The following is a 57,671-nucleotide window of genomic DNA, read 5'->3' as shown; positions in this document are numbered from 1 at the left end:
TTTTACCAAAATATGGGACAAGATACGCAGATTATTTGCAGAACAACCCGAAGCAAAACGGTTAAATTTAACGGCTGGACACTTTTCCTTCAATTCCGAGGGCGCTTGCCGAGAGTGTCATGGTAGTGGACGTAAAGCTATTTTTCCTGAAGGTAGCTTAAAGATGTACGCAACGTGCGAAAAATGTAAAGGTAAAAGATATAACAACGAAGTTTTAACTGTCACGTATAAAGGGAAAAATATTTCAGAAATTCTTGATATGCAGATTTCCGAAGCGATAGCCCTATTTAGTGATAATGATGTCATTGTTCGTCCGTTACAGATAATGGAACGGATTGGTATGGGATATATAAAACTTGGGCAACCCACTTCAACAATGAGCGGGGGGGAAACCCAAAGACTAAAACTCGCGAAGGAATTAGGACGGCAACGAAAAGGAAATATCTTGTATATCATGGATGAACCCACTACTGGTTTAAGCCTTTATGATACAGCTCAGCTGATAAAACTGTTGGATGAATTAATCAAAAGCGGAAACTCTGTGATTGTTATTGAACATAATCATGAAGTTCTTGAATCGTGTGATTGGATCGTAGAGCTTGGCCCTGAAGGAGGATTAAAAGGCGGTGAAATCATTGCCGAAGGAACCCCTAAAGACTTGGTGAAAAATCCAAAATCACTAATCGGAAAATACCTTACGATTTGAAAAGTGGATACTTGATTATGGCTAATATAAAAGAATTAGAAACCATTGATGCAGAATCGGTGGATATGAATCCAGATAAATTGAGAGAGCTGGATGTCGCCTTGAATTTTCAACTCGGCATTATTAAAGGAATCGCGATTTTGCGAAAAGGTGGCATTGTGTTTGAAAAATATTTCAAAGGTTACCATGCTGAAAATGCTCATCATCTCACTTCAGTAACACAAAGCGTTACTTCCGCTTTAGTGGGAATAGCCATTGATAAAGGATATATAAAAAGCGTCGATCAACCAATACTGGATTTCTTTCCAGAAGCGGAATCCAAAGCCAGTGATATGTTAAAGCGACATCTGACAATCAAGCACTTACTTACCATGACTGCACCCTATTCTTGGAAAAAGAGTGAGCCATTAGATAGGTTGAGAAGGCAAAAGAATTGGACGATGTTTATGCTTGAAATGTTGGGACAAAAAGGCCAGCTTGGGGAGTTTCAATTCAATATGTCTAATGCGCACCTTCTTTCAGCGATTATTACGCGGAGTACGGGGCTATCAACCCGAGAATTTGCCAATAAATCATTATTTAGTCATTTAGGGGTGAAAGAGATCGATGACCAACAGATGAAATCCTTTTCTAAAGAAGATGTCTATGGTGAAAATATTACCGGTTGGATAAAAGATCCTCAAAATATCAATACCGGAGGCTGGGGGCTGTCTTTAACTCTGCGGGATATGCTTCGTTTGGGATATTTGTATTTGAATAAAGGCCAATGCAATGATAAGCCGATCATTTCAGAAAACTGGATAACTGAATCGCTAAAACAGCATACGGAAGATTGTGGCTATATGTGGTGGCTTAGAGAAGATAAGGGGATTAACACTTTTCTTGCGGCAGGCATAGGCGGAACTTATCTCTATTGTGTTCCCGAAAAGGATCTGATAGTGGCAATCGTATCGAAAGTCGACAAGATGATAATCGACAGGTGGGAACTCATGGCGGATTATATCATTCCATCGATAACAGACAGTTAATTTTAAGTCGTTAACAAAATTTTGTTTCTGCAATTCATTCCACCAAAAGGCAAGAAGGTTTTACCGCCATGAACTGTCTAACAAAACGTTTTAGGTTGGGATAGGTGCTGTTCGGGCAGGTGCTATAAAGTGAAAAATATAATGGATATTTTGCTCTCGATAACATGTCGATTAGAAGCTTTTTTGCGCTAGAGAAAAATAACATCACTATTTATTAAAAAATAAACTTAAAGAGAAATCTATGTCAAATTTTCAAGAAAAATTGCAAAAAGGCATGTTTGAAGGTCCAATCATGCCAATAATTATAAAAATAGGGATTCCCATTCTTATTGGTCACTTATTAAATTATGCTTACTTAATCATAAATACCTATTTTATTTCATTGATCAATCCGACTTCTTCAGCCCCGTTGTCGGGAACCGGTCTTTTATTTCCATTATTTTTTGTCTTTGAAGCTATCGCCTCAGGTTTAGCCGTTGGACTGAGTACCACAACGGGGCGATTGATCGGTGAAAAACGATTTAATCATTATCAAAATCTGGGTGTTACAGGTGTCGTCATCGCTTTACTGCTAACCGTGCCATTTATGATTATGTGTTATGCTTTTGGGCCACAAATTATTAATTTATTATCAGGTGATAAATTAAGCCTTGAAGCAACAGTCTATAGCCTACAGTTTTTATATTCATTAGCCCCAGGTTTACTGTTCATAATATTATTACAGGTTTATGGCGGTATTCTTATTGGCGAAGGCCTGACATATGTTACTGCAATATCATTTATGATTATGGTAACGCTCAATATCGTACTTGATCCGATATTGATATTTGTACTCGATATGGGAGTGGCTGGTGCAGGTTTAGCCACAACAATATCGTTATTTATGGCTTTTATCTATTTAATCCGCTTTATACACAAGGGAAAATCAAGAATTCCGTTAACATTTAACTTTGCTCACTTTAACGGAAAAATTGCCAGAGAAATCATACGGATTGGATTGCCTCAGTTTTTAATGACAGCCTCAACTTATATCATTATCGTTGCATATAACAAAATGATCACCAATACCTTTGATGAAAATGCAATGAATGCATGGATATTGGTTGGGAGAATTGATCAGATTTTAGTTATTCCGATGATTGCTATTGCTGGTGCAATGACGGTCTTTATTTCGCAAAATTATGGACGTAATCAACTTGATCGGATTAAAGAAGCTTTTAATCTAAGCTTAAGGGCAATAATGATATTATGTAGCATCATTGCAGCACTTTATGTATTACTTTCTCCTTGGTTATTTTCAATATTTACTTCAATAGCAGAAGTGATTGATCTTGCCAGAAAACAAGTGCTAATCGTATCATTTACCTTTTGTTTTATGGCAATAACGTGGATAATCGCATCATTCTTTCAAGCGACAGGAAAACCCCTACCTGCGGTAATTATCCTTTATATTAGAATGATCATTATTTTTTCTATAGGACTATATTTAGTCTATGTTCAAAAAATGGGAATGAATGGCATTTTTATCTCTATGGCAATCGGAAACCTAATTTCATGTTTATTGTCATTTTTGTGGGTGAAGAAAAGGCTGAAATCATTAAAATTCAAATCAATTTTGGAATAAGTTATTTTCGTTTATTGCTACGCTATTATCTCAAACAATATTAAGCAAATAAGCTAAGTACAAAAGTTAATCAAGTAGAAAAAAGACATATTGTAAAAAATAATTGGGTAGATATTGAATATCATTATATTATTGGAAGAAAAGAATAGGGAAAAAGTAATATTTATGAAGCACATCCCCGAATTAAAATCGAAATTCAATCAGTTCAATAAGATTATAAATGGATGACAATATGAAATTATTAAAGATCTTAATAATACTATTACTATTAATTAAAGGTTTTACCCAAATTCTTATTTGCAACGATGATCCTACTGTCTTTTTGGCGCTAAAATTGAATCCTCTTTCTGAAAATTATAATTATATTAATTATTTAAGTCAAAATAGTTATTATGTTTTGTTTTCTGATGAAAATGAAATGATAGGACAAAATATCATTGATATGATTTATAAGATTCCTTTAATTCTTTATATTTCAGTTTTACTGATATTATTTTTTTTAAAACATAAAAATGCCAAAGAGAAAACCCTATGAAGCAATTTTTACTACATATTACTTTTTTGATATTTTTTTGCTTTTTATAAAGCGGTTAATTAACCACAATTATTAAGTAACGAAATAAAGAAACAGTTACTCGAAAGAAGATTAGATAATTATGATATATCGTAACTTATAAACAAAGACATCAAAGAAATTTATTCTGATGATGATTTTAAGTTTAAACTGGATGCTTATTTATCCCATTTCAAAAATAATCACTGGGTATTTGATAAAGCGGAAATAAATTCACTATTATCTAAAATCAGGTATATACTCTTCATAAGATGTGATAAGCGCAACAGCAAGATTTATGAGATATTTATTATATATAACATTACTTATTTTTAGCCTTTCCTGTGTAGGTACAACTATAAAACCAGTCCCTATTGCTAATAAATTAAAAATTACCGATCAAATAGAATTAATCTTCTTAACTTATAATAAAGAATTCAATCTTTATTCAGATCCAAGATTAATTAACAATGAAGTGACATCTAAAATCGAAGGATATTATGATGATGAGCAATATACCGGTATTGACTCAATAGATATTAAAATATCTGATAATAAACATTATGTTAAAATGGATGCGATTATCAAAGGTTATGTTGAAATATCAGACAATGAAAAAATGCTACACGAAAACTATCAATGTGTCATTATCGATATCAAAAACTCAAAAGTTGTCTGGTCTGGGGTAGAGATGTGTGACGGTGAGTGGAAAGATAATCAATGGATAAGTCATGGAAAAGTCGAATTTGATGGCAAATGAAACTTAAGTTCGAAAGAAAGATAAACAACTAAAAAACATGGGAATTTTAAAATGAGAATATTATTACTGATTCTATTGTCTTTGGTTAACATAGCATGTAGTCAAAAAATAGAAAATCAATCAGCAGTGACTCAAACAACCCCACATTTTGATGCTACGGTTTATCAACTTATTGACCTTTTTAATAAAAAGAATTTTAAAGAAATTAACCAATATATTAATAAAGATATAGGTCTTTTCATTGTATATAATGCGAGTACCAGTCCCACAATGAGAAGAATTGAACAATTTAAATTTAATGATAAAGGAGTTGAAAATAAAATACCCTCTTGGGTAGAAGATGAATTGCTAGGGGTTACAATATCTGGCAATCCTAAAATACAATATGAACAATATTCTACATTTGATCCATGTAGTGAAAAAGTCACTAAACTAGGTCTGTATGCCAATTCAAAAGAAAAAAATATTGAGGCTTTAAAAATAGCGCTTAATTATTATCATTGGGAACTAAAACACTATCAATTTGAAAAAAATCCTGTTTGAGAGGAATATCAATCCATTGCCGATAAAATAGCCCCTAAAACAGTTAAAGTTGTTTATATAGAAAACTTTCCAGGGATATATGATGAAAAAAATATTTTCATATTTTATCTAACCCAATTAGATAATAAATGGTATTTAACCATTCTAGATTTTTATACTATGGATTGCCGTGCATAATATGCGTGATAATAAAAAAATATATTGGCAGAAATTGTTAATATTCATAGTAACTTATCAATTAAAAATTCACCTAAAATAAAGCGGAAATAAATTCACTATTATCTGAAATTAGGTATATACTCTCCATAAATTCTGAAAACCGCACTCATATACTGCACCCGTTATTCTATACAAGCGTTTTTTAAAGTACGGGGGAGTAAAAAATGTACAAGGAATATTGGCAATGAGATTGATAATAGCATGTATAACCCTCTTATTTATGAGTAATCAAATAGCGAATAGCCAACCGATTAATAAAAATAAAAAAGACGATCTTATTACCCAAATTATGCAAGCTCCCCTTGCCAGCCCGCCAATTGGTGATAAACATGTTTTATATCCTTTTGCCACACATTGGCAACATGCAGAAACAGAAAATGAACGTTCGGGGAGTGAGAAGGCTTTTGATGAATTGGCCGGAAATTTAGATAAGCAGTCCCAATCAGAACAATCCTATAAGATCACTTTAACTATTGAAAATTTAAAACAGGTTTTTAATATCCCATATGATATCTATTCTGATATTATTGATGATATTACAAAACATGAGATTAAAGTTCATGTAGAGAAATTAGCTAGTTCGCCTCATTTTGATCTGTTTCTACTTACCACTGAATCCCTTGATTTAAAATGTAATCCTTGTGAATACGAATCTAAATTTACCCTACAAACCATTATTTCTATTTCTGCTGATAAAATTATAGATAAGTTGGTAGTAGCTTACAAATCTGGAAGTGATATAGGCAGAAGTTATCGTTTTTTCTATTATAACAAGGAAAAAATAATTATTAGGGAACTTGAACGTGATGAGATAAATAGTTTTGCTTCTGAAATAAAAACATATCAACTCTCCTCCCAAGGCAAATTTATCCGCTATTATGACGAAAATGGTCTATTTCAAAACCAAGAAGAGCAAGGCTTAGTTCAAAACCATACCCGCGAAGGTTTATGGATTGAAATGAAGCCAAACGGTTATACTCATAACAATACTTACTTAGAAGCCGAATATAAAAATGGTTTGCCCGTTAATATTTGGAAATTTTATCAATTAGAACAGCATTATAATGAACTCAATGAACCTATCTTATCCACCCGCAAAAAAGGCAAACTTTTGTACACAGAAACCTATAAAGACGGTGAGCTTGTGAATCGGGTGTTTATAGATGATGAAGTGGCTAAAATTAAAAAGGGGTAATATAGTATGAAAACGATAGTTATACCCTTTATCATCATCTTCTTGATGATAGGTTGTAATCAAATGGCGAATAGCCAACCGATTAATAAAAATAAAAAAGACGATCTTATTACCCAAATTATGCAAGCTCCCCTTGCCAGCCCGCCAATTGGTGATAAACATGTTTTATATCCTTTTGCCACACATTGGCAACATGCAGAAACAGAAAGTGAACGTTCGGGGAATGAAAAGGCTTTTGATGAATTAGCCGGAAATTTAGATAAGCAGTCCCAATCAGAACAATCCTATAAGATTACTTTAACCCAAGAAAATTTAAAGCAGATTGTTCAGGATTCCTATGATATCCCATTTAATATCAACGATATTTTAAACCAGAAGATTACAGTTCATGTGGAAAAAATAGCCGGCTTTCCTCAGTTTGATCTGTTTCTACTCACCACCGAGAACCTTGAGTTAGAATGCAACCATTGCGAGTATGGAAGACACCTTATTTTTCAATCCATTATCTCTATCAGTTCTGATCAAATTGTGGATAAATTAGCAGCCACTTACGAATATGGAAATGATCTGGGTAGAAGCTATCGATTTTTCTATTATGATAATGGGAAAATAATTATTAGGGATTTTGGTAGTGATGAGACAGACAGTGCTGCTAATGAAAAAAGAACATACCAACTGACACCCCAAGGCAAATTCATCCGCTATTATGATACTAATGGTTCTTTTCAAAATACAGATCTTAATGATACAGAGGAAGGTTTAGTTCAAAACCATACTCGCGAGGGGTATGGATAGAGATAACAGGCAGTAAATATGCGCCTCTAGATATCGGTTATATTTATCTCGAATCGGAATATAAAAATGGTTTACTTGATGGTGTCCGGAAATGTTATCAATTAGACTATCAAAAGAAATTAGATGGTTCTAAGGATCTATCTTCTGCTAAAAAAGGCAAACTTTTGTACACAGAAACCTATAAAGACGGTGAGCTTGTCGAACGTAAATTTGTGGATAAAGAAATTGATGAATTGAATTAAAGATTGTGTAGTAAACAAATGATTATTATGCTTATCACCCTCATAAATATGAATGGTGGTAAGTAAACAATATTACCTCACGGCTATTGGCAGGAGGTAACAGAAGAGCAAGCTAAGTCATTATCTTGTTTAGTTAAATTTCTTTTACAACACTATAATTTAACAATAGACGATGTAAAATGTCACGAAGATTTATGTGCAAAAGATCCAAATGAAGGAAAAGATGTATATAAAAAAATGATGAATTATTGGCATTAATTATATAAAAAAATTTAACAGTTTAAGAGTAAAATAATGAATAAATTTTTAATACTGATAACAAGCTTATTAATAATTTTCTCTTGTAAAGCGCAAGATGAGATTACCAATATTTCTAAGTCATGTCATGATTTAAAATTTCGAAATCTAATTTATTATCAAATGTGTTTAGATTGGAATTTAAGTGCAGACAATATTCTCGAAATTACTCAAAATAAGCACGAAGAGTACTTACCTGATGATGTTAATTTTGAACATTTCTATGGTTTTACCCCTGATGGTATCTATATTAAAGCTGAATTAACGAAAAATAATAAACTTTATGATATCCTGTTAGGTTCGCAGTCATGGTTTTTACTTACCGATAAGCACACTGAACAATCACAACTATATTCTTATCGAGATCCTAAAAATTCTCGATACTTTCTAGGGGACTTTGTCACCGAAGCATTAGTCGAACAACATCCTGAGTTAGAAGAACGCTACAAACAACATTATCAAACAGCAATTAACACTATTTCGCAATATCAACCAACTACCTTAAAAGATTTTAATGGTCATTATTTTTCCACTAATTTAACTGTTACTATTAGTGATACTAAGATTAAACTCAATACGCTTGATTATGATTTACCATTATTCATAAAAGACGATGACAATATTTGCGCCTATCAAGGATTAGCAAAAGAACAAACACAAGGCGATTTTATCTTTACCCTGTTTATTAAGGATAAAAAATATTATTTTCAATCACCAGACTTTATGGATAATAAAATGATTGAAGTTTATAAAAGAGATTAAAAATGAAGAAACATATCCTTCTTTTTCTGTTTTTTATGCTAATTATCATCGGTAGTTCAAATGGCAGTACGAAAAATACCGCCATTCAACATACTTTGCCTTTTACATCTGATGGGTTAAAGAAATTTTATTCTTATTACATCTGATGGGTTAAAGAAATTTTATTCTTATGATGAAAATACGGGTACTTATAAAATAAATGCTCAATTTTTGGAAAAAAAGAATTTACCCAATTAGAAAAAAATATTAAGCCTAAAAATTTTCATGATTATTATTCAATATCAAAATATTATTACCCTGTGTTAGACGTTTCAATTGGTTTACAAAGAGTACAGGGATTATATACGAAGGATGGGTTGAGTCAGAATATCCCTGTTTATTTTTTCAAATAAACAGTTATGATCATGCAGGAAATAGGATTGATGCTTTATTAATAGACAATAGATTCACATTTGAAGTCACCTACTGGAATGATTTTGCCATTGATAAAGATGGAAATATATTCATTCAAGAATTTTCTAAAAATGAGGTTTTAATTGATGATAGAGGAAATATTATCAAACACACCACAGTACCTAAAATAGAATCACATTTATTAAAATTTAAAATAAATAAAAATGGCAATTTTGAATCGATCCATTAAATAGTAAATACAATCATTTGGATGAAAAAACCTAAAAAAATTTTAATTATGAGCAATTTTAAAAAGAATTTAAATTTACTATTTGCAATAGTCTTCATTTCATGTTCATGCAATACAAGTTTTGCAGACGAAAATGAACATGATTTTAATAAAACTTTATCAACTGATAGTGCTTCATGTCAAAAACCTATAATAGAGTATTTTCCAAATGGAAAATTAAAATTATCAGGATGTCAAGGAAGTTATAATGGTACAGGAATCCAAGTTGGGTTATGGAAAAAATATAATGAAAAAGGCGAATTGATAGAAACTACATATTACCACCCCGACGAGTTCGGTAAAGACTACAAAATCATTACGCAATATGAAAGAAATAAAATAATATCTAAAAAAATATACAACTTTGATGATTTGTACGAAGTCGAGTTAAAAGAACTTTCGACTATAACTAAATAATAATTCAATGCTTGGATATTAGTCCAATCAATAGATTAATCTTAATATAAAAGCATGATAAAAAATAACAATGTAGATTGGAAATAATGAATAAATTTTTAATACTTTTAATTAGGTTTCGTAACTTCTCCAAAAGAACTAGTGAAAGTTATTTATTCCATTTTCATACATCCCAAGGCTCTGACGCTTTAAAGGTAACAAGATAGATTAGCGGTGAAAAAATGAACATTTTTGCTTGCCCGCATTTGAACCCGAAAAAATATAATATATTGACTTATAATTAAATAGAGATATATCGATATGAGATAAAGTGGAAAGTTGGCTCCTCCAACTGGACTTGAACCAGTGACATACGGATTAACAGTCCGCCGTTCTACCGACTGAACTATGGAGGAACACATGGCGAAAAATATTAACGTTCTCTTAAAAAAGAGTCAACATAATTTATCAAAAAGTAATTTGATTGGTTAGGCATTAATCATTTTAATAAATCGTTATGCTATTTTGGTTTTATGATAGAATAAATCAGATAAATAAATCGTAGTTTATTATTGGTTAATATGAAAAAAAACATTTGTGTTTATTGTGGTGCAAGTTTAGGTAATAACCCAGAATATCAAATTATTGCACGAGAGTTGGGGCAACGATTGGCTAATCAAGGACGTCGCTTGATCTATGGGGGAGGGAATAGAGGTTTAATGGGTGAGATTGCTAATGCTGTATTAGAGAATGGTGGTGAAGTAATAGGTATTATCCCTGAAGCATTAGTAAAAGCCGAGACCGCTCACCATGGGATAACTCAGTTAGAAGTAGTTAATAATATGCATGCACGAAAAGCTCGAATGGCCGAACTTGCCGATGCTTTTATTGCTATGCCGGGAGGTTCTGGAACTTTAGAAGAACTATTTGAAGTTTGGACCGGTGCTCAAATCGGTTATCATGAAAAGCCAGTAGCATTACTCAATGTTATGAATTTTTGGCAACCGATGATCAATTTTTTAGAGCATTCAGTTCAGGCAGGATTCATCCGCGAAAGTTTTTATCATACCTTAATTGTTTCCAGCGATACAGCATGTCTATTGCAAGAAATTGATCAATATATTCCCAAAGATCTTCATCGTTGGATTAAAAAATAATAACCTATTGCAGACTTATTAAAGAGTACTCAATTAATGAATCTTCTTAAATCATTAGCAACAGTTAGTTCTATGACTATGGTATCACGGGTATTAGGCTTTATCCGTGATGCCATTATTGCGCGTTTTTTTGGTGCTGGTATGGCAACTGATGCCTTTTTTGTGGCGTTTAAATTACCGAATTTATTACGCCGTATTTTTGCTGAAGGCGCTTTTTCTCAGGCGTTTGTCCCTATTTTGGCAGAGTATAAAAGCCAGCAAGGAGAAGAAGCGACTAAAACGTTCATTGCCTATATTGCCGGATTACTAACGTTAGTATTAGCGCTTGTTACTGCCATTGGTGTGATATGTGCACCCTATATTATTTATATAACGGCTCCTGGTTTTAGTGAACCGGTAGAAAAATTTGCTTTAGCATCATTATTGCTGCGGATTACTTTCCCTTATATATTTCTTATTTCACTTGCTTCGTTGGCTGGAGCCATTCTTAATACTTGGAACCGTTTTTCTGTTCCTGCTTTTGCGCCAACGTTTTTGAACCTTAGCATGATAGGTTTAACACTTGTAGCGTCGGAATTTTTCAATCCACCTATTCTTGCGTTAGCATTTGGGGTTTTATTAGGAGGTATTTTACAATTACTTTATCAATTACCTTATTTAAAAAAGGTTGGTATGTTAGTTTTACCACGCCTCAATTTACACGATAGAGGTGTATGGCGCGTACTTAAGCAAATGGGACCAGCCATTTTAGGGGTTTCTGTTAGTCAAGTGTCATTAATTATTAATACTATTTTTGCTTCATTTCTTATTTCTGGTTCGGTATCTTGGATGTATTATGCCGATCGGTTGATGGAATTTCCCTCGGGAGTGTTAGCAGTGGCGTTAGGAACAATACTTTTACCATCATTATCAAAAAGTTTTGCTAAAGGTGATACTCAGCTTTATTCTGAACTGTTGGACTGGGGGTTACGTCTTTGTTTTCTTTTGGCGTTACCAGCTGCTGTAGGATTAGGTGTTATTTCCAAACCATTGGTTGCAGCTTTGTTTGAGTATGGTCATTTTACCGAAATTGACACGTTGATGACACAAAAAGCGTTAATAGCCTATTCGGTTGGTTTATTAGGTTTAATGTTAATTAAAGTATTAGCTCCAGGATTTTATTCACGACAAAATATTAAGACACCTGTTAAAATTGCTATTTTAACCTTAGGAATAACACAAATACTCAATTTAGCCTTTATTGGTCCGTTACAGCATGCTGGATTAGCGTTATCAATAAGTATTGCTGCGTGCTTTAATGCGGGATTATTATTCTGGCAATTGAAGAAAAAACAATTATTTCAACCACAACCAGGTTGGTTCAAATTTATAACCAAAATCATGATTGCGGTGATAATAATGGCGATAGTGTTATGGATAGTTAGTGATTTGTTACCAGACTGGTCAGCCGGCAGTATGCCATCAAGACTTGGACGTTTGATGATTTTAGTCGTTATGGGGATCATGAGTTATTTTGGATCTTTAAAGTTGATCGGATTTAAAATTAACCATTTCATTAAGCGTATTGAGTAAACTATTATTCATAGAATAAAATGACAACGATTTATTATCACATTTTTCTATCTTTTCTTAATCGATGGTCTTAAATGCTGATAATGAAACCTTTCCAGAAAAGTGTTACACTATTTCATTAAAAGAGTGAATTCTTTTCAGTAAAAAGAGTAAATTTAAACGTGATATACCATGACAAATAAACTCACATATCGAGAGCGCGAAGCAAATATTCACAGCATAAAAGTACCGCCGCATTCAATTGAAGCGGAGCAAGCTGTTCTAGGTAGTCTAATGATTGATAATCAACGTTGGGATCGGGTTGCTGAAACGATCACTGATCGTGATTTCTATTCTCGACATCATCAACTTATTTTTGCTGAAATGCAAAATTTGGTGAGTAAATCCATTCCGATAGATTTAATTACACTATCTGAAAGTTTAGAAAGTAAAGATATTCTCAATGATGTTGGTGGCTTTGCTTATTTAGCGGAGCTATCTAAAAACACACCGAGTGCGATCAATGTTATCGCTTATACCGAAATTATTCGTCAACAAGCGATATTACGGGAGTTAATAAGTGCAGCAAATGAAATTGCTGATAATGCCTACACAACAGAAGGGCGTGAAAGTGAAGACATTCTTGATTTAGCAGAAACCAAAATCTTTCAAATTGCGGAACAACGTGCTAAACAAGGTGTTGGCCCGAAGAGTGTTACCTCAGTTTTAGAAGATACTGTCGCGAAGATTGAGGAATTATTCCAAAAGCCTCATGATGGGGTCACGGGGGTTTCAACAGGATTTATTGATCTCGATAAAAAAACCGCTGGGTTACAACGTTCTGATTTAATTATTGTTGCAGCCAGACCATCGATGGGAAAAACAACATTTGCCATGAATCTGTGTGAAAATGCAGCAATGATGCAGGAAAAACCAGTATTAATTTTTAGTCTAGAGATGCCAGCAGAACAGATTATGATGCGTATGCTTGCTTCATTATCGCGAGTGGATCAAACTAAAATTCGTACCGGACAATTAGAAGATGACGATTGGGCGCGTATCTCAAGTACGATGGGTATTCTCCTAGAAAAGAAAAATATGTATATTGATGATTCATCTGGTTTAACGCCTATGGAATTACGTTCACGTGCTCGACGAATTTATCGAGAGCATAATGGTTTAAGTATGATAATGGTGGATTATTTGCAGCTAATGCGGGTACCAAATATTTCTGAGAATCGAACCCTTGAAATTGCTGAAATTTCGAGGTCATTAAAGGCATTAGCCAAAGAATTACAGGTACCGGTAGTTGCGTTATCTCAGCTTAATCGAAGCTTAGAACAACGAGCAGATAAACGTCCGGTAAACTCTGACTTACGTGAATCAGGATCCATTGAGCAAGATGCAGATGTTATTATGTTCATTTATCGTGATGAAGTTTATAATGATAATTCTGACCATAAAGGCGTAGCAGAAATTATTTTAGGTAAGCAACGTAATGGTCCGATCGGCAAAGTTCGTCTTAAATTTCAAGGGCAGTGGTCGCGATTTGATAATTATGCTAATTCCGCTGACTACTTTGATGATGAGTAATCTTCAATTAATTAAAAAGAGAATTGAAATTCATGTTAAATCAAATTAAAGCAATTATTCAATATTTTTTACCCAAACAGCTCTTGACCTGCATGTTTGGTTGGTTAGCAGAAAAAGAGTTTGGTGGATTAACTACTTTGATGATCAAAGGGTTTATTAAACTATATAAAATTGATCTTAGTGAGGCAGAATTCGAAAATGCTCAAGACTATAAAACATTTAATCAATTCTTTGCCAGACATTTAAAATCCAATGCTAGATTAATCGATGATTCAGAAAGCAGTATTGTCATGCCAGCTGATGGAGTGATTAGTCAATTTGGCTCAATTCAGGAAAAAACCTTATTACAAGCAAAAGGACACTTTTATTCATTAGATGCTTTAGTTGCATGTCATCCTGATATGATTAAGTATTTTACCAATGGGAGTTATGTTACCACGTATTTAGCTCCAAGTAATTACCACCGTTTTCATGCTCCTTTTAATGGTAAACTTAAAGAGATGATATATGTACCTGGTTCACTTTATTCGGTAAATAAAGCCACGACTGAAAATATTGCCAATATCTTTGCTCGTAATGAACGTGTAATTTGTTTATTTGAGACCGAAATTGGTCCGGTCGCTCAAATTTTAGTTGGCGCCACGATTGTTGGAAGCATCGAAATCAAATGGGAAGGTATAATTACACCGCCAAGAGAAGGGATAATGAAACGTTGGAACTATCCGCTAGGGATTAATGTTGAAAAAGGTGAAGATTTCGGGTGTTTTAAATTAGGATCGACTGTTATTACGTTATTTGCACAAAATAGTATTCAGTTTATGGATACTTTAAAAATCGGTGATACAGCTCGAGTTGGTCAAAAAATGGCAAAAATTAATTAGATATGTTTAAAATGCGTAATATTATTGGTTGTTTTTTTATCGGCTTGATTGCTGTTTTTTCTACTTTTGCTCAAGCGGATAGTGTGCCTATTATTGAGACAAGTGAAAATTTATCCAATACTATTACGCAATTAACCAGTAAAAATAACGAATTAAAAAATCGTCTAAAATGGCAAAAAGAACAAATTGCTCATATTACAACACATCAGAATACAATTTTAGCGCAAATTTCGCATGTTCAAAATACATTAGCTACACTTGATGAACAAGGTGAATGGTTAAGTTTTTCTACTGCTCTAGGAGAAACGTTACGTTTGCAACTGCTTAACTTGCCAGAAAAACCTAAACCTCAAGCGATAGATGCTGAAATTGCTGAAGCGAAAGTAAGTCAACTAAATGATAATAATTCGCTCAAACAACTAGAAAATTATCCCAATTTAACGAAAAATAAATTTGATAATCGACAAATTAATGAATATCGTCAGCTCATACGTGAGCAAAATGAACTACTGAAAACCACGATGTCGGGTTATGATACAATTATATTAGAATTGACTAAATTAAAAATTGCCAATAGCCAGCTCATAAATGCGATTGATAGTGTCAATGATGCAGCACATCGTTATTTTTTCTGGGTAGCAGATGTTAACCCAATTAATACCTATTTTTTGTTAGATTTTGCAAAAGATACTCTATTCGTTTTATTCTCAGTTGATACTGCGTCGCAAATTTATCATGCTTGTATCGATATTATTAAAACCCCTTCATTACTATTTTTGTTGGTTATCACATTAATTGCGGTGTTCATTGATTTCAAAACTAAACCGAAATATAACCAGTATTTAGATAAGTCGGCGTCGCGAGTCGGTAAAGTGACTCAAGATAGTTTCTCGCTTACGATGAAAGTGGTGGTTTATTCCCTATTAATGGCATTACCTATTCCAATTTTATGGGCGATCATAGGTTATGTCTTACAGATGAATTGGCAATATCCGGCGGTTGTGGCTCTAGGTTATGGAGTTAATGCAGCTGCACCTATTCTGTGGGTGTTTATCATAAGTGCTCATTTTGCTTCACCAAAGGGATTATTTATTGCCCATTTTGCTTGGCCAGAATTTCAAGTTCGCTCAGCAATGAAATATTACCAATTGTCCGTATGGGTGGTTATTCCATTAGTGATGATTGTCATGAGTTTTGATCATTATAACAATCGGCAATTTGCAGCGACCATAGGTCGATTTAGTTTTATTTTACTTTGTTTTGCCTTAGTTTTTATGACTAATGCGATACATCGTGCTGGTGTTCCGCTTTATATTGATAAAAAAGGTTCTGGATGTAATTTATTTAGCCGTATTTTATGGGTGATTCTGTTAAGTGCACCATGGGTCGCAATTTTTGCTGCTTGTTTAGGTTACCTATCAACTGCACAAATCTTACTAGGGCGATTAGAAGCCTCAGTGGTAACTTGGTTTGGTTTATTAGTTATTTATTTCATGATTCGACGTTGGATGTGGATCCAAAAGCGACGTATTGAATTTGAACGCGCTAAGCAACGCAGAATAGAACGACTTGCTCAAAGAGCCAAAAGTGAAGAAGATCACACCACAAATTCTAATACGCCAGATGTGATTGATGAACCTGTGATAGATTTAGATGTAATTAGTGCCCAATCATTACAATTAGTGCGATCAATTATTGCAATGATAGCATTAATAAGTATGGTTTTGCTTTGGTCAGAATTACATTCAGCTTTCGCATTTATGGAAAACATTAAACTATGGGGAACAAAAGTCATCATCAATGGTAACGAGGTTGAACACTATATAAGTTTGAGCTCGGTGTTTATCGCTATTTTGGTTTTAACCATAACGGTACAATTAGTTAAAAATTTACCTGCTTTACTTGAATTAGGTATTTTACAGCATTTAGATCTAGCACCAGGAACAGGCTATGCGATTTCGACCGTCAGTAAATATATTATTTTGCTGGTTGGTTGTATGATCGCATTTTCTTTTGTCGGGATAGATTGGGCAAAAATTCAATGGCTAATTGCTGCATTGGGGGTAGGTCTGGGATTTGGCTTACAAGAAATTTTTGCTAATTTTATTTCAGGCTTAATTATGTTGTTTGAAAAACCAGTAAGAATTGGCGATACAGTTACCATTCGTGATTTAACTGGGACTATCACGAAAATTAACACTCGTGCAACAACAATTGTTGATTGGGATCGAAAAGAAATTGTGATGCCTAACAAAGCGTTCATCACCGAACAGTTAGTCAATTGGTCGTTATCTGATGCAATTACGCGTATCGTATTGACTATTCCCGCGACGATCGATGCGGATAGCCAATTAGTGATGGATATTTTATTAAAAGTTGCTAAGGAATGCGAATATGTACTAAATGATCCTGAACCACAGGTATTTTTAGTCGATATTCAAGAAGGTATTCAATTATTTGAAGTTCGATTATTCGCGTCCGAAATGTCACATCGTATGCCATTACGTAGTGAAATACAGCAATTGATCATTAAAGAGTATTGTAAACATGGTCTGACATTACCATTTCCGCCCTTACAAACCAATTTAGAATCTTTAGGGCGCAAAACTGGTCGACGCACTTATACAATTGGTACTATATGAATCCATTTAAAATATACTAGTCATTATTGATAGTTAACCAAAAAACGTTTCTAACCACTGCATACCAAAAGCTCCCGGTGCAAGAATTACAAATGCCCAAATTGGTGCCGAAGTAATATTTGCAATATTGAATTTTAAGTTAGGCATATGCATCGCGCCTGCCACAAGAGGAACTAAAGCCCTCAATGGCCCAAAAAATCTACCTATAAATACGCCCATTATGCCAAAACGTTGAAAGAATTGTTCTGCACGATAAACTAATTTTGGATGTTTATTTAGTGGCCAAGATTGAATCACTTTTTGATGATAGTGTTTTCCCAACCAATATGATATCCAATCGCCACAAATCGCCCCGAACGATGCCGCTAACATTGTCGGCACAAAAGGAAGAAGATCGGTGCCAATTAAAGCTCCGGCAGCTAATAAAACAGCTGTGGCAGGGATTACTAACGAAATAATTGCTAATGATTCTCCAAATGATAGCAGGAAAATAATCGGTAGTGCCCACATTTGATGAGTTTTAATGAATTCCATTGTTAATTGGGTAATTTCATGTATCGACATAACTTTAAATTCTCAAGTTAGAGGAATCGTTACAAAATATTTTACATTAATCTCAATCGATTACCTAAAGGAAAGTATAAGGGTTTTATTAAGCAATTATAAAAAACCATCTCTATCTTATATAAAAATATGCAGGGCACAATAAATTCTTCACTTATCATATCGCCTAAACGTCAGTTATTTTCTATAATAAAAAAACGACGAAAATTACAAATTAGATCGATTATGAATCACTCATTTAAAGAGGGAGTTACTGATTGTATTCCTACTTTATTAGGTTATATAGGTATTGGCATTGCGGCAGGAATTATTGGTAAAGCTTCTAATTTAAGTATTTTAGAAGTAACTCTATTAGCTATTATGGTGTACGCTGGAGCAGCTCAATTTATTATCACCGGTTTAATTGCCATGTCAGCCCCCATTACCGCTATTATATTTACAGTTTTTTTGGTTAATTTACGCCATTTATTAATGAGTATGACTGTTGCACCTTATTTCAAACGCTTTTCATTATTAAATAATATCGCCATTGGCAGTTTGTTGACCGATGAAACGTTTGCTGTAGCAGTGAATGCTATTACAAAAAAGAAAAGTATTAATGCCCATTGGATGCAAGGATTAAACTTAACGGCATATGTGGCTTGGATTTTATCTTGTATTGTGGGGGCAGTATTGGGAAATTGGTTACCCGATCCCTATCAATTTGGTTTCGATTATTCTTTAATAGCGATGTTTGTCGGTTTACTTTATTTACAACTTATCAGCGATAAAACGCATTCAATACGGCGTAATTTTAGTATTATGTTAATTGTCACAATTTTGGTTATTTTCTTTATGCGATATATGGTACCAGAGTTAGCTTTATTACTTGCTACAATAATTGGTTGTTTAACGGGAGTGATAATACAAAAATGCAAATAAGTATTTATAGTTTATTGGTTATCTTGGGATGTGGCTTAGTAACATGGCTACCGCGAATTATACCATTTTTGATGGTAAGAAAAATGCGGATTCCCCAAATTATTTTAGATTTCCTATCTTATGTACCATTATGTATTTTAACAGCTTTATTGGTTCAAAGTTTGATGATCTATCAACCAGATAGATGGCCAACGCTACATTACCAGTATGCTTTAGCAACTATTCCCACTGTAATTAGTGCTATTATTACAAAAAATTTGATGTGGATTGTTATTGTTGGTATGGTAGCAATGGCACTTATTCGATTATTTTTAATTTATCCGGAATAAAAATTTAGCGTAAGATCGGGTTTATTAAACAAAGATTAAGAAGGTTATTAACCAGTGCAATTACTTAGAACGTTAACAGTAAATAAATTCAACCAAGCTATAATAAATGGGGTACAGGATGATGTTGTCGCTACAGAAGTTGCGGTAGCGCTAGTCTATAATGGTATTTCACATGCTGTCATGATGGTGACGCCTAAAGATTTAGAGTACTTTGCAATTGGTTTTACCCTCAGTGAAAATATCATAGAATCGGTTAATGACATTTATGGTATCGATATCGAAGAGAATGATAACGGAATAACGATTAATATTGAGCTGTCAACACGTCGTTTTATGGCGCTAAAGCAGAAAAGACGTAATTTGGTAGGTCGTACGGGATGTGGTATTTGTGGTCGTGAACAACTCAATGAAGTTTACCAATCATTAACTGGTTTACCATTAACAATACAAATCGTGTTAGATGATTTTCAACAAAGCCTATCACTTTTAAAATCAGTCCAGCTTGTTGGCGCTGAAACCGGTTGTACACATGCGGCAGTCTGGTTAGATGATAAAGGACATTTTATTGCTGGATTTGAAGATATCGGTCGCCATGTGGCGCTTGATAAATTATTGGGTTTTCGTGCCAAACAGCAGCAACAGCAAGGGGTAATTATTGTTTCTAGTCGAGCAAGTTATGAGATGGTCCAAAAAGCAGCAAAATGTGGTGTAGAAATCATGTTTGCAGTGTCAGCAGCCACGTCTCTTGCAGTAGAAGCAGCTCAACAATGTGGTTTAACATTAATCGGGTTTTTTAAAGGAGATAAAGGGGTCATTTATTCAGGAGAACACAGGATTAAGGCATAGCACAGATCTATTTTGAAATGGTATCAAGATGATATTTTTAGAAGCTAGTGATTTAGCTAGTTAGTTAATCAATTTCTATGATTTTATAATGATATTGATATTTCATCGTCAATTTACCCGCCCTAAAATATTCTCGTAACGTAATTAGCGAAAAAGTATTAATCTATTTTAGTAAAGCTAATCTTATTTTATCTAATATTAATTATTTATCACTTAGCGAGCGTTAAAAGGTACCATAAGATACCTTTTATTGACAGAAACTAATTATTGCTATCAAAATTAATAAGATTTATTGAATCACTTCTTAGTGCCTGTTATACGGCACCATTCATCCAGAGTGATAATAGGATCGAGTTGAAAATGTGTTTGATAAGCTTGATAAACACTATCTGATTGGCTTGCTAATATGCCTGATAAACCTAACCAACCGTTAGACTTAACTAAAATTTGAATATTAGGTTCAAGCTCTTTTAATGGACCAGCTAAAATATTTGCTACAACTACATCAGCAACGAGATTGTTAGGTAAATCTTTGGCTAAATAAAGCGATAATTTTTCACTGACATGATTGCGTGCGGCATTGTCTCGACTAGCTTGTAAGGCTTGTGGATCAATATCCACACCAATTGCTGCTTTGGCGCCTAACTTTAACGCGGCAATCGCTAAAATACCTGAACCACAACCGTAATCAATGACCGTTTTATCTTGTAAATCTAAACTATCAAGCCATTGTAAACATAAAGAGGTTGTTGGATGGGTACCGGTACCAAAGGCTAAACCTGGATCAAGCATGACATTGACGGCATTAGGATCAGGTACTTCTCGCCAACTTGGACAAATCCAAAGTCGTTGACCAAATTGCATAGGGTGAAAGTTATCCATCCATTCACGTTCCCAATCTTTATCTTCCAATTGTTCAATTTTATAATTTACTTCCTGAGTAAAAATTGGCGATGTTTGTAAAAAGTTCACTAAGCTATTGGTATCTATATTTGCCTCGTATAAGCCAACGACATCCGTATTACCCCATAGACGGGTTTCCCCAGGAAGAGGCTCAAATACCGGATTATCGAAGGTATCTTGAAATGTAACAGATACAGCACCACTTGCTTCAAGTAGATCGCTAAATTGTTCAGCGAGCACATTGGTGGTATTAATTTTTATTTGAATCCAAGGCATAATAATCCTTATTATGTAAAGTGTTGCCAAATTTATTGGCGATTATAAATACGATAAGCCCTAACAGTAATGTCGGTACGATGGGTTGGAAGTCAAATATCTTAATATTATATGATATCAAAAAAATGTATGTCGCTGCACCAATAATCATTGAGGATAAAGCACCGCATGCATTAGCTTTTTTCCAATATAATCCCAAGACTAATGGCCATAGAAATACTGCTTCAAGCCCTCCAAATGCTAATAAATTTAACCAAATCACCATATCTGGTGGGTTCCATGCAGCAATTATTAATAGTGCACCAAATATAAAGGTAATCAGGACGGATGCCCGTGTTAAAGCTTTATCATTTTTTTTAGCTTCTGGTTTAATGGATAAGAAAAGGTCTTTAATTAAAACAGATGAAACTTGTAATAATTGAGCATTAATCGTTGACATAATGGCGGCTAAGGGTGCAGCTAAAAAGATACCAGCCATAACAGGAGGTAAAACAGTGACAATTAAATTGGGTACGACCTGATCCGGAATCGACAAGTCAGGTAAAATGGCCCGTCCTAATGCGCCAGATAAATGCATAGTAAACATAATAACAGTAACAATGATAGTTCCTAAAATTATGCCACGATGTACCGCTTGACTATCTTTATAAGCCATACAGCGAACAGCCGTATGCGGTAATCCAACCACACCAAAACAGACCAAGATCCAAAATGATGCCATAAAAGGAAAATCCATAAAATTGTCAGGACCTTGTGGTGTCATTAAGGCTGGATCTATTTGTCTAATGGTCTCCATCATATGATTCACTCCACCGCCGGCATAGATTATCGCAGCCAACAATAAAATGGCGCCAATCAGCATTACCATCCCCTGGAAGGCATCATTTAAAATACCCGCTCGAAAACCGCCAAAGGCAGTATAAACAACGGTTCCAATACCAAAAATTAATAAACCATAATTATACGGAATACCAACAGAAGACTCTAATAAGCGAGCCCCACCAATAAATTGTACGGTCATGGCACCAATAAAGGCTACGACAATGGCGATACTGGCTAACCAAATAATTAAACGATTTTTATAATGCGCATAAAGCATGTCGCTTAAGGTAATGGCATTATATTTACGCGCGAGTATAGCAAACTTTTTGCCTAAAATGCCTAATGATAGAAGTACCGTAGGGACTTGTATCATAGACAGTAACACCCAACCTAAACCAAATTTATAAGCTGCGCCAGGTCCTCCAATGAATGAACTGGCACTAATATACGTTGCTGCCAGCGTCATTGCCAATAGGAAGCCACCCATGGTACGGTTACCTATAAAGTAATCAGTGAATTGATCACTTTGTTTACGTTTAAGATAAGCATAGCCAGAAATGGCAAAGACAAATACTAAGTAAAGCACCAAGGGTATAATGATATCAGTATGCATAATTAAGGTTTACTCATCAACGGTTAAATCATTTGGTTTATTTTCAAGAGAGATGTTTTTAAATTGCGTTTTTACGACGATATAACACAAAGCAATGAAACCAATAGGCGTAAAAATACATGAAACTTCAAACCAAGCAGGAAAGCCAAATAACCCTTGTTTATTACTCAGAAAATAAGCAGATAAAATCCAACTTACCATATAAAATAGGGTAATATATAACGATAATCTAGCTTCTTTGTTTGCTTGTAAGTAACGTTTATCTGTCATAATAGCGATGGTCTTATAAAAAAAGACTAGAGTAAAATAATCCCGGTAAATAAGCAAGCCTATTTACTTCGCTTTAAGTTGGGTTAGTTATTGGATATTAAGCCATTTTTGTTAAAGGGAATACCGAATAATCATTTTCATTCACAAATTTTAAAAGGTCTTTTAATTGCAACGTTTTAATTTAATTATCTAATTACAAAACTGCCATTTTGTTAGATGATATTAATCTAATTAATAAATATTTATTAACTTGATTAGATCGCTTTAAACCTTAGTCAGACGGTTGATTAAAGTAACCATTGCCAATAAGTAAACACCATAATGCTCATAAAAATAGCAGAAACAATACTCATTGTTATCCCAGTTATGATCATCTCTCTAGGTTTAATATAACCACTGCCCAAAATGATCATGTTAGGCATGTTATTAACCGGTAGAATATATTGATGTAGCATATTAATACCGATAATCATACTAAAAATCAGTGAATTCGTGTAATTATGCATAGCAAAAGTGATAACAATTGGCATTAGTGCTGTCGTTTTAGGTCCGCCACCAGTAAATATCAATTGTAAAACAGTGATAAACCAAATAATTGCTACCAATTGCCATTCAATGGTTAGATCAGCTAATGGAGAAAATGCCATTGCAGCTATCCATTTTGCCGCTCCGGTATTCACGAGGGCCATTCCCATTGATAATCCTGCACCATAGAGAATAAATACACTCCAAGGGATATGTGATTGTGCTTGTTTCCATGTTATCGCACCAACCGTAGGCCACAATAGCGCGATACTACTAGCAAGACCAACGACTAAAATAGGAGTATTATGAAGGGAATCTGTTGCCCATAACACTAGCGTCAATACAAAAACGATTAAAGTATATAATTCTTTGCGCGTCAGTTTACCTAACGCTTGGATTTCGTGTTCGATGTATGTCTTAGCATTTTGTGAATTTAGTGACTCAGGTCGCCAGATCATAGTGATTAACATTATCGAAATAATGGATAACGCTAAAGATGGTAAACCCGCTACTTTAAACCACAAAGTCCAACTAATTGTAATATCGAGATTTTTCTCAATAAGTCCCGCTGTAATTGGATTGGCTGCATGCGCGGTGATAACCGCCATACTCATCATTGTGCCACTAATTGAGACAATCAAAAGTATCGCTTTAATTGCATTACTTTTACCGGGTTTACAGTTAAAGGCACTGGCAATACCCATCACAATTGGCAACATTAATAATACTCTAGCAGTAATTGAAGGAACTAAAAAAGTCAATATTAGCATGACGGCAGCAACCGACCAGCATATTCGGATGACTTTGCCATCTGAGTAATTTAAAAGAATAAGTGCAATGCGTTTGGATAAACCACTCTTATCCATTGATGTTGCCATGATAAATCCAATCACAATTAACCACAAAGCTGAATTAGAATAGCCAATTAAAGCACCTTGAATTGTAGTGGCATGTAATAAACATAATAATAACAATACCATAAAACCGCTTATTACATCTTCTAATGCTGCGGTAAGCCATATGATAATTGAAAATGCTGCTATAGCGAGGGTAGATTTAGCTTCATTGGATAAACCATCGATTTCAGGTAAAGCAAACCGAATACTAAATAGCACAATAAATGCTATTAATATTGATAATAGGTTATTTAGTTTCATTATTTATAGTGTAGCTTTATCAATTACAGCCTTTCATTTTAATTGAATATATTCATTAAGCCAAATCGAGAAGTAATAAATAAAAATTATTAATATTCAACTTGTTATAAGTAAAAGCACAGTTTATATAATTATTTTAATTGATTATGTGATAATTATTAGCTTATTTTATTAAGCGTCTTGGTTAAAATTAGCTATATTAAATAACAAACCGGCAACATCATAATTTACAAGGTTTTTATTCATATAACCAATTAATAATAAAATGTATGCAAATTGCATCTTTATGTTGATAAAAAAATAGGTATCGCTTTATGATAGGCGAGTATAAATTCCCATAAAATATAAACTAACAATTTTTATAACTTAAGCTTTAGCTATTAGGAGAAAAAATGTTTACTAAACAAATGACAATAGCCGATTATGACAAAGATCTTTGGGATGCGATTCAAGGAGAAAACCGACGCCAAGAAGAGCATATCGAATTAATTGCCTCCGAAAATTATACTAGTCCTCGGGTAATGCAAGCACAAGGCTCACAATTGACAAACAAATATGCCGAAGGCTATCCAGGAAAACGTTATTACGGCGGTTGTGAGTTTGTAGATGTAGTTGAACAATTAGCCATTGATCGAGCTAAAGCATTGTTTGGTGCAGACTATGCCAATGTTCAACCGCATTCCGGTTCCCAAGCTAATTTTGCCGTATATACTGCGTTATTAAAACCAGGTGATACCGTTTTAGGAATGAATTTATCTGAAGGTGGCCATTTAACGCATGGTGCACCAGTGAGTTTCTCAGGTAAGCTTTATCATATTGTTGCTTATGGTGTAGACGAAACTGGTCATATTGATTATGATGAGATGGCTAAAATTGCTCAAAAAAGTCAACCCAAAATGATTATTGGTGGTTTTTCGGCTTATTCAGGTATTGTTGATTGGAAAAGAATGCGTGAAATAGCTGATAGTGTGGGCGCATATTTATTTGTTGATATGGCACATGTTGCCGGATTAGTTGCTGCGGGAGTCTATCCAAATCCAATTCCATTTGCTCATGTTGTGACGACGACTACACATAAAACATTAGGTGGTCCACGAGGTGGATTAATTTTAGCAAAAGATGGTGATGAAGAGTTATATAAAAAACTTAATTCAGCAGTATTCCCGGGTGCTCAAGGTGGACCATTAATGCATGTGATTGCAGCTAAAGCAGTGGCCTTAAAGGAAGCAATGGAACCTGAATATAAACACTATCAACATCAAGTGGTTAAAAATGCCCAAACCATGGTTAATGAAATTATAAAACGCGGTTATAAAGTGGTTTCAGGTGAAACCCAAAATCATTTATTTTTAATTGATTTAGTTGATAAAAATATTACCGGCAAAGAGGCCGATGCTGCATTAGGTCGTGCTAATATTACCGTAAATAAAAATAGTGTACCCAAAGACCCGAAAAGTCCATTTATTACATCCGGTATTCGTTTGGGAACACCAGCTATGACTCGCCGAGGTTTTAAAGAAGAGCAGGCTAAACAGCTAGCAAACTGGATTTGTGATGTATTAGATCATATTACTGATGAACAAGTCATCGCCAATGTTAAGTCGCAAGTATTAGCACTTTGTCAACGATTTCCTGTTTACGAAAAATAACCTTTTTTTGTTTATTTGATACAATTGCTTATTAGTGCGCTGTTTTGGCGCACTTTTTAAAATGACAATATGATTGGTATTTGCGTAAAATATAATACTAGATACCATTATTTTAATGGTAGTTTTCGTCATCATTACAAAGGTTTTTATCAATGAGCAATGAGATTGAATTAAAATTCGAAATTGAGCAGGCAACGATTAAACCCATTAGTCAGTTTTTTGAATCGTTGATGATTTTGCAACACGATACCTATCACTTAGAAAATACCTATTATGACACCCCCGATAATTATCTTAAATCTCATCATAGCAGCATCAGAGTACGCGGAATACAAACGCATTCGCAAACTAAACAATATGAAATAACGGTTAAATCATCAGGTCATGCCATTGCTGGATTACATCAACGTTTAGAATATAATGCTAATTTACCCAATAAAACGTTAGATCTGTCTGTATTACCTCAAGATATTTTACCTAAAACAGTCGATTTAGATAGTTTAGCGAAGCAATTGCAAGCACAATTTACTACCAATTTTACTCGTCGTATGTGGTTAGTCGCATTTAACCAAAGTAAGATTGAGATTGCACTAGATTGTGGATCAATCACTATTCCTAACGGTCATCAAATTCCTATACAGGAAATTGAATTAGAGCTTAAAACAGGTAATTCTATTGATTTGATTACCTTTGCTTTGCAAATAAGTCAGTTTAGAATTCATCTTTTTTCGCAAAGTAAAGCGGCACGTGGGTACCGTTTATTGAAACGTCAATCAATCGGCAACATGAATACGATCTCTTTGGATCATCTACAGCTCAAATCCGCATTGACAAAACTATTAAAATTTTGGCAAACCAATGAAGAGTACGCTTTAACCAACCATGATTTGATAATTTATCAATATACTTTATCGCAGGTAAATGCACATTTAACCAAGATATTATCAAGCATTGAAGGGGTAGAAACAAAGCAAGAATTAAAGAGAATCTTTAATCAATGGTCGTTACAAGTACTATCAATAAAAGACATCGGATTGTTTGCTTACAGTGAAATAAATAACCAATTAAAATTATGGTTGATTCGTTTATTATTAACATTATCCGATCAATAATAAAGTTTACCCATTAGCGATAATTGTGTTGGGCGATTAGTTTAAAATATTTATTTTAATTTTTTATAAATTATTAACCGTCCTTAACTCGAAATTTTAAAACAACAGGGTGGAATTATGTCAGATTCAGTCTCACAAAAACAAAATGTTATCAATAAGTTGGATAAATGCGATGCAAATCTGGTTAACCGCCACCTTGATATATTATGGCAAAGTGATTTTTTAATCGAATCATTTTATCGCTTTCCTGATTGGTTGATTGCTATCGATACGCGACCACCCCAGGGCTTAGATTATCAATATTATACCGATTGGCTAAATCAAAGAATCGCTAATGTAACATCGGAAGAACAATTACTCAGCGTGTTACGCCAATTCAGGCGAAAAATATTAGTTATGATTTGTTGGTCTCAAATAACCCAAACCAGCTCTACTGAACAAACATTGACTCAATTAAGCACTTTAGCAGAGACACTTATCCTTGCTGCTCGTGATTGGTTATATCAATTAAGCTGCCAAGAATGGGGTACGCCGTGTGATCATCAAGGACATCCACAGCCATTAATCATACTTGGTATGGGAAAATTGGGTGGTGGTGAACTAAATTTTTCCTCGGATATTGATTTAATTTTTACCTATCCGCAACATGGGGTGACTTTAGGGGGGCGACGGGAATTAGATAATGCTATTTTTTTTACCCGACTTGGTCAACGACTCATTAAAACACTCGATCAAATTACTCAAGATGGGTTTGTGTATCGTGTCGACATGCGCTTACGCCCTTTAGGGGAAGGAGGGCCTTTAGTCATTAGCTTTTCATCAATGGAAGATTATTATCAAGAACAAGGCCGCGATTGGGAACGCTATGCCATGGTTAAAGCAAAAGTTCTAGGTGATCAACATGATCCTTATGTGAAAGAGCTTTATCAAATGCTAAAACCTTTTATTTATCGGCGTTATATTGATTTCAGTGTTCTACAATCATTGCGAAACATGAAAAGCATGATTGAACGTGAAGTTCGTCGTCGAGGACTTGAAAATAATATTAAATTAGGCGCAGGTGGGATTCGAGAGGTTGAATTTATTGTTCAGGTATTTCAATTAATTCGTGGTGGTCGAGTCGTAGCATTACAAACACGTTCATTATTAGATGCGCTAAAAGTCATTAAGCAGGAAAATTATTTATCAAAAGTTGAAGTCACCACATTGCACGATAATTATCTGTTTTTAAGACGCTGCGAAAACCTCTTACAAGCTATTAATGATGAACAAACACAAACATTACCGAATGATAAATTGAATCAAGCCCGTATTGCTATCGGAATGGGGTTTACCACATGGGATGATTTTTATCAAACTATTCAAGCACGCATGTTGGCGAATCGCATTATCTTTAATAATCTTATTGGTAGCGATGAAGCTGAACAATCGCAAGATGATCGTGAAGAAATATTTTCGGAATTATGGGATATTGATTTAGATATTGCTGATATTAAAGCGGTATTACCAAATTTGGCTAATGAGGAGGAATATCAAACGCTGTATCAGCAAATCATTCAGTTTAGAAAAGATATTAGTAAACGAACTATTGGGGTTAGGGGAAGAGACATTCTAGATCAACTCATGCCGAGAGTTTTTGCGTTAGTTTGCCAGATGCCTAATCGTTTAACTGTTTTACCACGGATTTTTCACTTATTAGTTAATATTGTAAGCCGTACCACCTATTTGGAGTTATTAGTTGAATATTCAAATGCCTTACAGCAGTTAATCCGTTTATGTGCTGCGTCACCAATGATTAGCGATCAGCTGACCCGTTATCCATTATTGCTCGATGAATTGATCGATTTCAATGCCCTTTATCAAACGGTTCCGTTTGAAGCTTATAAAAGTGAGTTATATCAATACTTATTGCGTGTACCGACTGATGATGAAGAACAACAAGTAGAAGCATTACGTCAATTCAAACAAATGCAATTATTACACATTGCAGCAGCAGATGTGGCGCAGTTACTTCCTACAATGAAAGTAAGTGATCACTTGACCTATCTGGCAGAAGCAATGCTCGATTTTGTCGTACAAATTGCTTGGAATCAGTTGGTAAAACGTTATGGACGACCTGATTATTTGACCGATGATACACATAAAGGTTTAGTGGTTATAGGTTATGGAAAATTAGGTGGGTTAGAGTTAGGTTATGGCTCCGATTTGGATTTAGTTTTTTTACATGATTGCCCAGCAAGTAGTGTGACAACTGGTGATAAAGTCATTGATAGTCGTCAATTTTATTTACGCTTGGTGCAACGGATTATCTACTTGTTTAATATTCGGACTAACTCAGGTATTTTGTATGAAGTTGATGTCCGATTACGGCCGCAAGGTGATGCAGGGTTATTAGCCTGCACATTAGATTCGTTTGCCGACTATCAAAATAATGATGCTTGGACATGGGAACATCAAGCTTTGGTTAGATCACGTGTGGTTTATGGAGAACCGGATTTAAATGCGAAATTTAATCAGATCCGTCGGCAAGTGTTAAGTAAACAACGAGATCCACAACAGTTGAAAATGGCCGTCCGCGAAATGCGAGAAAAAATGCGTGCCCATCTAAGCCAACATGATGGTCTATTTAATATTAAAGTTGATGAAGGTGGAATTGGTGACATTGAATTTATTTCACAATATTTAGTTTTAAATTACGCCTTTACTTACCCCGAAATGACTATTTGGAGTGATAATGTACGTATCCTAGCAGCGGCCGCACAACATCAGCTTATGTCAAGTGATGAAGCAAATACATTAACCCAAATTTATATTAAAATGCGTAATGAAATCCATGGATTATCATTACAATTATTATCCAGTAAAGTTGCCAATACAGAATTTGTTTTTGAACGGGATTACGTGAAAAATAGTTGGCAAAAATGGTTAATTTAGTGATATAGGCAATTAATTTATTAGGTTAATTAATAATAAACGATGTTAAAAAAATATATAAGTTTTTTTATTTTTGTAAGGAAATTAAAACCAAAAAATAATAATTAATTTAGGAATGAGTATGCGAATTATATTTTTAGTCTGTTGTATTTTAATGTTGTCGGCATGCATTTCTTCTCGTCAAGCTGAGCAAGCTTATAAAAAGGGTAATTATTTAAAGAGTATTGATTTAATTGCTGCTTTTGTTGAAGAAAAAGGTGAAGCAAAACTTGATGCTAATGATTTAACTCGTTTTAGGCAAATAGTGGGTGATGTAGCAGCGCATTATGAAAATGCTTTATTAAGTGCAGATCGAACCAATTATGGTAGCCGAATTCAAAGTTATGAAGCATTGCTAAAGATGAAAGTGAGGCTGAGTGAACGCTTTTTTAGTCAACAAATCTCATTTTTTAATAATAAATACAGTATTATCGGTTTAAGAAAAGCCATAGCGGAAGAATATTATTCATGGGGTAATGCCGTCACGTGTCAATCTAGTGCGTGTTATGCTATGCGGGCTGAAAAATATCAAAAAGGGTCAGAGTATTATAAATACCGCGATATTGAAACATTACATCAGCAAGCGAACAACCAATATATGCAAGTTGCGGCACAGGAATTTTATGAATTAGGTAAATATTATGCTGATTCAGGATCATTTCAACTTGCCGCTGAAAAATTTGCAGCTGCAAGTAAAGTTTATAAACCTCTCGGTAAATATAAAGATAGTGATCAATTATTTGTCGTTTATGACAAAAAATATCGAACAAAAGAAGCCAAAGAACACTTTCAACAAGCTCAAGCGATCATAGCCAAGGCTAATAGCCGTTATGATTACCGAAAAATTGCTAAATTGTTTCAATATGCTGCTGAAATATACCAACCTTATGGTGATTACCAAAATGCTAGAGCTTTAGCAAAACAATATCAGCAGAAAGGGATTATCAAAGTTTATGTTAGCTCTGGATATCAAAGTTTGGCTTCAAATAGTTTTTTTAATGACTATTATCAATTTGTTTATACCCCTTCTCAAGCTGATGTTGTGATTAATATCGAATTTAGAAGTCATTATCAAAATACTTCGCCCCCGCTCCATATTACCAGTATGAATGAAAATCTAATTGAAAAAACCATACATGTTACGAACGCAAATGGAGACATTGAAAAAAAAGACATCTATAAAACCTACTATTTCAATTTGGAAACGCAAACCTATTCGAATGAATTACAAATCAACATGAATATTAATGTTAATGGCTTATATATTTATCACGATAGCCAAAATTTTATTAGCCGATCAATGATGAATAAGTATAATTATACGGGTGATGTACCAGCTAAATATCATAATTATACCAGTGGTGAATATTTAACTCATGAGCAATTGTATCAGCAGGGATTAAAGCAAGCTGAAAATTATTTAGCAAACATATTAACCGAGATTCATCGTTATACTGATCAGTTATAAAATAGTGATCAAATTGACGTTTTTCTATATAAATTCGCGGAATTAAGTGTTGTCTCGCATATAAATTGTTATTTTATTTATAATAATGCTAAAATAGCCATTTTTTCGTACTAATATTAAGAATAATTCGCATTCATTATTAGATGTGATAATTAATATTCTTTAGGAATTTATAAAATGGTTACAGCTCTACTTACGCTTGATCAGCTTGCTTATGGTAAGCAAGCCGTGATAGTTAAGTTACTTCCACAATCAACACCTTTTCGCCGTAAATTATTAGCAATGGGTATTACGCCAGGTTGTAAAGTTTTAGTAGTACGCTCGGCACCATTAGGCGATCCACTCGAAATTGAAATGCGGGGATTTTTTCTTAGTCTACGTCGTAAAGAAGCAGCAGCAATTGTGGTAAAGGAACTGAGTTAATGAATATCGCATTAATTGGCAATCCCAACTGTGGTAAAACAACGTTATTTAATTTATTAACAGGCGCCACACAGCGGGTAGGTAATTGGCCAGGGGTCACGGTTGAACGTAAAACAGGTATTTTTCATTATCACCAACAGCAATACACGATAATTGATTTACCTGGTACTTACGCAATTGATAGTAACAGTCAAACCACCTCACAAGATGAGATGATAACCCGTGATTATGTATTATCCTCATCTAATGATGTGATTATTAATATCATTGATGCAACCAATTTACAGCGAAGTTTGTATTTAACTTATCAGCTTATTGATTTAAACAAGCCCATTATTGTTGTTTTAAATATGATTGATGCGCTAGATGCTCTTGGTGAGCATATCAATGAAGCAGAATTAACAAAATTAATAGGCTGTCCAGTAGTCGCTATTTCTGCCAGTAAAAAACAGGGTTTAAAATCTCTGTATCAAGCGATTGAAAATTATGTTCAATCCCCCGATCATCATTACTCAGCAGTTGCCACCTTAGCGCCAGTGCAGCAAACTATTCTGACTAATTTTCTAACGATGTGCCCAGAATCAAGCCAATTCATGCATCTGAATCGTTGGCAATTATTAGAAGTCATGATCGATCATCGTGATATGAGATTAAATCAGGAAGAATTAGCCGCTATTGATCATTGTCGACATGAATTAGCTCGATGGTGTGATAATGAGGTTGATGTTGCTTTGGCAAGTAGTCGTTATGAAATTATTGACCAAGTTTGTAAAACCGTCATTGATACACCTCGTGAAGCAAGTATCTCTTTGTCGGCAAAGATCGATAAAATAGTGTTAGGTCGTATCACCGGAGTTCCGTGTTTTTTAGTAATCCTATATTTCATGTTTATGATTGCTGTTAAATTCGGTTCCGTTTTCATTGATTTTTTTGATGGCTTATTTGCAGCAATATTTGTCGATGGCTTGAGCCAGCTTTTAGCAAGCTTAGGAGCGTCAGAGGGGTTAATTGTTATTTTAGCCAATGGTATTGGTAGTGGTATTCAAACTGTTGCCAGTTTTATACCAGTAATCGCAGCAATGTTCTTCTGTTTGTCCTTTCTAGAAGATTCAGGTTATTTAGCGCGTGCTGCGATGGTTGTTGATCGCGGCATGCGAGTAATTGGCCTACCGGGTAAAGCATTTGTACCTATGCTAGTTGGTTTTGGTTGTGGCGTGCCGGCAATTATGGGAACGCGAACCTTAGAAAATACACGTGATAGGATCATGTCAATTTGTATGATTCCTTTTATGTCATGTAATGCACGTTTACCGGTATATGTGTTATTGGCAGTGATTTTTTTTCCTAATCATGCCGCTTCAGTCGTATTAATCTTATATTTACTGGGGATTTTAGTTGCCATTATTACCGGATTTGTACTTAAGTTTACCTTGTTAAAAGGTGAAATTACGCCATTTATCATGGAACTGCCGGTTTATCGCATACCTACTTTAAAAAGTATGTTGCATTTAACTTGGCAGCGCTTAAAAAGTTTTATCTTGCGAGCTGGCAAGGCGATTGTTTTAATGGTGACCGTATTAAGTATTCTTAATTCGTTAAGCACAAACGGAACATTTGGTAACGAAAATTCAGCGCACTCTTTACTGGCTGTGGTCAGTCAAAAAATGACGCCGGTTTTTGCGCCAATGGGGGTGAGTGAACAAAATTGGCCAGCAACTGTCGGTATCTTTACCGGAATTTTTGCTAAAGAATCGGTTATTGCTTCGCTTAATTCTTTATATGCTATTGAAGGAAGTAAAAATCCCCACGATGAAACAGCTGGCAATGTATTGGATGACATCAAGGCAGCATGCTTAACCATACCCAACAATTTAGCTGAACTGGCTGATTCATTTCTTGATCCTATTGGATTATCTCAAGCCCAGCAAGATATTACTAGCGTGCAAGATGAATTTGCAATGGATGATCATACTATTAGTACAATCAGCTCATCCTTTGGTTCTCAGCCTGCTGCAATGGCATATTTAATTTTTATCTTGCTCTATACTCCGTGTGTAGCAGCATTAGGCGCGGTTTACCGAGAAGCAGGAACTCGATGGATGTTCTTTGTTGCGTTGTGGACATTTTTCATTGCTTGGTTGTGTGCTACGGGCTATTATCAGTTTAATTTATTAACAGTTTCGAAATATGCCATTTATTGGTTGCTTGGACTCGCGTTTTTATTCATTATCATTGTAGGTTTGATGAAATTTCTTGGTCGCTTTACGATTTTTACTTCATCCCTGTTAAAGAACGCTTCATCTAAATGTAATGATACAAATCATTGCTGTTGATCTTTTTGTTTTTTTAATTAACTTTTATATAAGATAAAACATAATATTCGGTTATGTTTTATCGAAAGAGATATTGCTGATGTTAATGACTGATATTTACCAGTATATTGAATTAAAAGGTAGAGTGAGTTTATTAGATTTATCTCGCCATTTTCACATTAAAGAAAGCGCACTGATACAAATGTTGGATTTTTGGGTCAAAAAGGGGAAACTGACGGCTACAAATCTGACGACATCAGTTTGTGTTGGTAATAAAACATGTGCAGATTGCCATAGCTGTAGTGAGAGTGCATTTCTATTTTATATGCGAAATCATTAAGCATCTTATATGATAATAAATGCAGCATATTTTTAATAACCCATTATAGGAAATATATTGATTCTAAAGAAAATTATCTGCTATTTTAATCCCGTATTTAATGAAATAGAATGGTAAAATTAAGATTTGGTTTCTTATTTATAAATGTTTTAAGCGGTTGTAACGTATTGGATAAAATATAAATTTTTAAATAATGATGAATTTAATTATTTTTATCGGATGATAAAAGATAACATTAAAGGAAATCAGACTAAAACTGTCTCAAAATATCATAAGATAATCATTTCGTTCATTATATGTTATAAACTCATTATTTTGCTTATTAATCAATTTATAGTTATCCAATATTGTTTTCCAATGTAATATAGTCAAAACGGTTTTAAAGGGATTAACAAAGTGATTCATAGAATAAAAGCATCTATTATTAATATTTTATTTTCCTTTTTCATTTTATTAGTTTTGGTAAGTTATTCTTATGCCGAGATAAGTAAAAATCGATCTCATTTTGATTGTTTTCTTGTTCCATCTGAATCACACATAAAACACGCTAATTTTGCTGATCATTATCTAATTAAAACATATGGATGTGGTGGTGGAGCAATTTGTGGTGAGATAAAAAATTTATTAACAAACCAAGTTATTGGTTTACCAAATGCTTATTTAATTGAGGATGAGAATGGACAAAATGAATTTTCAATTGACTATCGTTTAAATAGTAGCTTGGTAATTATTTCTGGTATTGCTGCTGATCCTAATGAGGATGAAGAAGGTTATGCAAAACGGTATTATCATTTTATTGATGACAAACTGCAATTAATCTCTTTAGCAACGTTTACCTATCGTTGTGAATGATATTAAAAATTTTAACAGCTTACCCAAATAAATAATAAAAAACATAAAAATTCATTATCAATAATTTTGATTAAATATTTAATTTGAACGTGATATCTCTATGTATTTTTACAACAGGTAAGTATTTACCATTTTAATAAATTCTTTTTGTTGCCTAATGATTAGCTCATTATGCTTTTACGAGATGTCTTTCGTAATGTTTCAGGTTATTAAAGCAACTAATATAGGTTTTATTTTAATCAAACAAGGTGCTAAGTAATTGCAAAACAATTTTAATATGATTCGTTTATTTATCAATTAATTAAGATATCATGTGAATTATTATTGTGCTAATTTCGGTTTGTTTTTGTCCATTTTCGTTTATAAAATACTTGATCGGGATTTTTTTATCTTTATTATCGTTTATGTGCAATGTTGCATGAAATTGAGAACATCTCATGGTATTTAAGATAATCAAAATCATTTTAAAATTCCTTTTTCAGGTTCAAGTTAAAGGTAATCTTAATCATTTCAATAACGAAAAAATTCTTATTACTTCAAATCATGTTTCTTTTCTGGATGGTATTTTATTAGGGGTATTTTTGCCGGTACGTCCAGTTTTTGCAATTTATTCTGGTTATATTGATCATTGGTTGGTGAAATTGGCAAAACGTTTTGTCGATTTTGTGCCAATGGATCCGACTAAACCTATGGCAATAAAAAAATTAGTACGAGAAATCGCTAAAGGTCGGCCTATTGTTGTTTTTCCAGAAGGTCGAATCACCATTACCGGTTCGCTAATGAAAATTTATGATGGTGCTGCTTTTGTTGCGGCAAAATCAAATGCGACTATTGTTCCGGTTTGGATTGAAGGCGCTGAATTTACACTTACCAGTCGCTTAAAGGGGGTGTTTAAACGCCGTTTATTTCCTAAAATTATCATTCATGTATTAGAACCGAAACATATTGCTATGCCAGATGTTGCTAAAGCAAGTGAACGTCGTTATATCGCCGGTGAAAAATTACATCAGATTATGATGGAAGCCAGGATGGAAAGTCGGCCTAAATTAACGCTATTTAATGCCTTTTTAGAGGCCCAAGCACGATATGGGGCAAGTTCTTATGTGATGCAAGATCCAACCACTAAGCAATTATCATACCGTAAATTATTACAACAAACATTAGGGATGAGTTGCATTATTGAAAAAATTAGCCAAAAAAACGAAAGAGTTGGCGTCTTATTACCTAATGCAGTGATTAGTGTTTCGACAATTTTAGCATTATCATTAAAGCATCGTATTCCGGCCATGTTAAATTATACGGCAGGGGAAAAAGGTTTAAATTGTGCTGTTGAAGCGGCTGAAATTAAAACTATAATCACTTCCCGAAAATTTTTAATTAAAGGAAAAATCGACAATCTGCTTGAGGAAATCAAAGGTGTTAAATGGTATTTTCTTGAGGATTTAAAAGATTCATTAACTGTTTCAGATAAATTATGGGTAATTCTCCATCAATTTATTCCTCGTTTGCTCAAACGTTCCCAAGATTGTAATGATGAAGCGATAGTTTTATTTACCTCTGGTTCAGAAGGAAATCCCAAAGGTGTGGTGCATTCTCATGCTAGTTTACTGGCAAATGTTGAACAAATTCGTAGTGTGATTGATCCGATGCCAAGCGATCGTTTTATGTCGGCATTACCCTTATTTCATGCTTTTGGTCTGACAGCTGGATTGTTGTTACCGGTATTTTCAGGCAGTAAAACCTTTCTTTACCCTAATCCTTTACATTATAAAATGGTGCCCGAAATCATTTACGATCAAAACTGTACGGTATTATTTGGTACACCGACATTTTTAGCAAATTATGCTCGTTATGCTCACCCTTATGATTTTATGCGCTTACGTTATGTAGTAGCGGGTGCCGAAAAGTTGGCCGACAGTATCAAAGAAATTTGGAAAACTAAATTTGGTATTCGAATTCTGGAAGGTTATGGGGTTACGGAATGTGCGCCAGTTGTAGCCTTAAATGTGCCAATGGCTTACAAAGAAGGAACTGTTGGCCGACCTTTACCTGGTATTATCACCCGATTAATTAAAATCCCTGGCATTGAGCAAGGAGGACGACTGCAATTACAAGGTCCTAACATCATGAAAGGATACTTATTAGTAGATAATCCTGGACAGTTAGTCGTACCAACGGCAATTGATAATGATGGAAAGGTATGCCGTGGTTGGTATGATACGGGGGATATTGTTGATATTGATAATAACGGTTTTATTTCAATTAAAGGACGATTAAAACGTTTTGCGAAAATTGCAGGTGAAATGGTGTCGCTGGAAAGCGTTGAAGCGATTGCAAAAGCAGTGGATGCAACCGCAATGCATGGCGCAACGATTAAACATGATTCAGCAAAAGGTGAGGCAATCGTTTTATTTACTACATCAGAAAATTTATCCCGAGAAAAACTATCCCAAGCTGCGCAAACGTTGGGTATTCCTGCTATAGCAGTACCTCGTGATATTCGGATCATCAAACAATTACCACTACTTGGAACGGGCAAGATTGATTTTGTTACGTTACAAAAAATGATAGAAGTTAATTAAGATATTTAAATCTAATCTCAATATTAGTCGTTATGTCGTATTAGCATGACGGCTAATTAGGAGTGGTTATGACTAATCAAAAATTATTAACCCGTGGTATGGTTGCGACGTTATTGGCGCAATTTTTCTCAGCATTTAGTGATAATGCATTACTTTTTGCAATTCTCGCTTTATTGAAGCAACTACAATATCCTGATTGGAGTAAACCGGTTTTACAAATGGTTTTTGTCATTGCTTTTATTATAACAGCACCCTTTGTGGGGCAAATTGCCGATCGGTTTTCTAAAGGTCGTGTAATGCTAATAGCAAATAGTCTAAAATTTATGGGTGCAGCAATTATCTGCGTGGGGATAAATCCATTTATTGGTTATGTGATTGTCGGAATTGGAGCCGCCGGTTACTCTCCCGCTAAATATGGCATCTTAGGTGAATTAACGAGTGGTGATAATTTAGTAAAAGCAAATGGTTTAATTGAAGCTTCTACCATTGCCGCTATTTTGTTAGGCAGTGTTGCCGGTGGTTATATTGCCGATCTTAATGTCATCGCTTCATTAATAACTTGTGTGATAGTGTTTGTCATTGCTATGATTGCTAATTTATTTATACCTAAACTCCCAGCAGCGAAAAAAGATACATCTTGGCATTTTGGGTATATGTTTAAAAATTTTATTGCTGGCGTTCAAAATTTATATAGTCAACCCTTAGCGAGAATGACTTTACTTGGAACCAGTTTATTTTGGGGCGCAGGTGTAACATTACGTTTTTTATTAATTGATTGGGTACCACTCGTTTTGGGAATCACAGATAATAAAACACCTACAATTCTCAATGCTGTTGTTTCAGTAGGAATTGTTTTGGGAGCCGGACTTGCGGCAAAATTCATTAGTCTTAATAATACCGTACGCTGTATTCCAGCAGGAATTTTAATGGGTATTGTTGTAACGTGTTTTAGTATTCAGTCAACCATGGTTACGTCTTATATTTTACTGGTTACTATCGGTATGTTTGGTGGATTTTTCCTAGTTCCGCTTAATGCATTATTACAACATTTAGGTAAACAAACAGTAGGGGCTGGAAGTGCGATTTCCGTACAAAATTTTAGTGAATATAGTTCAATGATGGTGATGTTAGGCGTTTACTCATTAACTGTGGCATTAGATATTTCGACGATTTGGATTGGTGCGTGCTTTGGGATATTATTTGCATTTGTGATTACTTTGCTATGGATTTGGCAAAACAAACAATAATTGTACATCGTTGTTGATACACAATTTTATCATAATAATCTCTGTTTATAGGTTTTTTTATGCCATATTTAGATTTATCCAAAATGGTAACGGAAAGTTGTAATTCAGTTAGCCAAAATATTGATCAACTTGCAACACTTGATATCTTAAAAGTGATTAATAATGAAGATAAAACAGTGGCCTTAGCAGTTGAAAAAGTCTTACCGTATATTGCTCAAGCGGTTGAACATATTGTGGCAACCTTTGCCAAACATGGTCGACTTATCTATATCGGTGCAGGTACTTCAGGTCGTTTAGGTATTTTAGATGCAAGTGAGTGTCCTCCTACTTATGGTACTTCACCTGAACAAGTGATCGGAATTATTGCCGGGGGGGCATCGGCTGTGTTTAAGGCAGTTGAAAACATTGAAGATAAACCAGAACAAGGCCAAGCTGATCTGCAATCGATTAATTTTAGTAATAATGATATTTTAGTTGGTATTGCTGCTAGTGGCAGAACGCCATACGTAATTGGTGCAATGAAATACGCAAAAAAACAAGGAGCAATGGTAATCAGCCTTTGCTGTAATCCCAATGCTCAAATGATTTCTTTAGCTGATATTGCTATTACACCAGTGGTAGGTGCTGAAGTTATTACAGGTTCATCACGAATGAAAGCCGGTACAGCACAAAAGATGGTTCTTAATATGTTAACGACAGCGAGTATGATCAAAATCGGTAAAGTTTTTGGTAATTTAATGGTTGATGTTGAAGCAACTAATGCCAAATTGGTTGAAAGACAAATCAATATTGTGATGCAAGCAACCGATTGTTCACGTGAGCAAGCGATTAAAGCCTTAGAACAATGTAAGCGACATTGCAAAACGGCAATTATTATGCTCTTAATGGATCTCGATGCATGCAATGCGAAATTATTATTAGATAGGCATAATGGGAAAGTCGTGAATGTTTTGGCAAATAAAAATGAGTCAATATCTTAATCGATTTGACCAGATAATTTCATTGAATATCTCAGCAAAAGCGATAAAGTGCATTGACTATTAGCTAATTTATCTCTATAATTCCGACCTCTTTTAGGTAATTAGGGTGGATTTTACATCTGCCAATTTAATAAAATTAGATTTAGGTATAAATCATCATGAAACGTACATTTCAACCATCAGTTTTAAAACGTAACCGTACTCATGGTTTTCGTGCTCGTATGGCTACTAAAAATGGTCGCCAAGTATTAGCTCGTCGTCGCGCTAAAGGTCGCGCTCGTTTAACAGTATCAAGCTAATATAAAGTTGAGTGATTAATCAACTCTCCTTTGAACGGGAGTTACGTTTGTTAACTCCCAACCATTTTAACCATGTTTTTAGTCAATCACTAAGAGTTGGCTCCCCTTATATCACTTTTGTGTTTAGAAAAAATGATATTGATCACCCTCGGTTAGGTTTTGCTATTGCAAAAAAACAAGTTAAACGAGCTCATGAACGAAATCGTTTAAAAAGAGTGGTTAGGGAAGATTTTCGATTGAAACAAAAACAAATTCCTGCTGTTGACATTGTGGTTATGGCTCGAACTGCTGCTGTAGCGTTAGATAATAAAGAAATTCGAACGATATTAGATAAATTATGGCAACGTCTCCTTTCCATTCAACAAAACAAAAGCTGAGTTTTATTTTATCGCAAATTAATTTATGCTTAGCAAATTGCTTTATAATACTTATTCGTTGTTATCAGCATTTTATCAGTCCGTTACTCGGACCACATTGTCGCTTTACTCCAACATGTTCTCAATATGCTATTATTGCATTTAAACGTTTTGGATTGGTAAAAGGAAGTTGGCTAACTTTGAAACGTGTATTAAAATGTCATCCTTTAAATGATGGTGGCGAAGATCCAGTTCCACCTAAATCGAACATGATAGAGAAAAAAACTAATGGCAGCTAAACGTAATATTTTACTTATTGCATTCCTCACTGTTTCTTTTTTAATTTGGCAAGCTTGGGAGCGGGATCATGCGCCAAAGCCAAAAATAGAAAATCAATTAACCGAACAAATAATAAACAATGATTCAGTTTCAGTGAATACGACCGCTAAAAGCATTACTATTAAATCTGATGTACTGTCTTTAAAAGTTAATACTTATGGCGGTGATGTGCAATCAGCCGAATTGTTAAAGTATGATCAATCTCTCGATTCTCATACACCATTCCAGTTACTAACAGCAAAACCGGATTTTGTTTATATCGCTGAAAGTGGTTTAACTGGTAATGATGGTCCTGATAATGCAAATAAAGCTTCACGACCGCTTTATCAAACTCAGCAAGATGAATATGTATTAGCTGATGGACAAAATGAATTGCGTGTTCCACTAACTTACGTTAAAGATGGCATCACATATACCAAAGTATATACTTTAAAACGCGGCGATTATGCCATTGATGTGAGTTATGAAATTAACAATCAAAGTGCGGCACCGATTGAAGTAGCTATGTATGGTCAATTGAAGCAAACCATAGACTTACCACATGATGCAGTATCTGAAGGTGGCAGTGGTTTAGGGCTAAGTGTTTTCCGTGGAGCAGCTTACTCTAGCTCAAGCACAAATTACAGCAAATATAGTTTTGATGATATCAAAGATGAAAACTTATCAATCAAAACGCAAACCGGTTGGATTGCGATGTTACAACACTATTTTGCTTCTGCTTGGATCCCAACCCAAGATCAAGAAAATCTACTTTATACACGAGCAACAAATAATAATACGCAAGCGACTGTTGGTTTTAGAGGGGAATATACCACTATAGCTAGTGGCGCTCAGCAAACCATAAAAGCGAAATTATGGCTAGGTCCTGAATTACAGAACGAACTTCAACAAACCGCGCAACATTTAGATTTAATCGTTGATTATGGGTGGTTATGGTTTTTATCGCAACCGCTATTCCATTTGTTAAAACTTATTCAAGGATTTGTTTCTAACTGGGGTGTTGCAATTATTATTATTACGTTTATTGTGCGTGGTATTTTATTCCCATTAACACGTACGCAATATCGTTCATTAGCAAAAATGAAGTTATTACAACCACGTTTACAAGCCTTGAAGGAACGTTATGGCGATGACCATAAAAAAGTCGGGCAGGAAACAATGGAGCTTTATCGTCAAGAAAAAGTGAACCCATTAGGTGGTTGTTTGCCTGTTATCATTCAAATGCCAATTTTCTTATCTTTATTTTATATGTTAGGTAATACGGTAGAATTACGTCATGCACCATTTATGTTATGGATTAATGATTTATCGGCACAAGATCCTTATTATATTCTGCCATTAATTATGGGATTGACTATGTATTTAATCCAAAAAATGTCACCGACAACGGTAACGGATCCAATGCAGCAGAAAATAATGACGTTTATGCCGGTTATTTTTACAGTGTTTTTCTTATGGTTCCCGTCCGGATTAGTTGTATACTATATTGTGAGTAATTTATTTACAATCGTACAACAAAGGATCATTTACTGGGAGCTCGAAAAGAAAGGGCTTCATGAGAGAAAGAAAAAATAGTAAATATTTAAGGCAGAGTGAATTCTGCCTTAATTTTTAGTGATTTAGTCTTATCATTTATAACCTACCGAAAAATAATGTAGGTTATGTTAACCATAATAAATATAAGAGATAATAAATGTCATGCAACCACAATTTGAATTAACAGGGAAAGAGCAAGGTTACTGGTTTATTAGTCATTATGGACGTCTATGGCTACCTAATGGCGAAGTTCCAATGGGGCTAGCTAGTCAGTTTGGATTAACTAATAAAAAAGCATTAGCAATTGGTGAATGGCAAGGTCAATCGGCATGGTTAGTTTGCCAAAATATGCCACAGAATATGAGCTCGATTCGCACATTACTGAGTAGTTCAGATCAAACGTTATTTTTATTGGCTGGAAGAGCGGTACAACTTGCCGAATTTTTCAGTTCACACAAATTTTGTGGGTGTTGTGGTCATGAAATGTATTTAAGTAAAACGGAATGGTGTTGTTTATGTTCTAATTGTCAGCAACGCTATTATCCCCAAATTTCACCGTCAATAATTGTTGCTATACGTAATAATGATAAAATTCTGTTGGCAAAACATACTCGGCATAATCAGGATAATCTCTTCACTGTATTGGCAGGATTTGTTGAAGTCGGTGAGACAATCGAACAAGCTGTAGAGCGGGAAGTTTATGAAGAATCACAGCTTCATATTAAAAATATTCGTTATGTTACATCGCAACCATGGCCATTTCCTAATTCGATGATGTTGGCTTTTATGGCAGATTACGATTATGGCGAGATCAATATTGATTCTAATGAATTAGTTACAGCAGATTGGTATCACTATAGTCAGCTACCTAAAATACCAGAATATGGTACTGTTGCTAGACGTTTAATTGAAGATACCATTGTACTTTGTCGTCAATACGAAGAGCATGACAAGTAACGAAAGATTGAGCAAGATAAATTAAAGTTCTTGCTCAAATAATTCTAAAATGATTTTATACAGTTTTTTTACTGTAAAACCATTTGTTGGGGTACTGAAAATAGTATCGTCACCAGCAATAGATCCTAAAATTCCTTCTGATTTTCCAATCGAATCCAATAAACGTGCAATAAGTTGCGCTGCGCCAGGGCTGGTTCGGATAACTACCATAGCGTGGTTATAATCAATATCTAATACAAGATTTTTTAGTGGACTTGATGTAGTTGGTACACTGATTTCTGCCGGTAAACAGTACACCATCTCCATTTTTGCATTACGTGTTCTTACGGCGCCAAATTTTGTTAACATGCGGGAAACTTTAGACTGATTTATACTATCAAAACCTTGCTCTTGTAATGCTTGAACTATTTCAATTTGCGAACTGAATTTTTCTTGTTTCAGCATTTCTCTAAATACTTTACAAAGTTCATCTTGTTTATTACGTACTGACATTAGCCACGGGCCTTATTAAAATTAAACTAATTATTTATGCAATAATTATGCATTAATTTTGCATAAATTAAAATCTTTAAATAATGGGTTAGATAAAATAGTCATAATTTATGTAGGCATTATTGAATAGCATTTTTAGGTCGAAAAGATTTTACTATATGTTCATGTGTGTCAAAATACGGACCATCAAGCAATTGTATACAATAAGGTACACTAGCAAAAATACCAGCAACAATTTGCTTACCTTGTTCGTCTTTGATGCCTTCAAGTATTTCTCTAATCGCCTTTGGTTGACCAGGAAGATTGATAATTAAACTTTGGTGGCGAATAACTGCCACTTGACGAGATAAAATAGCAGTAGGTACAAAATATAAACTGATCTGTCGCATTTGTTCACCAAAACCAGGCATAATTTTATCGGCTACGGCAATTGTGGCCTCTGGGGTAACATCACGTTTGGCTGGACCAGTGCCCCCGGTGGTTAAAATGAGATGACAATGACAATCATCAACAAGTTCTATTAATGTTTGTTCAATAATAGCTTGTTCATCAGCAATTAAACGCTTTTCCACAGTAAAATCATCTTTTAATGCTTTGTCTATCCATTCATTTAAGGTGGGAATACCCTTATCTTCATAAATGCCTGTTGAGGCGCGATCAGAAATAGAGACTAGACCAATTTTTAATATCATGATGGTTCCTATTATTGTTTTAGATTTAACATATTATATAATTATTTTAACTAAACCGTATTAAAACATTATTAGTAAATACTTTTAATAATATTGACCGAATCAATTTAACATGAATATTCAAGCCATTGAATTTGATATATACTGCATTTGTGAGAATTTTTTTAAATTAAATTTTAAATAGGGAGAAACTCATGTATAACTCTATCCTTGTTCCAGTTGATATAATTGAAAAAGATTTAACACAAAAAGTTATTCCCCATGTCGAATATTTAGCAAAATTATCTAATGCTAATGTTAAGTTTTTCCATGTACTGCCGATTTCTTCCGCTATTATTAATGCTTATTCATTTGGTATGGATGAGTTCAAAGATCAGGCTACCGTGCAAGCAGAAAATTGGCTTAAAAAGTTAATCCATGAAATTGATTTACCTAAAGAGACTCTTTCTTATTCCTTAGCATTTGGTAATCCTAGAGATGAAATTCTCACTATAGCCGAGGAAATCCAGCCAGATTTAATTATAATTGGTTCAAGACGACCGAATATTTCAAATCATCTATTGGGTTCCAATGCTGCAGGTATTGTTAGACATGCCAAAATGTCAGTATTAGTTATTCGGTAATCATTTCTTTTTTAGATAACTCGTACCAAAATATTGTGCGAGTTATATCGCCTATTATCAATAGATTTAAAGTTTTTTATGATAGCAGGGATTATGCTAATGTTAACCGTAATTAACAAACAATTATGAAGTAAATTCCATTAATTATTGTTTAATTATTAAAGATTTTTCAAGTTTATGTAAAAGTTAGAAAGATGATAGCGATTACATCACTTCAAGAATATTATATTATCCTTATATTAGGTATTATCTATTTTTCGATAAGCTATCATTTAATTTTTCTTCAATATTGTCTTAACTTCAATAAATAAGGTTTATATATTATGATTAGTTGGCCAAAACTGTTAATTTTATTAGCAATCGCTGTGTTAGTACTGGGTACCAATCGTTTACGAACACTTGGTTCAGATCTAGGCGCAGCAATAAAAGGTTTTAAAAAAGAATTAGCGGATGATAATAAAAAAACAGATTTAGTTAAAGATGATTTTGCTAATAAAAATGATCACAATGGATAAAATCTTAACAGATATAACACTACTGATATCTTAATCTTCTGAAATTACTCGTCAAATGACTTTAATGATTTATTTATCTTGTTACGATTTTAAATAAGATTTTGATATATTCGCTTATCAGCTTGGATTATTGCATATGAAGCTTTATCTAATGTGTCACAAAATTTATCATTAATTTTGATTGATAAGAGATGTAACGTTTAAATGAAAACGGTCACATCTCTTACCAAACAAATATCACTATTAAAATTTTCGTTTGCACGATGCAATGTAAAAAACTGTCAATTCATGGAAAGATATCTTATCGATTGGCATAAGCTTGTTTATCAAAGGGTACTAATATTTTCGAAAATGATAAGCGGTAAACACCGTATGAAACTTTTGAAAAATCATCAATATTTGGGTGATGTACATAAGAAATTTTGATTTACCTTTTCAAATAGCAATAAACGATCTCAAAAAAGCTCTCTAGGATATAGTTCAATCTTTTTGTAAATTAATAAATTATATTAAGGAATTTTAAGCCGCATTTTTGATTCTTATAAAAAAGAACATAAGATTAATCGAAATAGTCTTATCTCTTAAACTCGTCTGTATCATTATAACTGATGCGTGACATTCTAATGAGCTAACCCGTTAATTAAAATAATATATTACCATTTTACTAAAGGTAATGATGTGGATAGGATATAATTGAATTCAATAGTTTGAATTTTTTAATAAAATAATTGATCGATATCACATAAATCATAAAAAATGTTTTGCTTAATATCGAAACTCTTTAATATTTATTTTAGGTTTAATTATGAAGGGGAATAAAATGAAATTAAAGTTGTTAGCTATTATTAGTAGCATTATTCTCAGTGCATCAGCTTTTGCTTCGCTGGAAGAAACAAAAGTTTTAAAAATCATTAGTTATAATGTTTATAATGGTATGAAGTTAGATGAGTCAGAAGGTAAACAGAAATTTATTGATTGGGCCAAAATCCAAGATGCTGATATTATTGCTTGGCAAGAAATGAATTTTTTTACACGTGAGAAATTAGAAACATTTGCCGCAAGTTATGGACATAAATATGCTGTACTCTTAAAAGAGTCACCGGATGATGCCGCTTTCTTTCCTGTTGCGATTACATCTAAATATCCTATCGTTAATGTTAATAAAGTTGTAGATAATTTATGGCATGGTGCGTTATTTGCTGATATTGGTGATTATCATTTTGTTGTCACGCACATGAACCCGTTTTGGACTGCAAAAAGAATTGATGAAATGAATTTAATTATTGATTCAATAAAATATAGTCGTGATCCAAATGGTAAATGGATCATTGCTGGAGATTTAAATTCCTTCTCACCCGCTGATAAGGAAGCTTATGATAAAAGTCATCTATTAAATGATATCAAGGAAAAAGAGAAAAATAGACCAATTTTAGAAAATTTAGTTAATGGTAAATTAAGTTATACGGTTCAGCAAAACCTTTTAGATGCAGGTTTCATTGATGCACTGAAATTAAAAAATCGCGAATTTATTGCAACGGCACCAACTAAAGTATTTTATGACCAAGCTTCAACTCCATTACGTTATGATTATATTTATGTTTCCCCTTCACTCGAAAAAGATGTCATTGACGTAATGGTTCTTAAAGATGAATTTACAGATAATTATTCAGATCATTATCCTGTACAGATGAAAATAAATAATAAATAACAGAAAGTGAAATAGTAAAAAGCGATGTTGTTGTAACATCGCTTTTTTATTATTGTTTGAAAATTAAAATTTTATTTAAAAGCAAAATCCCAATTGCGATGTAGATTGCAATTATAAAAACAATATATCTTATTATCCTAACCTAGGACTATTTTCTAAAAGATATAGTTAATGTTAAGTGGATGCAGCGTATGAAAGGACGATTTAAATTTTGTTAAAAGTAATAGCGTTATTAAAAAATTTGAAAAGATTGGAATTTAGTTAAATAACAAAATGTCGCTACAAGAATATAGCCTGAGAGTAATTTTAATGTTGATCTTTATCACTTTTTTATAAGTTTTAATCAAATTTGGTCTATTAAAAATGAGTTATTGCAAATGAGGGCAAAAAGTGGAATGAAATAAATTACATAAGCCTTAATGAAAAATTAAATTCCTGCTATAGCAAAAATAAAAGTATTAGAATGATGGTTAAGAAATTAGTTTTTAATTTTATTGGTTTTAATACCTATTCTTTAATTATGAGTTCAATAATAGCTTATAACTGGCATAAGGATTAGGCAGGGTATCTATATTTAAAACAATAATTGTTACGCTTGGTTTTCATATTTATCTACTATAGCGCTCACTATATGGTAATCTTATAAAATTTAGCAAAAAGCATGACAGCCTGTAGTCAAAATTATTTAGTAATATAGGTCTTGAAAGATACTATTAATCATTTTCAAGAACCTGTCAATGAATGTAGCTTTGACACTCAATATCAAAAATAAGAATATTAAGCGATGATTGTTCTAAATAACCAATGACTAAAGGAAATTATATTATTAAATAAATAGGTTAGAATTATTTCATCTAACCTATTTCATTGGAATTAAGTGGAAAAAATATTATTCATAAATTGAATAATATAATTGCTCAATTTCCTTCACATTGGTATCACGTGGATTACCACCGGTACAGACATCATCAAACGCAGCTTGCGCTAAACTAGGTATATCTTCTAATTTTACTCCAATTTCTTTTAATGAAGCTGGAATGCCAACATCTAAATTAAGTTGTTTCACTGCATTGATGGCTGCTTCTCTCGCTTGCTCTGTCGTCATATCTTTTGTTCCATGAACTCCCATCGCTTCAGCAATAGCACGATATTTGTCTGCGGTAAAATCAGCATTATAAGCCATAATATGTGGTAATAGCACAGCATTTGCTACACCATGCGGTGTGCCATAGAAGGCACCGAGAGGATGGGCCATACCATGAACCAATCCTAAACCAACATTTGAAAAGCCCATACCGGCAATATATTGACCTAGTGCCATATCTTCACAACCTTTGGCAATTCCTTTAACTGAATCACGCAAAGATCTTGAAATTACTTCGATCGCTTTTAGGTGAAACATATCTGATAACTCCCAAGCACCTTTAGTTATATAACCTTCGATGGCATGGGTGAGAGCATCTACCCCAGTAGCCGCTTTTAAGCTGGCAGGCATACTGGTCATCATATCTGAATCAATGATTGCCACAACCGGAATATCGTGCGGATCAACACATACAAATTTACGTTTCTTCTCTTCATCAGTAATAACATAATTGATTGTTACTTCCGCAGCAGTACCTGCAGTGGTTGGTATTGCGATGGTCGGTACGGCTGGCTTTTTGGTTGGTGCAACTCCTTCGAGACTACGAACATCAGCAAATTCTGGATTATTTATGATAATACCTATTGCTTTTGCCGTATCTTGTGGTGAACCTCCACCAATAGCAATAAGATAATCAGCACCGGATTGTTTAAATATTTCAACACCTTTTTGGACAATGCCGATCGTTGGATTTGGTATGACTTCATCAAAAATTTGATAACTAAATTCATTGTCATCTAATAATTTAGTGACTTTGGTGGCAACGTTAAATTTTATTAAATCTTTATCTGTGACAACTAAAGCTTTTTTAAAACCACGTTTTTTAATTTCATCGACTATATGACTAATTGAACCTGCACCAAAGTACGATGTTTCATTAAGAATCATTCTGTACATCATATGTTCTCCATATAATAATTATTGTTGACTTAAATAAAAAGCCCTTTATTAAGCTATTTAATTAACATATCACTAAAGCCTACTTGGAAATAATCATTTAGGACGTTCTTAAGTAGGTATGGTGCTTTTGGAATCGCATCTATCGTATCGCCAGCAATATGCGTTGTAAGTGTAATATTATCTAAATCGAGTAGTGGATCTCCGTGTTCAATCGGTTCAACCCAACTTACATCTAAAGCTGCTCCGGCAATTGTTTTGTTTTGTAATGCCTCAATAAGATCGGCTTTATTTAATACGCCAGCCCGTGCAGTATTAATAATATAGCTATTTGGTTTCATTTTATTAATAACATCTTTATTAATCATGTTTTCAGTTTCTGGCGATAATCGCATATGTAGTGATAAAATATCCGCTTGCTTAATAACTTGATCAAATTCCAAAAATTCAACATTTATACCTTCTTTGGCGATTTTAGATTTATCAACAAAAGGATCGAAAGCAATAACTTTAACACCTAAAGCATTTAATCTTTTGGCAACTAATTTACCAATATACCCAAGCCCAACAAGCCCAACAGTATGATTGGTTAATATTGTTTTATAAGGATCATTTGAAAAACTTTTTCGCCATTGACCATGTTTAATTTCATAATGAGCACGAGCAATATTTCTAGTTTCAGCATACATTAAACCTATGGTGAAATCTGCGACGGGTTCCGCATTTCTGATAACATGTATTAACGTAATTTTTTTCGCTCTGACACTATCAAGAGCTATATGTTCTAAACCGCCGCGGCAAGTGCCGATCAACTTGAGTTTATTAGCAGACTCAATCATGGATTTCGACACGGGAGCAATGTGTACCAACAAATAATCGGCATCTACCATTGCTTCATTTACACCATCTGGAATTGGAACACATTCTGGGCCATTTTTTTCAATTTCAAGAATTTTTTCTTGAAACTGTTCTTTTTTCAAATCTGAAAACCATTCAAATATTTTAAATTCTATTTGTTCATCACTTCCTGGAAACTGAATCTGTTTCGCAGCATCAACTAGCGTTGCCGAGCTTACTAATGCGTCGCCTATAACAACTATTTTCATTGTGATTCTCCTACTAGTTCTTCTTTATTATTAATGCCCAAAGCTTGTCTTTCTAAATAATCATGTATCGCCTCTCTCTTAAAGCGGACAAACAGATAAAATACGATGTAGACAATAACACTTAAGGCAATATAGACAGGGTTTTGGGTTAAAAAGATAATAAATAATCCACCCATTAAGTGATTGGTCATAACAGCAAAGCTACAAATTAACATAGCACCGGCCGGTAATATCACGCCAACATCTTGCGCTACAGAAGTAAATACTGGGGCTACGTTGGTAATGATGTAAAGGCCACCGACACACCAAATTGTTCCAGATATTAGCGATTTGAAAATATTCCCATTACTGATCGCAATAATCAATTCAATCATGTAAGGAATTGCAATTAAGTCAACCATTGGTAATGTTTCATTACCCGGTAAAATGATAGCTAAAATAAAAATGATAGGAATTAACAACATACCTGTGAGTAATGTTGCTGACTCACCATAACCAGCAGCATCATTAATTGCTAAGAACCAAACGCGATCTTTACTTCCTTTCTTGGCAGTTTTTCTTGATGAATCAGTTATGGTAGTGAAAGCGGATGCAAATACCCCAGCAATTTTCGGAAAAATACACATCACGGCAGCCGTTGCTACTCCAACTTTAAGCATTTCACCCCAAGCTTCAATTGTATCTAAACGCGTAAAATTGCCAGCTAAACCAATTAAGCAACCTAGTACTAGACCTAAAGATATAGGTTCACCCATAAATCCTAATTTTGCTTGAAGAGTTTGCGGATTCCACTGAACTTTATTTGCACCAAGTTTATTTAAGATCCAATCAACAACAATAGCCAGTGGTACAGAACATACATGATGTGGCGCTGTCATGGTACACCCAGGATAACCATAATAAGTTGACCATCTTTTAGCAACAATTTCAGAACATACGAGCGAATATAGATTAGATAGAATCATTAAACCAATCGCAAGATAAATATTTCCAGTTGCAATATAAAGCATTGAGCCCCACAACATAAATGAAAAGTTATTCCACATGTCTGACGGCATGAAAATATTAGTATAACGTGTAACAAATAAAATGATTTGGAACAAAAGCCCTAATCCTAAAAAGATCATGCCAACCTGTGTTGAGTAAGCAACAACACTTGTCGCTTGCCAACCAGTATCCAAGATTCGCAATGATATACCTGAATCTTCAACCATTCTATTGATCACAGGGGTAACCACTGGTGTGTATGCCCCGATAAGCATACCAAAACCGGTTAAACCGATACCGGCATTCAATGCGGATTGAAATGCTTTTTTTACTTTAACTTTCATAATTAAAGCAATAAAGAATATGACAATGGGTACAATAATAGCTGCACCGAAAGCCCCCATAATTTTTGATAAATACTCTAACATAGATATTATCTCCTTATATTATCGGATAAATGCTTTGTTATATTGAACAGAACTAAATATCGAGTTTTTCAATAGTTTTTAATAGTTCTTCAATAAAGCCTTCTTCATCTAATCCTGTTAATAAACCAACAGCATTTATACAAGGAAGCTGATAAGTCCCTTTTAAGGGACTGGTGTGAACAATAATATCCCATTTTCCTGAAGTTAATTGACCATCAACCCCACCAGGATTGACTTCTACTGTTTTAGCCTTATACCCATTCACTTCAAGAATATCTTTAACCTTCTCTGCAACCATAGAGCTTGTTACTGTTCCAGAACCACATACAGAGATTACATTAATATTTTTCATAAACATGCTTCCTTTTTATTTATTCATCAACTACAAAATACCTTCACGGGGAACGACATTAAATGCTTTAGCTAAACTTTTAAGTTGTTCAGTTGTAATAGATTGTTTAATACCCGTAGTAACCGAGGCGGATTGTAAATAAATATCAGCCGCTTTATCTACAGTTTCAACCAACCCAAAAGCATCATCCATACTAGTGCCAGCACCCATAATTCCATGATGAGCCCAAATTACCACCCGACAATATTCCATTCTACGTGCTGATTCCCAACCAAGTTCAACTGTACCGGCAATCATCCAAGGCACGATTGAGACGCCATCCGGAAAGACGATCAAACATTCTGTTATTTGTTGCCATAATGTTTTAGTGAATTTTGATTCATCCAAATCATGTACAAATGTCATAGCAATGGTTGATGTTGCATGGGTATGGAAAATGACACGATGTTCAGGATCAACACTTAATCGTGTTGCATGACATTTTAGATGCGATGCAAGTTCGCTCGTAGGATTTCCACCATTAATCAGTCCCCAAAGTTTTTGGTATTTTGTTCCATCATCAGATATTTTAATGATAACTAAAGTATCGGCAGGATTGGTAATTGCATTACGAAAATATTTTCCTGACCCAGAAACTAAAAATATTCTATTTTTTAATTCTGGAATGGGAATTGGCATAACGGATTCCGAAATAATTTTTGATGTATCCAAGTATGGTGCAACTTCTTCTTCTTTTAATAAATAACTGATATTACCACCATTTCTTTCAGCCCAACCTTTTTGCCATAATTTGTATGTAATATCACACATTTCACGTATAAATGGTGCTGTTTCAATATTATGTTTGATCATAGAATTTACCTCATAAGTCTATATTTAGTGAAAAGAATTGATAAATTTCTTCAATATCAGTTAAAGATTGAAGTTTATTTATAGTTGTTTTTTGACTACATAGCCGCATTAGTTTTTGCAATAGCTCGACTTGATTTGCACCATTTGTGACACCCAGTGCAAAAATCCAAGTGACATCTACTTTTTTATCAGTACTGCCCATTTCAATAAATGTCAGAGGGGAATTTAATTTCGTTATATCAATAAAAGGTTTTTTAATGTGTTGAGGGTCAGTATGTGGAATTGCAATATTTATTGTGGAAGTAACTAAACCCGTTGGATAGATATTTTCTCTGCTGATAATGTTAGATAAATAACTTTCTTCAACATATCCTTGTGTAGATAACCTTTGATTAAGTTCCGAAAAAAATGCTTCCTGACAATCATAGTGTTGCTTAAATTGTATTAAAGACTTGTGCAAAAATTGGTCTGCAATAGACATGGTATCTCAATCCCCTATAGTATTTATTAAATAAAAACAATACTTTAATTCTTATAAACTCTTTATAAGAAGCATTTATTTAGGTATTAAGATTAATATATAGAATAAATATTTCATTAAACTCATGGACAAGTTTTTATTTATATTGTCCAAGTTTTAAATAGGTAAGTGATGAGGTTCACAAAATATGAAAAAGGTTCAATATTGCAAAGTTAAAATTTATATTCGCTTACCTCCCGACATTTGTATGGTGCGAGGTGAAACGCCAAATTCTTTCTTGAAACAGGTAGCAAAATAGGATTGATCTTCAAAGCCATTTGCCATGGCAACGGAAATGACCGACTCATTTGTATATAACAATTGATAATAGGCATTAAACAATCTTAATTTTGTGACAAAACGCTGTGGTGAAAGATTGATATCTTTATCTAAATAACGATGTAGAGTCCGAATTGGAACGGAAAATTGTTCGGATAGTGCATTCCAGTTAATATTCTCGTCAAAATTATAGAGTAGCCAGCGTATTAACCGTAAAAAACGGCGTTCGCTACTATTTTCCTGATTATAGTGATAACTACAATGCCTTAAATTAACTAAAAAACGTAAAAATAGACTCTCTTGTTCAATATAAGTTTTTTTTGCACTCGCGATCAGTTTATTTAAAGACATTTCAATCGTATTTACACTATTTTTATCTAAAAAACGATGGATATGGAATGAGGCAAACTGTTTTGGGATTAAAGCTTCAAATCCTTTTATTAAAACAAAATAGGAAGATGGTAAGTATAAAATACTAATTGCCTCTAAATTTTCTGTATGTTCATAGATATGTAAATCAGTGGATTGAGTAAAAAATAACATTCCAGGATAAATTGGGTAAGGTTTGCCGTTAACAACATGCAAACCAATTCCTTTTTTTATTAAAGTAATTTTACTAAATTCAGAATTGATTGAATATGCTTTCGGTAATCGAGATGTTATAACAATATTTTGGTGTTCGGAAACAAAGAAATCTTGATAAGAGTTAAAGCTATTATTTATTATCATTATTAAATATAAAAAATCAAAACTTCGTTCTATATTATAAAAGTTTGTTGCCAAAATCATTATAATTTAGCACTAAAAAGTTATTATTTTAATTAATGATTGAAATAATTCACTTATTATTGTAATTAAACACGACTTAGCATTAGAAGAATAATTGTAACGCATAGAAGATTCAAACCCAAAATTGCAAGTATATTGCTATCAAACTTTAGTAACAACTAACCCAATTATTTAAGTGTGCTACTGGTAAGTCATTGAAAAAATCTATCAAAAAAAATAACATAAAACTATTAGGTTACATTACATATTATAGATACGGGTATTTTATAAGCTAATCTAATGGTAAAATTTTGATTGGAACAGATAATGAAAAAGTAAATAATGAAATAAGTAATTTGCTAAATCAACTTGATATTATTTAATATTAAATGTTTATTATATGCTAATTAATAAAAAGAACTAAAATTGAAGATTCCGAGCAAATCTAAAGAAACGAAAAAATTTCGTTTGAAATAGATGGAAGCCATTAATGAAGAATTAGAAGATATTGCACTAAAAAATAAACGAGCAAAGTTGCCTTTGAAAACAATATCTGAATGACTCTGCTTAGCTGTAAATGATTTTTTAATAAAACACAATAAATCTTCATTTAATATTAGTCAACGTTGCAAGGGGTTTAAATGAAAAAAGTTTTAGTATTGATTATGGCTATGTTTTTATTATGATGTAATGAAAAGACCTAAACGGTAGAAGATTTCAAAAATAACAAAGATCTATTAGATGAATACAATAAAAAATGTAAAAATGGGTAATTAGGCAGCTTTAGTCTTACCTATATAAATGCTGCTGAATCAACTTTTTCATTAAGAACAGGAACACCACCAAAAAGCCCCCCCACGCTTGGGATTAATTTTATCAACTATTGTTTAATATTTAGTATTTGTTAAAGATATTGTTTAACAGTTGATAAAGCTATTATAACTATTTATTAAGGGAATGATTACTAATGAAAAAAATAAATTTATTTTTTTGGATGCTATCAATTATATATTTTATTTTATCTGGAACATGCTTTGCTAATACAAAAGTTATTCATGTTGTTGTCGCATTATGTGATAACAAATATCAAATGATAGCTCCAGTTCCTGAAAAAATAGGTAATGGACAGGATCCTCAAAATAATTTGTATTGGGGGGCTGCATATGGATTTAAAACCTATTTTGCAAAGCATAAAGAGTGGCAAATTTTAAAAATCCACAAACCGACCAATGCAAAAATATTAGAAGAAATCGTTTATAAGCATCGTAGTAAAGATGTCTATCTTATTGCTCAAGCTTATGATGGATACTATATTAGTGATGCAGTAAGTGATTTTATTGATTATTCATCGGGTAATAAACAACAATCATTTTCTTATGATAATAAAAAAATTATGGCCGGGGGTAAAGCGGATTTGGTGGTTTATATCGGTCATAATTATTTGATGGAATTGTCATGGCATAAATTACTACCCGATAGTTGGCGTTGGAATACCTTATCAAAAGAACAACAAGAACAACAAAAATCACGCTATGCAGCGGTTTTTGCTTGCAAGAGCCAACAATATTTTTCATCACCTTTGTCGCGTTTAGGTATAACACCGTTAATTTTAACTCGGCATAATATGGCTCCTGAAGCTTATAGCGTTTATGCTATGATTGAAAGCTGGTTAAAGGGTGAATCAAAAGCTAATATCCGGTTAAATGTTGCTTCTGCATATAGTAAATATCAAAAATTAAGTAAGCCTGCGTTACAAATGTTTACCACCGAATATAGTGAGTAATTATTGAAATCAATTTAAAAGTTATTATCGTTATAGTATAGATGTTACATTATTTATCTAACCATTAACTGTCAATTATTAAAGTTAATTTCGTCAGTTTGAGCAATGTTTTTGATTAATGCGGATATATTATCCGTGCTTAAATTAAGTATGTTTAATATGCCTTTTTAAAACCTTGCAAGATAGGAGATTTATTTGGTTGTCGCCACTTATAAAAGAATTTGTATTATTGGCTAATGTTATCGCTT

General features: G+C 33.7%; 52 protein-coding genes and 1 tRNA gene (1 of these 53 only partly in view). 38 read left to right on the top strand and 15 right to left on the bottom strand.

All coding sequences use genetic code 11. The annotated features are described in order from the left end of the window. The 10 genes from FcAc13_RS07530 to FcAc13_RS07485 all read left to right on the top strand — a co-directional run. A protein-coding gene (locus FcAc13_RS07530; RefSeq protein ID WP_187755597.1) for an excinuclease ABC subunit UvrA crosses the window boundary here: on the top strand, positions 1-706 show its 3' portion. 1,721 nt of this gene lie to the left of the window's left edge; the window shows 706 of its 2,427 coding nt (coding positions 1,722-2,427); its start codon lies beyond the left edge, outside the window; it ends in the stop codon at positions 704-706. Between the two features lie 17 nt (positions 707-723). Then, entirely contained in the window at positions 724-1,734 is a 1,011-nt protein-coding gene (locus tag FcAc13_RS07525) for a serine hydrolase domain-containing protein (RefSeq protein WP_223064556.1), read from the top strand. 241 nt (positions 1,735-1,975) lie between these two features. After that, the gene (locus FcAc13_RS07520) at positions 1,976-3,358 is read left to right on the top strand and encodes an MATE family efflux transporter (RefSeq protein ID WP_187755596.1); all 1,383 of its coding nucleotides are present in this window, start codon (positions 1,976-1,978) and stop codon (positions 3,356-3,358) included. A gap of 232 nt (positions 3,359-3,590) precedes the next feature. After that, positions 3,591-3,893, top strand: coding sequence for a hypothetical protein (locus FcAc13_RS07515; protein WP_187755595.1), 303 nt, complete (start codon positions 3,591-3,593; stop codon positions 3,891-3,893). 316 nt (positions 3,894-4,209) lie between these two features. Further along, a complete protein-coding gene (locus FcAc13_RS07510) occupies positions 4,210-4,671 on the top strand; it encodes a hypothetical protein (RefSeq protein WP_187755594.1) in 462 nt (153 codons plus the stop codon). A gap of 51 nt (positions 4,672-4,722) precedes the next feature. After that, on the top strand, positions 4,723-5,214 hold the full coding sequence (locus FcAc13_RS07505; protein WP_187755593.1) for a hypothetical protein: 492 nt from the start codon (positions 4,723-4,725) through the stop codon (positions 5,212-5,214). A 403-nt stretch (positions 5,215-5,617) separates the two neighbouring features. Next, positions 5,618-6,628: a toxin-antitoxin system YwqK family antitoxin gene (locus FcAc13_RS07500; protein ID WP_187755592.1), complete on the top strand. Its 1,011-nt coding sequence runs from the start codon at positions 5,618-5,620 to the stop codon at positions 6,626-6,628. 6 nt (positions 6,629-6,634) lie between these two features. Then, positions 6,635-7,423: a hypothetical protein gene (locus tag FcAc13_RS07495; protein ID WP_187755591.1), complete on the top strand. Its 789-nt coding sequence runs from the start codon at positions 6,635-6,637 to the stop codon at positions 7,421-7,423. Positions 7,424-7,959: 536 nt separating this feature from the next. Next, on the top strand, positions 7,960-8,724 hold the full coding sequence (locus FcAc13_RS07490; protein WP_187755590.1) for a hypothetical protein: 765 nt from the start codon (positions 7,960-7,962) through the stop codon (positions 8,722-8,724). Positions 8,725-9,388: 664 nt separating this feature from the next. Then, positions 9,389-9,823: a hypothetical protein gene (locus FcAc13_RS07485; protein ID WP_187755589.1), complete on the top strand. Its 435-nt coding sequence runs from the start codon at positions 9,389-9,391 to the stop codon at positions 9,821-9,823. A gap of 319 nt (positions 9,824-10,142) precedes the next feature. Here the strand turns inward: FcAc13_RS07485 and FcAc13_RS07480 are convergent. After that, positions 10,143-10,218, bottom strand: a tRNA-Asn gene (locus FcAc13_RS07480). A 165-nt stretch (positions 10,219-10,383) separates the two neighbouring features. Between FcAc13_RS07480 and FcAc13_RS07475 the strand changes: the two genes are divergently transcribed. The 5 genes from FcAc13_RS07475 to mscM all read left to right on the top strand — a co-directional run bounded on the left by FcAc13_RS07475 (position 10,384) and on the right by mscM (position 17,626). Continuing rightward, complete coding sequence (locus tag FcAc13_RS07475; RefSeq protein WP_187755588.1) at positions 10,384-10,959, top strand: LOG family protein; 576 nt, start codon at positions 10,384-10,386, stop codon at positions 10,957-10,959. Between the two features lie 36 nt (positions 10,960-10,995). Next, complete coding sequence (gene murJ / locus FcAc13_RS07470) at positions 10,996-12,531, top strand: murein biosynthesis integral membrane protein MurJ (protein WP_187755587.1); 1,536 nt, start codon at positions 10,996-10,998, stop codon at positions 12,529-12,531. 171 nt (positions 12,532-12,702) lie between these two features. Beyond that, a complete protein-coding gene (gene dnaB / locus FcAc13_RS07465; protein WP_187755586.1) occupies positions 12,703-14,103 on the top strand; it encodes a replicative DNA helicase in 1,401 nt (466 codons plus the stop codon). Positions 14,104-14,135: 32 nt separating this feature from the next. Next, positions 14,136-14,984 carry an archaetidylserine decarboxylase gene (gene asd, locus FcAc13_RS07460; RefSeq protein WP_187755585.1) on the top strand — a complete coding sequence of 283 codons (849 nt, stop codon included), beginning with the start codon at positions 14,136-14,138 and terminating at the stop codon, positions 14,982-14,984. 11 nt (positions 14,985-14,995) lie between these two features. Next, the gene (gene mscM, locus FcAc13_RS07455; protein ID WP_187755584.1) at positions 14,996-17,626 is read left to right on the top strand and encodes a miniconductance mechanosensitive channel MscM; all 2,631 of its coding nucleotides are present in this window, start codon (positions 14,996-14,998) and stop codon (positions 17,624-17,626) included. A 33-nt stretch (positions 17,627-17,659) separates the two neighbouring features. On the opposite strand, the gene FcAc13_RS07450 is transcribed toward mscM, so the two are convergent. Beyond that, complete coding sequence (locus FcAc13_RS07450; RefSeq protein ID WP_187755583.1) at positions 17,660-18,190, bottom strand: DedA family protein; 531 nt, start codon at positions 18,188-18,190, stop codon at positions 17,660-17,662. 225 nt (positions 18,191-18,415) lie between these two features. On the opposite strand from FcAc13_RS07450, the gene FcAc13_RS07445 reads away from it, so the two are divergent. From FcAc13_RS07445 to fdhD, 3 genes are read left to right on the top strand one after another with little or no spacing between them, the layout of a single operon-like run. Continuing rightward, positions 18,416-19,111 (top strand): AzlC family ABC transporter permease, encoded by a 696-nt coding sequence (locus FcAc13_RS07445; RefSeq protein WP_187755582.1) that lies wholly within the window; start codon positions 18,416-18,418, stop codon positions 19,109-19,111. Continuing rightward, positions 19,102-19,440: an AzlD domain-containing protein gene (locus FcAc13_RS07440; RefSeq protein ID WP_187755581.1), complete on the top strand. Its 339-nt coding sequence runs from the start codon at positions 19,102-19,104 to the stop codon at positions 19,438-19,440. Before FcAc13_RS07445 ends, FcAc13_RS07440 begins: the two co-directional genes overlap by 10 nt. Before the next feature lie 54 nt (positions 19,441-19,494). Continuing rightward, positions 19,495-20,286 (top strand): formate dehydrogenase accessory sulfurtransferase FdhD, encoded by a 792-nt coding sequence (gene fdhD / locus FcAc13_RS07435; protein WP_187755580.1) that lies wholly within the window; start codon positions 19,495-19,497, stop codon positions 20,284-20,286. Positions 20,287-20,583: 297 nt separating this feature from the next. Here fdhD and prmA read toward each other — a convergent pair whose 3' ends face one another. The 4 genes from prmA to FcAc13_RS07415 all read right to left on the bottom strand — a co-directional run bounded on the left by prmA (position 20,584) and on the right by FcAc13_RS07415 (position 24,852). Next, positions 20,584-21,465 (bottom strand): 50S ribosomal protein L11 methyltransferase, encoded by an 882-nt coding sequence (prmA, locus tag FcAc13_RS07430; protein WP_187755579.1) that lies wholly within the window; start codon positions 21,463-21,465, stop codon positions 20,584-20,586. Beyond that, on the bottom strand, positions 21,440-22,900 hold the full coding sequence (panF, locus tag FcAc13_RS07425) for a sodium/pantothenate symporter (protein ID WP_187755578.1): 1,461 nt from the start codon (positions 22,898-22,900) through the stop codon (positions 21,440-21,442). The genes prmA and panF overlap by 26 nt, the downstream gene beginning before the upstream one ends. Before the next feature lie 9 nt (positions 22,901-22,909). After that, complete coding sequence (locus tag FcAc13_RS07420) at positions 22,910-23,170, bottom strand: YhdT family protein (protein WP_187755577.1); 261 nt, start codon at positions 23,168-23,170, stop codon at positions 22,910-22,912. 287 nt (positions 23,171-23,457) lie between these two features. Next, positions 23,458-24,852: an SLC13 family permease gene (locus FcAc13_RS07415; protein ID WP_187755576.1), complete on the bottom strand. Its 1,395-nt coding sequence runs from the start codon at positions 24,850-24,852 to the stop codon at positions 23,458-23,460. 392 nt (positions 24,853-25,244) lie between these two features. Between FcAc13_RS07415 and glyA the strand changes: the two genes are divergently transcribed. The 16 genes from glyA to nudC all read left to right on the top strand — a co-directional run bounded on the left by glyA (position 25,245) and on the right by nudC (position 44,277). Beyond that, on the top strand, positions 25,245-26,501 hold the full coding sequence (gene glyA, locus FcAc13_RS07410) for a serine hydroxymethyltransferase (RefSeq protein WP_187755575.1): 1,257 nt from the start codon (positions 25,245-25,247) through the stop codon (positions 26,499-26,501). 152 nt (positions 26,502-26,653) lie between these two features. Then, on the top strand, positions 26,654-27,613 hold the full coding sequence (locus FcAc13_RS07405) for a CYTH domain-containing protein (RefSeq protein WP_187755574.1): 960 nt from the start codon (positions 26,654-26,656) through the stop codon (positions 27,611-27,613). 117 nt (positions 27,614-27,730) lie between these two features. Further along, positions 27,731-30,547, top strand: a complete 2,817-nt coding sequence (gene glnE, locus FcAc13_RS07400) for a bifunctional [glutamate--ammonia ligase]-adenylyl-L-tyrosine phosphorylase/[glutamate--ammonia-ligase] adenylyltransferase (RefSeq protein ID WP_187755573.1) — start codon at positions 27,731-27,733, stop codon at positions 30,545-30,547. 121 nt (positions 30,548-30,668) lie between these two features. Beyond that, entirely contained in the window at positions 30,669-32,054 is a 1,386-nt protein-coding gene (locus FcAc13_RS07395; protein WP_187755572.1) for a hypothetical protein, read from the top strand. 177 nt (positions 32,055-32,231) lie between these two features. Next, positions 32,232-32,477: a FeoA family protein gene (locus FcAc13_RS07390; protein WP_187755571.1), complete on the top strand. Its 246-nt coding sequence runs from the start codon at positions 32,232-32,234 to the stop codon at positions 32,475-32,477. Next, positions 32,477-34,810: a Fe(2+) transporter permease subunit FeoB gene (gene feoB / locus FcAc13_RS07385; RefSeq protein WP_187755570.1), complete on the top strand. Its 2,334-nt coding sequence runs from the start codon at positions 32,477-32,479 to the stop codon at positions 34,808-34,810. Before FcAc13_RS07390 ends, feoB begins: the two co-directional genes overlap by 1 nt. 85 nt (positions 34,811-34,895) lie before the next feature. Beyond that, on the top strand, positions 34,896-35,129 hold the full coding sequence (locus FcAc13_RS07380; protein ID WP_187755569.1) for a FeoC-like transcriptional regulator: 234 nt from the start codon (positions 34,896-34,898) through the stop codon (positions 35,127-35,129). A gap of 396 nt (positions 35,130-35,525) precedes the next feature. Further along, positions 35,526-35,981: a hypothetical protein gene (locus tag FcAc13_RS07375; protein ID WP_187755568.1), complete on the top strand. Its 456-nt coding sequence runs from the start codon at positions 35,526-35,528 to the stop codon at positions 35,979-35,981. 437 nt (positions 35,982-36,418) lie between these two features. Beyond that, positions 36,419-38,563, top strand: coding sequence for a bifunctional acyl-ACP--phospholipid O-acyltransferase/long-chain-fatty-acid--ACP ligase (gene aas, locus FcAc13_RS07370; RefSeq protein ID WP_187755567.1), 2,145 nt, complete (start codon positions 36,419-36,421; stop codon positions 38,561-38,563). Positions 38,564-38,631: 68 nt separating this feature from the next. Further along, a complete protein-coding gene (gene lplT, locus FcAc13_RS07365; protein ID WP_187755566.1) occupies positions 38,632-39,810 on the top strand; it encodes a lysophospholipid transporter LplT in 1,179 nt (392 codons plus the stop codon). Between the two features lie 59 nt (positions 39,811-39,869). Beyond that, positions 39,870-40,790 carry an N-acetylmuramic acid 6-phosphate etherase gene (gene murQ, locus FcAc13_RS07360; RefSeq protein WP_187755565.1) on the top strand — a complete coding sequence of 307 codons (921 nt, stop codon included), beginning with the start codon at positions 39,870-39,872 and terminating at the stop codon, positions 40,788-40,790. A gap of 158 nt (positions 40,791-40,948) precedes the next feature. Further along, positions 40,949-41,089, top strand: coding sequence for a 50S ribosomal protein L34 (gene rpmH, locus FcAc13_RS07355; protein WP_039105005.1), 141 nt, complete (start codon positions 40,949-40,951; stop codon positions 41,087-41,089). A gap of 47 nt (positions 41,090-41,136) precedes the next feature. After that, a complete protein-coding gene (gene rnpA / locus FcAc13_RS07350; protein WP_220679031.1) occupies positions 41,137-41,466 on the top strand; it encodes a ribonuclease P protein component in 330 nt (109 codons plus the stop codon). Next, positions 41,427-41,744, top strand: coding sequence for a membrane protein insertion efficiency factor YidD (gene yidD, locus FcAc13_RS07345; RefSeq protein ID WP_187755564.1), 318 nt, complete (start codon positions 41,427-41,429; stop codon positions 41,742-41,744). The genes rnpA and yidD overlap by 40 nt, the downstream gene beginning before the upstream one ends. Continuing rightward, positions 41,734-43,359 (top strand): membrane protein insertase YidC, encoded by a 1,626-nt coding sequence (gene yidC / locus FcAc13_RS07340; protein WP_187755563.1) that lies wholly within the window; start codon positions 41,734-41,736, stop codon positions 43,357-43,359. The genes yidD and yidC overlap by 11 nt, the downstream gene beginning before the upstream one ends. A gap of 123 nt (positions 43,360-43,482) precedes the next feature. Continuing rightward, a complete protein-coding gene (gene nudC / locus FcAc13_RS07335) occupies positions 43,483-44,277 on the top strand; it encodes an NAD(+) diphosphatase (protein WP_187755562.1) in 795 nt (264 codons plus the stop codon). Positions 44,278-44,298: 21 nt separating this feature from the next. Here nudC and argR read toward each other — a convergent pair whose 3' ends face one another. After that, positions 44,299-44,769 (bottom strand): transcriptional regulator ArgR, encoded by a 471-nt coding sequence (gene argR / locus FcAc13_RS07330; protein ID WP_187755561.1) that lies wholly within the window; start codon positions 44,767-44,769, stop codon positions 44,299-44,301. Between the two features lie 119 nt (positions 44,770-44,888). After that, entirely contained in the window at positions 44,889-45,464 is a 576-nt protein-coding gene (gene mog, locus FcAc13_RS07325) for a molybdopterin adenylyltransferase (RefSeq protein WP_187755756.1), read from the bottom strand. A gap of 191 nt (positions 45,465-45,655) precedes the next feature. On the opposite strand from mog, the gene FcAc13_RS07320 reads away from it, so the two are divergent. From FcAc13_RS07320 to FcAc13_RS07310, 3 genes are all read left to right on the top strand, one after another. Then, positions 45,656-46,084, top strand: coding sequence for a universal stress protein (locus tag FcAc13_RS07320; RefSeq protein WP_187755560.1), 429 nt, complete (start codon positions 45,656-45,658; stop codon positions 46,082-46,084). Between the two features lie 323 nt (positions 46,085-46,407). After that, positions 46,408-46,599 (top strand): twin-arginine translocase TatA/TatE family subunit, encoded by a 192-nt coding sequence (tatA, locus tag FcAc13_RS07315; protein WP_187755559.1) that lies wholly within the window; start codon positions 46,408-46,410, stop codon positions 46,597-46,599. Between the two features lie 820 nt (positions 46,600-47,419). Further along, a complete protein-coding gene (locus FcAc13_RS07310; protein WP_187755558.1) occupies positions 47,420-48,307 on the top strand; it encodes an endonuclease/exonuclease/phosphatase family protein in 888 nt (295 codons plus the stop codon). An 889-nt stretch (positions 48,308-49,196) separates the two neighbouring features. Here FcAc13_RS07310 and fucO read toward each other — a convergent pair. The 7 genes from fucO to FcAc13_RS07275 form a co-directional block, all read right to left on the bottom strand. Then, positions 49,197-50,351, bottom strand: a complete 1,155-nt coding sequence (gene fucO / locus FcAc13_RS07305; protein ID WP_187755557.1) for a lactaldehyde reductase — start codon at positions 50,349-50,351, stop codon at positions 49,197-49,199. 53 nt (positions 50,352-50,404) lie between these two features. After that, the gene (locus FcAc13_RS07300) at positions 50,405-51,454 is read right to left on the bottom strand and encodes a 2-hydroxyacid dehydrogenase (protein WP_187755556.1); all 1,050 of its coding nucleotides are present in this window, start codon (positions 51,452-51,454) and stop codon (positions 50,405-50,407) included. Beyond that, on the bottom strand, positions 51,451-52,869 hold the full coding sequence (locus FcAc13_RS07295; RefSeq protein WP_187755555.1) for a PTS galactitol transporter subunit IIC: 1,419 nt from the start codon (positions 52,867-52,869) through the stop codon (positions 51,451-51,453). Before FcAc13_RS07295 ends, FcAc13_RS07300 begins: the two co-directional genes overlap by 4 nt. 52 nt (positions 52,870-52,921) lie before the next feature. Further along, on the bottom strand, positions 52,922-53,221 hold the full coding sequence (locus FcAc13_RS07290) for a PTS sugar transporter subunit IIB (RefSeq protein WP_187755554.1): 300 nt from the start codon (positions 53,219-53,221) through the stop codon (positions 52,922-52,924). A 30-nt stretch (positions 53,222-53,251) separates the two neighbouring features. Beyond that, positions 53,252-54,073 (bottom strand): rhamnulose-1-phosphate aldolase, encoded by an 822-nt coding sequence (gene rhaD, locus FcAc13_RS07285; protein ID WP_187755553.1) that lies wholly within the window; start codon positions 54,071-54,073, stop codon positions 53,252-53,254. Between the two features lie 10 nt (positions 54,074-54,083). Next, positions 54,084-54,554 carry a PTS sugar transporter subunit IIA gene (locus tag FcAc13_RS07280; protein WP_187755552.1) on the bottom strand — a complete coding sequence of 157 codons (471 nt, stop codon included), beginning with the start codon at positions 54,552-54,554 and terminating at the stop codon, positions 54,084-54,086. A 219-nt stretch (positions 54,555-54,773) separates the two neighbouring features. Beyond that, the gene (locus FcAc13_RS07275) at positions 54,774-55,601 is read right to left on the bottom strand and encodes a helix-turn-helix domain-containing protein (protein ID WP_187755551.1); all 828 of its coding nucleotides are present in this window, start codon (positions 55,599-55,601) and stop codon (positions 54,774-54,776) included. A 1,006-nt stretch (positions 55,602-56,607) separates the two neighbouring features. Here FcAc13_RS07275 and FcAc13_RS07270 point away from each other — a divergent pair. Then, positions 56,608-57,423 (top strand): hypothetical protein, encoded by an 816-nt coding sequence (locus FcAc13_RS07270; protein ID WP_187755550.1) that lies wholly within the window; start codon positions 56,608-56,610, stop codon positions 57,421-57,423. Positions 57,424-57,671 lie beyond the last annotated feature (248 nt).

The sequence above is a fragment of the Frischella japonica genome, from assembly GCF_014489845.1.
GTDB lineage: Bacteria > Pseudomonadota > Gammaproteobacteria > Enterobacterales > Orbaceae > Frischella > Frischella japonica.
Note: the sequence above shows the minus strand (reverse complement) of the source record. Positions and strands in the feature narration are given on the sequence as shown.

Coding starts and splice junctions, on each gene's coding strand:
- FcAc13_RS07525 (WP_223064556.1), top strand. CDS start 724: ATGGCTAATATAAAAGAATTAGAAACCATTGATGCAGAATCGGTGGAT.
- FcAc13_RS07520 (WP_187755596.1), top strand. CDS start 1,976: ATGTCAAATTTTCAAGAAAAATTGCAAAAAGGCATGTTTGAAGGTCCA.
- FcAc13_RS07515 (WP_187755595.1), top strand. CDS start 3,591: ATGAAATTATTAAAGATCTTAATAATACTATTACTATTAATTAAAGGT.
- FcAc13_RS07510 (WP_187755594.1), top strand. CDS start 4,210: ATGAGATATTTATTATATATAACATTACTTATTTTTAGCCTTTCCTGT.
- FcAc13_RS07505 (WP_187755593.1), top strand. CDS start 4,723: ATGAGAATATTATTACTGATTCTATTGTCTTTGGTTAACATAGCATGT.
- FcAc13_RS07500 (WP_187755592.1), top strand. CDS start 5,618: ATGAGATTGATAATAGCATGTATAACCCTCTTATTTATGAGTAATCAA.
- FcAc13_RS07495 (WP_187755591.1), top strand. CDS start 6,635: ATGAAAACGATAGTTATACCCTTTATCATCATCTTCTTGATGATAGGT.
- FcAc13_RS07490 (WP_187755590.1), top strand. CDS start 7,960: ATGAATAAATTTTTAATACTGATAACAAGCTTATTAATAATTTTCTCT.
- FcAc13_RS07485 (WP_187755589.1), top strand. CDS start 9,389: ATGAAAAAACCTAAAAAAATTTTAATTATGAGCAATTTTAAAAAGAAT.
- FcAc13_RS07475 (WP_187755588.1), top strand. CDS start 10,384: ATGAAAAAAAACATTTGTGTTTATTGTGGTGCAAGTTTAGGTAATAAC.
- murJ (WP_187755587.1), top strand. CDS start 10,996: ATGAATCTTCTTAAATCATTAGCAACAGTTAGTTCTATGACTATGGTA.
- dnaB (WP_187755586.1), top strand. CDS start 12,703: ATGACAAATAAACTCACATATCGAGAGCGCGAAGCAAATATTCACAGC.
- asd (WP_187755585.1), top strand. CDS start 14,136: ATGTTAAATCAAATTAAAGCAATTATTCAATATTTTTTACCCAAACAG.
- mscM (WP_187755584.1), top strand. CDS start 14,996: ATGCGTAATATTATTGGTTGTTTTTTTATCGGCTTGATTGCTGTTTTT.
- FcAc13_RS07450 (WP_187755583.1), bottom strand. CDS start 18,190: ATGTCGATACATGAAATTACCCAATTAACAATGGAATTCATTAAAACT.
- FcAc13_RS07445 (WP_187755582.1), top strand. CDS start 18,416: ATGAATCACTCATTTAAAGAGGGAGTTACTGATTGTATTCCTACTTTA.
- FcAc13_RS07440 (WP_187755581.1), top strand. CDS start 19,102: ATGCAAATAAGTATTTATAGTTTATTGGTTATCTTGGGATGTGGCTTA.
- prmA (WP_187755579.1), bottom strand. CDS start 21,465: ATGCCTTGGATTCAAATAAAAATTAATACCACCAATGTGCTCGCTGAA.
- panF (WP_187755578.1), bottom strand. CDS start 22,900: ATGCATACTGATATCATTATACCCTTGGTGCTTTACTTAGTATTTGTC.
- FcAc13_RS07420 (WP_187755577.1), bottom strand. CDS start 23,170: ATGACAGATAAACGTTACTTACAAGCAAACAAAGAAGCTAGATTATCG.
- FcAc13_RS07415 (WP_187755576.1), bottom strand. CDS start 24,852: ATGAAACTAAATAACCTATTATCAATATTAATAGCATTTATTGTGCTA.
- glyA (WP_187755575.1), top strand. CDS start 25,245: ATGTTTACTAAACAAATGACAATAGCCGATTATGACAAAGATCTTTGG.
- FcAc13_RS07405 (WP_187755574.1), top strand. CDS start 26,654: ATGAGCAATGAGATTGAATTAAAATTCGAAATTGAGCAGGCAACGATT.
- glnE (WP_187755573.1), top strand. CDS start 27,731: ATGTCAGATTCAGTCTCACAAAAACAAAATGTTATCAATAAGTTGGAT.
- FcAc13_RS07395 (WP_187755572.1), top strand. CDS start 30,669: ATGCGAATTATATTTTTAGTCTGTTGTATTTTAATGTTGTCGGCATGC.
- FcAc13_RS07390 (WP_187755571.1), top strand. CDS start 32,232: ATGGTTACAGCTCTACTTACGCTTGATCAGCTTGCTTATGGTAAGCAA.
- feoB (WP_187755570.1), top strand. CDS start 32,477: ATGAATATCGCATTAATTGGCAATCCCAACTGTGGTAAAACAACGTTA.
- FcAc13_RS07380 (WP_187755569.1), top strand. CDS start 34,896: ATGACTGATATTTACCAGTATATTGAATTAAAAGGTAGAGTGAGTTTA.
- aas (WP_187755567.1), top strand. CDS start 36,419: ATGGTATTTAAGATAATCAAAATCATTTTAAAATTCCTTTTTCAGGTT.
- lplT (WP_187755566.1), top strand. CDS start 38,632: ATGACTAATCAAAAATTATTAACCCGTGGTATGGTTGCGACGTTATTG.
- murQ (WP_187755565.1), top strand. CDS start 39,870: ATGCCATATTTAGATTTATCCAAAATGGTAACGGAAAGTTGTAATTCA.
- rpmH (WP_039105005.1), top strand. CDS start 40,949: ATGAAACGTACATTTCAACCATCAGTTTTAAAACGTAACCGTACTCAT.
- yidD (WP_187755564.1), top strand. CDS start 41,427: ATGGCAACGTCTCCTTTCCATTCAACAAAACAAAAGCTGAGTTTTATT.
- yidC (WP_187755563.1), top strand. CDS start 41,734: ATGGCAGCTAAACGTAATATTTTACTTATTGCATTCCTCACTGTTTCT.
- nudC (WP_187755562.1), top strand. CDS start 43,483: ATGCAACCACAATTTGAATTAACAGGGAAAGAGCAAGGTTACTGGTTT.
- argR (WP_187755561.1), bottom strand. CDS start 44,769: ATGTCAGTACGTAATAAACAAGATGAACTTTGTAAAGTATTTAGAGAA.
- FcAc13_RS07320 (WP_187755560.1), top strand. CDS start 45,656: ATGTATAACTCTATCCTTGTTCCAGTTGATATAATTGAAAAAGATTTA.
- tatA (WP_187755559.1), top strand. CDS start 46,408: ATGATTAGTTGGCCAAAACTGTTAATTTTATTAGCAATCGCTGTGTTA.
- FcAc13_RS07310 (WP_187755558.1), top strand. CDS start 47,420: ATGAAATTAAAGTTGTTAGCTATTATTAGTAGCATTATTCTCAGTGCA.
- fucO (WP_187755557.1), bottom strand. CDS start 50,351: ATGATGTACAGAATGATTCTTAATGAAACATCGTACTTTGGTGCAGGT.
- FcAc13_RS07300 (WP_187755556.1), bottom strand. CDS start 51,454: ATGAAAATAGTTGTTATAGGCGACGCATTAGTAAGCTCGGCAACGCTA.
- FcAc13_RS07295 (WP_187755555.1), bottom strand. CDS start 52,869: ATGTTAGAGTATTTATCAAAAATTATGGGGGCTTTCGGTGCAGCTATT.
- FcAc13_RS07290 (WP_187755554.1), bottom strand. CDS start 53,221: ATGAAAAATATTAATGTAATCTCTGTATGTGGTTCTGGAACAGTAACA.
- rhaD (WP_187755553.1), bottom strand. CDS start 54,073: ATGATCAAACATAATATTGAAACAGCACCATTTATACGTGAAATGTGT.
- FcAc13_RS07280 (WP_187755552.1), bottom strand. CDS start 54,554: ATGTCTATTGCAGACCAATTTTTGCACAAGTCTTTAATACAATTTAAG.
- FcAc13_RS07275 (WP_187755551.1), bottom strand. CDS start 55,601: ATGATAATAAATAATAGCTTTAACTCTTATCAAGATTTCTTTGTTTCC.
- FcAc13_RS07270 (WP_187755550.1), top strand. CDS start 56,608: ATGAAAAAAATAAATTTATTTTTTTGGATGCTATCAATTATATATTTT.